This window comes from Leucobacter sp. OLIS6 (assembly GCF_002752355.1).
Classification (GTDB): Bacteria; Actinomycetota; Actinomycetes; order Actinomycetales; family Microbacteriaceae; genus Leucobacter.
In genome coordinates this window covers 1-54654 of the sequence record NZ_MRAV01000002.1, presented here as the reverse complement: position 1 = coordinate 54654, position 54654 = coordinate 1, and the positions used below count along the sequence as shown (strand labels likewise).

Sequence of the window (54654 nt, the reverse complement as noted above, 5' to 3'; positions counted from 1 at the left end):
GGATCACCCCCTTGACTTCTCAGGAAGGCCGTCGGGATCCCGCGGATGTCGGACGCGAGTCCTACACTCCTTGCCGTGAGCATCCGTGAAAGGCACGACCTCGGTCCCGAGCGCTCCCGCTTCGACGCGGGAAGCGCCGCCGAGACCATCGCCGAGCTCGACGCGCAGTACGCCGCCGGCGAGATCGATCGGCATGCCTACCTCGTGAAGAAGCAGAGCCTCGTCCGCCTCTTCCTCAAGGCGACGACATCGCCGACGCGGCGGCCGCCGCGCTGGGAGACCGAGCTCTGACGCGAAGGAGCGCCGCGCGACGACCGGTTTCTCGCGAACGCGGCACCCTCCGGAATCTCCTCCGAACTTTTTTGTGACGTTCGCGCCGCACGATCCGTCTCATATGTAGAGCGTCTTTCATCGCTCGTTGGACGGCGCGGCCCCGGGCCGCGCCCGTGATTGTGGAGGTAGTTCTGATGGCTACGGATGAGACGAACACGGCTGCAGTTTCCGGCACGGGCCCGGCGGACTCCCCCGGCGCGAAGCGCGCCGCGGGCTCGACGCGCGTGGATCGCGCTCCCGCGACGCCGCGCCAGACCGCCGAGGCCGGGTCCTCGGCCGGCCGCACGACGATCGCCGAGGGCGTCGTCGCGAAGGTCGCGGGCATCGCGGCGCGCGAGGTCGCCGGCGTGCACGCCCTCGGCGGCGGCGGCGCTCGCGCACTCGGCGCGATTCGGGACGCGGTCAACGCGACCGACCTCACCCAGGGCGTCAAGGTCGAGGTGGGCGAGACGCAGGCCGCCGCCGACATCACCATCGTGGTCGACTACCCGGCCCCGATCCAGGAGGTCGCCGAGAACGTCCGCACCGCGGTCACGACAGCGATCACCCGGCTCGTGGGGCTCGAGGTCGTCGAGGTGAACGTCGACGTGAACGACGTGCACCTGCCCACCGACGACGACGGTGACGACGAGTCGCGCGTCTCATGAACGCGACGCTGACCGGAGCCGCGATCGGCGCGGTGCTCGCCTTCGCCGCGCTGATCTTCGGATTCTGGGGATTCCTCCTGGTCGCGCTGCTCATGCTGCTCGGTGCGCTCATCGGACGGGTGATGTCCGGTCAGCTGGACCTCCGCGCGCTCGCCGGAGCGTTCAGCGGGAGGCGAACGTCGTCATGAGCGCATCGACCGTCGCGCCCCCGGCGCCCGTAGGGGTACTCGCCCCCGTTTCGCGCCCCTCGGGCACCGTGCGGGTCCGAGAGCGCGTCATCGACAAGGTCGTGCGGGAGGCCGCCGCGGTCGCGATCGGTGTCCCGCGGGACGACGTGAACGTCGAGGTGGTCGAGTGGGGCGGGGGGCTCGCCGTGCGGATCGCCGCGAAGCTCCCCGTTCCTGATCTCGAGACCGCGGAACCGGGCGAGGCGATCATGCCGATCGTCGATCGCGTGCGGGCGCTGCAGACCGGCCTCGCGGCCGATGTCGAGCGCCTGACCGGCCGCGAGGTCCGCCGGGTGTCGTTCACCGTGACCGGAGCGATCATCCCCGAACGAAAGCGGGTGAGATAGATGTCGAACTCGGTGCTGCACCGCGTCGTCCGACGCGAACTCCATTCTCCGAGAACGGCCGCGGCCGCCGCCGTCCTCGTGGTCGTCGCCCTGGCGGTGATCGCGGTGGGCGTCGAGATCGTCCTGCATCTGCTCGGCGCGGATCCGCTGCTGGTCGCGCCCGGCGCGGCCCTGAACTGGCTCCGAGAGCTCCCCGAGCATCCGCAGTCCGTGACGCTGCCCGTCGGGATCGCCGCGGCGGTCCTCGGGCTGGTGCTGGTCTGGCTCGCGGTCGCCCCCGGCCGTCGGCCGAAGCACGAGCTGGGCGGCACCGACCGCGCGCTGATCACCGACAACGGCGTGATCGCGTCGGCGGTCGCGGAGCGGGTACGGCGCGAACTCGATCTCTCGAAGGGGGCGGTCGTCGTCGGGATCGGTCACCGGAGCGCCGATGTGACCGTGCGGCCGGAGCCCGGCCAGTCGATGGAACGCGCCCGCGTGCGCGCCGTCGCCGAGGAGGAGCTCGACGCCTACGCGCTCCGGCCCCGGGTGAAGGTCCGAGCGCGCGTGCTGCGCAGTGCAGATCAGGAGGACGCATCATGAACGCGACGAACCGCGGACTCAATCGAGTCGTCCTGCTCGTCGTCGGTGCGACCCTGCTCGGGCTCGGCGGCGGCGCGGCGGCGGTGGCGGCCTGGTCCCCGGCCGGAACGGCCTGGTCGGACTGGAGTTCGGCCGCGATCGCCTGGATGCGGGACGCCGACCGTGCGACGCGCCTGTCGGACTCGACCTCGGTGAGCTGGTTCGTCCTGGCGATCCTGCTGCTGCTCGTGGTGGTGGTCGCCTTCGCCGCCGTCGTCCTCTCGCGTCTCGGCGGCGGGCGGAGCAGCACGGTGATACGCGACGAGCGCGGCGCGGGCGTGCAGGGGCCGGTGACGATCCACCAGGGCTTCGCCGCGGACCTGATCACCCGCTCGCTGGACGCGCACGACGAGATCCTCGCCTCGCGGGTGAGCACCCGCAGACTGCGCGGGGCCGATGTGCTGCAGGTCACGGTCACCCCGCGGCAGAACGTGTCGCCCGTCAGTGTCGCCGAAACGGTGTCGCCCCTGCTCGACCGCCTCGACGCGCTGCTCGGGCGACGGACCCCCACGCTCGTCACCATCCGGTCGGGGCTGCGTTCCCGCATCGCGGCGGACGAGTCCCGAGTGAACTGACCCCGCGCGGCGGGGCCTGACGAAAGGAACGATTCCATGCGCAAGAACCTGTTGATCATCGCGGTCGTCGCGATCGCCGGCTATCTCGTCGGCGTCGAGTCCGCGAAGTCCCGCGGCAAGAACTACGAGGACCTGCGGCACCAGCTCGAACGGCTCTGGACCGATCCGGAGGCGAGGAAATCGCGGAAGCGCATGGCGAAGAACGCGAGGAAGTCCCTCGAGCGGGCTCGGAAGAACTTCCTCGGCAGCTGATCACGACGGAGCGATGCTCCGCCCGAATACCCGTGACCGCCCGGAAAGCGGCGGTCCGCTGAAGAGAGGAGCGCATCATGAGCGCTGGAGACAAGATCAAGGCCGCCGCCGAGAAGGCGGCGGGCCAACTGAAGGAGACCGTCGGCAAGGTGACGGACAACGACGAGCTCATCGCCGAAGGCAAGGCCGAACAGGCGAAGGGAACCGTCAAGGACACCGTCGCGGACGCGAAGGACCTGTTCAAGAAGTAACCGTTCCGCCGGGGCGGGCGACCCGTCCGCCCCGGCGCCCCCGCTCGACCCGTCTGAAAGGAATGTTCTCATGGGCTTCTTCAGCTTCCTCCTCCTCGGTCTGATCGCCGGCGCGACCGCCAAGTTCATCCTCCCCGGCAAGCAGGGCGGCGGGTGGTTCGTCACCCTGCTCCTCGGCGTGGTCGGTGCGATGCTCGGCGGTTGGCTCGGCGGCCTGATCTTCAACGTGAACCTGCAGGGCTTCTTCAATCTCTCGACCTGGCTCCTCGCGATCGGGGGATCGGTTCTCGTGCTGCTCGTTTACGGCCTGTTCACCGGGAAACGCGCAAAAGGCTAAAAATGCATATCCCTGGACTCCCGGGCGCCCCGAAGACAGGATGGGGATACGGGTGGCGATCCCGCCCGATGGCCCCTCTGCTCTGAGGCGCCCTTCGTCCGAGGGGGATGACGCATGACCAGTGACCGTTACCGCAGTCCACTGACCGAAGCCGACGACGAGATCCTCGCCGACCGCGCCGCCGACGGCGACCCGGACGCCTTCGCGGTCCTCGTGCGGAGGCACGCGCCCATCATGCGCGCGTACGCGCGAAGGCTCCTGCCCGGCTCTTCGGAAGTCGATGACGTGGTGCAGGAGGCCTTTCTCGCCGCCTGGGACCAGCTGGACGGGCTGGAGGACCGCGCACGAGTGCGGGCATGGCTCATCCGGATCACCGGACGGAAAGCCTTCGACCGCATCCGCGCGACGAAAGCGCATTCGGACCTCGGCGAGATGGACCTCCCCGCCCCAGAGCGAATGACCCCGCCCCGCAGAGCCGAAGCACGGGCCGGCATCGCCGCGTTGGGCGATGCGATCACCCGGCTTCCCGAAGCCCAGCGCGAATGCTGGGTGCTCCGAGAGCTGGGCGACTATTCCTACGACGAGATCGCTGCGGAACTCGACGTTCCGGTATCGACGGTCCGCGGATTGCTCGCTCGGGCACGAAAAGACATCATTATTCGGATGGAGCAGTGGCGATGAACGAACACGACAGCCCGGACCTCCGAAGTCTGGCGACGGAGCCCGAGGATCTCGACGGGCACACCATCGAGGAGCTCTTCGAGTACCTCGAGTCCGACCGGACCCCGATCAACCCATCGATCGAGCGCTCGGCCGGATGCCGGATCGCGCTGGAAGCGCTCGCCCGGCTCCGGGAACTGACTCCCGATCTCCTAGCCGCCGACGCCGAGGAGGAGCCGGAACCGAGCGAGAGCTGGGTGCAGTCGATCCTCTCGGGCATCGCCCTCGATGCACGATCCGGTCGCCGCATCCCGATCACCGATCCGACGTCGGACGCCGACCTGGGACTCACCGAGGGGGCGCTCCGGGGAGCCATCCGCGCCGCGGAGCGGGCCGCCCCAGGGGCCGTCGTCGGCAGATGCCTGTTCGACGGAGAAGTCACGGTGCCCGGATCGCCCGTGCGGGTCCGCGTCGAGCTCAGCGCCCCCTACGGGGTGCCGATCCCCGATCTCGTCCGACGTCTCCGGACCGAGATCGAACGACGCCTGAAGAGCCATACCACCCTGAACGTGAGCGCGATCGATATCGAGGTGCGCGACCTTCATGGACTGCCGAACCCGACGGAAGGACAACGGTGAGCAATTCGACGGATCAGCCGATCGCCGCGGACCTCGAGACCGCCGTACGCGCCGTTCCCGGAGTGAGCGGGGTATTCCGGACCGGGGGGATCCTCTCGAAGCTGGTCGGCGCGAGCGCCGAGGCGCTCGGAGACCCAGCGGACCGAGACCCCCTGGTGCGCTGCGAGCACGGCGCGGACCGCACGCAGGTCGAAGTGGCGATCGGCGTGCGCGCGGACGCGGGAGCCGCTGAGACCGCCCACCGGACGCACGCGGCGATCTCCGCGCTCTGCAGCGAACGGGGCCTCTCCCCGATCGAGATCCGGCTCACCGTCGTCCACATCGACGAGGACCCCGCCCCAGTTCCGTCCCGCTAGCTTCCGGGTCCGGCCTCGCGCGGACCGCAGACTCTGCACCCAGTACTCCTCGAATCCGAGTGCGCTCACAGAAAAACTATCTTGACGTCGAGATAGTTCGGGCGTCTAATGAAGGTAATCCTAACTTTCATCGGATGATTGGAGTCGAGGCATGACCGAAGTGCAGAATCTCGCCCGTTTCGTGGGCCGCGCGCGCATCGAAGACCTGAGTCCGGAGGCGCTCGAGCAACTCAAGATCCGCGTGATCGACACCCTCGGGGTCGCGATCGGAGCCCTCGACGCCGAACCGATCGCGGCGATCCGCGGGCTCCTCGAAGACCTCGGCGGCACGCCCACCGCAACCCTCATCGGCGGCGGCGCGACCAGCCCCGAGCGCGCCGCCTTCTTCAACAGCGCGCTCAGCCGCTACCTCGATTTCATGGATTCCTGCCTCGCCCCCGGCGAGACGAACCACCCCTCCGACAATCTGGGCGCAGTGCTCGCCGCCGCCGAGTCCGTCGACGCCACCGGGGCCGAGCTCCTCACGGCGCTCGCGGTCGCGTACCAGGTGCACACGCGTCTCTCCGACGAGGCGCCCGTGCGCGCCCGCGGCTTCGATCACACCACGCAGGGTGCGTTCGCGGTTGCCGCGGGAGCTGCCAAGGCGCTTCGCCTCACCGAGGAGCAGACCACGAACGCGGTCGCCATCGCCGGAACCGCGAACGTCGCGCTCCGCGTCACCCGCACCGGCAATCTCAGCCATTGGAAGGGGCTCGCCTATCCGCACGTCTCGCAGACCGGCACCTTCGCCGCGCTCCTCGCCGGCCGCGGGATCACGGGCCCCGAGGCGGTGTTCGAGGGGAACAAGGGTTTCAAGGACTCGGTTTCGGGCCCCTTCGACCTCGACTGGTCCCGCGAGGACCTGGAGCGGGTCCGCCGCACCATCGTCAAGAAGCACAACGCAGAGATCCATTCGCAGTCGGCGCTCGACGCGGCCCAGGACATCCGCGCTCAGGACGGCTTCACCCCGCGCGCGATCGCCCAGGTGCGGCTGACGACCTTCGACGTCGCGCACTCCATCATCGGAGGCGGCGAGGAAGGCGACAAGCGGCTCGTCCGCACGAAGGAGGAGGCCGACCACTCGCTCCCCTGGATGCTCGCCGCCGTGCTGCTCGACGGCCGGCTGACGCCCGAGCAGTACGCCCCCGAGCGCATCGTCGCGGCCGACGTGCAGGGCCTCATGACCCGCGTCGTGATCACGCCCAGCGACGAGCTCTCGGCCCGGTTCCCCGCGCACATGCCCGCCGACCTCGAGGTCGAGCTGGCCGACGGCACGGTGTTCCGCTCCTCGCAGGACAGCTACCACGGCTTCCACGACAACCCCCTCGATTGGGAGGCCGCGCGCACGAAGTTCGACGCGCTCGCGTCGCCCTTCGCGGATGCGGAGCTGCGCGACGAGATCGCCGGGATCGTGCGCGAGCTCGACCGGCGCAGCACCCGCGAACTGACCGCGGCGCTCGCCCGTGTCCCGCGCACCCGCAGCAGCGCACGCAGCGCCCACTGACCGAATCGACCCATCGCAGAAAGGAGCTCCCATGAGCACCGCAGTCCCCCACGACGTCTCCTTCAACTTCGTCCCCCGCGCCTACCGCCCGGCGAAGCCGCGCACCTTCGGCATCACGGAGATCCGCGCCCCGTACTACAACACGTTCGGCACCCGGCACCTGCAGGACGTGTTCGACGTCGCCGGCCAGTGGGTCGACGGCATCAAGTGGGCGGGCGGCTCCTTCGCCCTGCTCCCGCAGGACCAGGTGCGCGCCTTCAGCGACATCGCCCACGAGCACGGCTCCTACGTGTCATCGGGCGGCTGGATCGAGACCGTGCTCCGCTACGGCGACGACGCGGTCGATCACTATCTGAAGGAGGCGAAGGAGGTCGGGTTCGACGTGATCGAGATCTCGACCGGCTTCATCATGCTCAACACCTCGGGCCTGCTCCGTCTCGTCGACAAGGTCGTGAAAGCCGGGCTGAAGGCGAAGCCCGAGCTCGGGATCCAGATCGGATCCGGCGGCGACTCGGGCGAGGCCGAGCTCGCCGCCGAGAGCGCGAAGGACATCGGCGACCTCATCGACCGCGGGCGGCGGGCGCTCGACGCCGGCGCCTCGATCATCATGATCGAGTCCGAGGGCATCACCGAGAACGTGCGCGAGTGGAACACGGGCGCGGCGGCCTCCGTGATCAACGGGCTCGGGCTCGAGAACGTGATGTTCGAGGCCGCCGACGGCCCCGTGTTCGAGTGGTACGTCAAGAACTACGGCAACGAGGTGAACCTCTTCGTCGACCATAGCCAGGTGCTCCAGCTGGAGGGTCTGCGGCAGAACATCTGGGGCAACAAGAGCACCTGGGGCCGGGTGATCAATCCGGCCCCGTCCGCCGAGAGCTGATCGAGTCACCGATATCCGATCCGACCTGGTATTTTCCGGCCGGCCACCCCGCACGGGGCGGCCGGCCGGGTCGCATCTTTCGGCAGACGGGCGTATCGTAAGAGATTTGAGGCGGAGAGGGACGGGGCAGTCCGGCCCTCTTCACGTGTGCCCGGGGGTCAAATCGCCCTCCCGGGTCGACTGGAACGGATCCGAATGCCCCTGACCCCCGATGCGGAGACGAGCGACGCCCCGGCGCCCCCGTCCCCCTCACGCGCACCGCTCCGCGGGGTCGGCGCATCGCACGCCAAGGCGATCCTGTTCGGCGAGCACGCCGTGGTCTACGGGGCTCCGGCGATCGCGATCCCGGTCGACAGTCTGACCGCGGAGGCCGTGATCGAGCGCGGCGCACCGGGCCTCCGCCTCGAGAGCTCCCTCTTCACCGGCCCCGTCGAGGACGCGCCCGCGCGCCTCGCCCCGGTGGTCACGGCGATCCGCGCCTCGCTGGAGCGCGCCGGGCTCGGCGGGCTCGCGCACGGCACCGATGCGCAGGGCGCCACCGTGCGGATCCGCAGCTCCATTCCCCACGAGCGCGGGCTCGGGTCGAGCGCTGCGGTGGCCGCCGCGATCGCGCGCGCCGCATTCGACCTCGCGGGAAGCGAGCTCGACGACGAGACGCTGTTCGACCTGATCCAGACCGCCGAGAAGGTCGCGCACGGGACCCCGAGCGGCATCGACGCCCGCACCGTCGCGGCGACCGGCGCCATCCGCTTCAATCGCGGCGCGGTCGCCCCGATCCGCATCGGCGCACCGCTCACGCTCGCCTTCGCGGACTCCGGCCACCCGGGCTCGACCGCGAAAGCCGTCGGTTCGGTGCAGGCCCTGCGCGAACGGGAACCCGAGTCGACCGATGCGCTGCTCTCCCGTCTCGCCGAGATCGCCGAGGGATCGATCGCCGAGCTCGCCGCGGGCGACCGCACGGCGATCGGCGCGGCGATGACCGAGGCGCACGGGATCCTGAACCGCGTGGGCGTCAGCTCCGAACGACTCGACGCGATCGCCGAGGCCGCGCGCGCGGCCGGCGCGGCCGGCGCGAAGCTCACCGGCGGCGGGCTCGGGGGCTGCGTGATCGCGGTCGCCGACGACGACGCGCACGCAGACCGGATCGGGGCGGCCATGCGCCGCGCCGGCGCCGAACGCACCTGGACCGTGGAGGTACCCGCCGCATGACGACCGCTACAGCTCGCGCTTTCCCGAACATCGCTCTGGTCAAGTACTGGGGCAAGCAGGACGAGGATCTGATCCTCCCCGTCGCGGGCAGCCTGTCGCTGACGCTCGATGCGTTCCCCACCACCACGACCGTCTCGCTCGACGGCGCGGCGGACGCCGACGCCTTCGCACTGAACGGCTCCGCGGCCTCCGCCGACGCGACCGGCCGGGTGACCCGGTTCCTCGACCGCGTGCGCGAGCTCGCGGGATCCGAGACCCGCGCCTCGGTCGTCTCGACCAACGAGGCGCCCACCGGCGCCGGCCTCGCCTCCTCCGCGTCGGGCTTCGCGGCGCTCGCGACCGCCGCGGCGAGCGCCTACGGGCTCGATCTCGACCAGCGCGACCTCAGCCGCCTCGCCCGCCGCGGATCCGGCTCCGCCTCGCGCAGCCTCGTGCCCGGCCTCGCCGTCTGGCACGCGGGCGACGACGCGAGCTCCTACGCGGAGGCCGTGACGGGCCCCGACATGCGCATGGTCATCGTCACGGTCGACACGGGGCAGAAGGCCGTCTCGAGCCGCGCGGCCATGCGCCGCTCGGCGCTCACCTCCCCGTTCTTCCCCGCGTGGATCTCGTCGACCGAAGAATCCCTCGCGGCGATGCTCGAGGCCTGCGCGGCCGACGACTTCACCCGCGTGGGCCGCATCACCGAGTCTCACGCGCTGCGCATGCACGCCGTGATCCAGGCCTGCGACCCACCCATCCGCTACCTGGCGCCCGCGAGCATCGCGATCTTCGACGCCGTCGCCGCGCTGCGCGAAATGGGCCTCGAGGCGTACTCCACCGCCGACGCGGGCCCCAACGTGGCCGTGATCGTCCGCCCGGAGCAGGCGGAGGATCTGGCCGCCGCGCTGCAGGGCTTCGGCTCGGTTCGCCTCGTGGGCCCGGGCGCGGGCGCAGAACTGGTCCCCGCGCACGCCGGGGCGACCGGTGCGACCGGGGCGACCGCATGATCGAGCACCGCGCGCCGGGCAAGCTCTACATCGCCGGCGAATACGCCGTCGTGGACCCCGGGCAGCCCGCCGTGATCGTCGCCGTCGACCGCTACATCACGGTGCGACTGACCGAGGGTTCCGAGGTCGGCCGGGTGCGGTCGAGCGCCTACGGCCGCTCGCCGCTCGTCTGGGTGCGCGACGACGCGAGCGACCGGATCGTGATCGAGCACCAGCCGTCGGACTACGTCTTCGCGGCGATCACCGCGGTCGAGCAGCTGCGCTCCGAGCTGCGGCTGCCCCCGCGCTACTACGACCTCGATATCGGCAGCGAACTCGACGACGTGAGCGGGCGCAAATTCGGCCTCGGCTCCTCCGCCGCGGTCACCGTCGCGGTCGTGGCTGCGCTCGACGAGTTCTACGGCCTCGACCTCACCCGCACCGAGCGCTTCAAGCTCGCCCTGCTGGCGACCTGCGAGGTCGCGCCCGCGGCTTCCGGCGGCGACCTGGCGGCGAGCACCTTCGGCGGCTGGATCCGCTACTCCTCGCCCGACCGGGGCGCGCTCCGCACGCACAGGGCCGTGCACGGCGTCGCCGCGACGCTCGCGGCGACGGCCGAGTGGGCGGGCTGCGGGGTCGCGCGGCTGCCGAACCCCGACTCCCTGCAGCTGCTCGTCGGCTGGACCGGATCCCCGGCCTCCACCGAGCGCCTCGTCGAGCAGGTGCGGCACGCCGACTCGCGCCGCCCGCTGCAGCCGTACCCCGAATTCAGCACCGACAGCCGGTCCTGCGTCGACGACCTGGTCGCGGCGTTCGAGCGGCGCGGCTCGGGAGCTCCTGAGGTGATCGGCCGCGCGCGCCGGGTGCTGCAGCGCCTGAGCGAGACCTCCGGGATCACGATCGAGACCTCGCAGCTGCGCGCGCTCTGCGATATCGCCGAACGGCACGGCGCGGCGGGCAAGCCGTCCGGCGCCGGCGGCGGCGACTGCGGTATCGTGCTCGCGAACGCAGAGCTCTCGACCGATCCGATCCTGCGCGAGTGGGAGGCGAACGATATCCGTCGCCTCAGCCTCGCCCCGCACCCCGCATCAGGAGGCATCGATGCATTCTGATCACCGCGAGGTCCCGGGAACCCGAGCGGCCCGCAAGGACGAGCACGTCGACCTCGCGCTCGAGCAGCGCGGCGCGGCCGCGCGCAACGAGTTCGACGAGCTCGACTTCGTGCACCAGGCGCTCGGCGGCGTCGACGCCGACCGCATCGACCTCGGGGTGACGATCCCGTTCGGCGCCGGTGCCCGGCACGACGCCGGAGAGTGGCACTGGCGGACCCCGTTCTACGTGAACGGGATGACGGGCGGCACCGAGCGCACCACGCGGATCAACCGCGAGCTCGCGATCGCCGCGCGCGAGACCGGCATGCCGATGGCCTGCGGATCCGTTTCGGTCGCCCTCGACGACCCCGATGCGGCGCGCGGCTTCGCGGTGATCCGCGCCGAGAACCCCGACGGCTTCGTCATGGCGAACGTCGGTGTCGGCCGCCCCGCCACCGACGCGCCCCGCGCGGTCGAGCTGCTCGGCGCGGACGCGCTGCAGGTGCACGTCAACGCGGTGCAGGAGACGGTGATGCCCGAGGGCTCCCGGGACTTCTCCTCGTGGCTGTCGTCCGTCGAGCAGCTCGCGGCCGCATCGCCCGTGCCCGTGATCGTCAAGGAGGTCGGCTTCGGTCTGAGCCGCGCGACGCTGCGTCGGCTCGCCGACATCGGCGTGCGTCTCGCCGACGTGAGCGGCCGCGGCGGCACCGATTTCCTGCGCATCGAGAACGCCCGGCGCGAGGCCGGCGAGTACGCGATGCTGACCGGTTTCGGCCAGTCGGCGCTCGCGAGCCTGCTCGACGCTCCCGCATCCGCTCCCACGCTGCTGGCGTCGGGCGGGGTCCGCACCCCCTACGACGTCGTCAAGGCTCTGGCCGCCGGCGCGCGCGCCGTGGGCGTCGCCGGTGCGTTCCTCGAAGCGATCGGCCCCGACGGCACCGGCGGCGGCGCGGAGCGCCTCATCGCCCTCGTCGAGGACTGGAAGACCCGCACGCGCGCCGTCTACGCGCTGCTCGGTGCGACGACCCGCGACGAGCTGCTCGCCACCGATCTCGTGCTCCGCGGCCGGCTCCGGGAATTCTGCACCGACCGCGGCGTTGACCTCCGTGGCCTCGCCTCCCGCTCCGAGGCGCCCCGCGCATGACCCGCGCGCACCGCCCCGGCCACCCGAACCTCACCCCTCTCTCCCGAAGGAAGCCATGAGCGTCCCCGACTCCACCCACCGCGAGACCGTCACCGAGATCCCGACCAGCTGGGTCGGCCCGATCCGGATCACGGGGTCCTCGGTCTCCGGCGAGATCTCGGTCCCCCTCGCCACGTACGAGACCCCGCTGTGGCCGTCGGTCGGCCGCGGTGCGCGCGTCTCGCGCGCCGTCGAGGGCGGGATCCGCACGGTCGTCACCGGCGAGCGCATGACCCGCTCCGTGCTGTTCACCGCGCGCGGCGCCGTGAGCGCCCAGATCGCCTCGCAGACCATCGAGGAGCGCTTCGGCGAGCTGCAGGAGGTCGTCTCGGCCGGCAGCCGGCACGCGAAGCTGCTCGAGGCACACCCCGAGATCGTCGGCAACCTGCTCTTCGTGCGCTTCGCCTTCACCACGGGCGACGCCTCTGGCCACAACATGGTCACCAACGCGGCCGACGCGCTCATGGAGCGGATCCTGTCGTGGGGCCTCGAGATCGAGTACGGCTCCATCTCGGGCAACTTCTGCTCCGACAAGAAGGCGACCGCCGTCAACGGGATCCTCGGACGCGGACGCAGCGTCGTCGCCGAGATCCTGATCCCCCACGAGCTCGTGGCGAGCGGCCTGCGCACCGACGCACAGCGCGTCGTCGACCTGGTCGTGCGCAAGAACCTCGTGGGCAGCACCATCGCGGGCGCACTCCGTTCGGCCAACGCGCACTACGCCAACATGCTGCTCGGCTTCTACCTCGCCACCGGCCAGGACGCCGCCAACATCGTCGAGGGCTCGCAGGGCATCACCTACGCCGAGAACCGCGAGGACGGCCTGTACTTCTCGTGCACGATCCCGCACCTCATCGTCGGCACCGTCGGCAACGGCAAGCACCTCCCCCACATCGAGGAGGCGCTGACCCGCATCGGCTGCCGCGAGGATCGCGAACCGGGCGAGAACGCCCGCCGCCTGGCCGAGCTCATGGCCGCCACGGTGCTGTGCGGCGAGCTCTCGCTCATCGCCGCGCAGACGAACCCCGGCGAACTGATGGCTGCGCACCTGCGCATCGAACGGAACGGAGCACAGCAGGCATGACCGCGATCGGTATCCACGATCTGGAGCTGGCGACCACGCATCACCTCCTCGACCTCGGCGTCCTCGCCGAGCGCACCGGAGTCGACCCCGACAAGTACCGTCTGGGGCTCGGCCAGGACGAGATGAGCTTCCCCGCGCCCGACGAGGACATCGTGACGATGGGCGCCACAGCGGCCCTCGCGCTGCTCGACCGCAACGGCATGGACGGCGTGCGCACGCTGCTCTTCGCGACCGAGTCCGGCCTCGACCACTCGAAGGCCGCCGGCGTCTTCGTGCACAAGCTGCTCGGGCTGCCCGCGCAGGTGCGCGTCGCCGAGATCAAGCAGGCCTGCTACGGCGGCACCGCCGCGATCCAGGCCGCCGTCGGCATCGTGCAGCGCAACCCGCGCGAGCGCGTGCTCGTGATCGCGAGCGACATCGCCCGCTACGCGCTCGACTCCCCCGGCGAGCCCACGCAGGGCGCCGGAGCCGCCGCCATGCTCATCTCGGCCGATCCCGCACTCGTCGAGATCGAGCCCGCCTCCGGCCTATTCTCGGACGATGTCGACGACTTCTGGCGGCCCAACGACTCGACGACCGCGATCGTCGACGGCCGCCTCTCGATCTCGGCCTACCTCGACGCCCTCACCGGCGCCTGGGACGACCTCGCCGCGCACGGCGGCCCGGCGATCGGCGACATCGACCGCCTCGTCTACCACCAGCCCTACACGAAGATGGCGCGCAAGGCGCAGGCCCGCCTCGGCGAGCACCTCGGCGTCGACCTCGGCGACGACGGGCTCGTGCCCGGCGCGATCTACAACCGCCGCCTCGGGAACGCCTACACGGCGTCGCTCTACGCGGGCGTCGCGTCGGTGCTCGATCACGAGACCGACCTCGCGGGCAAGCGCCTCGGCCTCTTCAGCTACGGCTCGGGCAGCGTGAGCGAGTTCCTCACCGGCGTCGTGCAGCCGGGCGCAGCTTCGCGCTCCGACCGCTTCACCGCCGTCCTCGACGCCCGAGTGCCGCTGACCATCGACGCGTACCGCGAGCTGCACGCCCGCGAACTGCCGAGCGCGCAGGACATCGAGACGCCCCGCATCACCGAGGCCCCGTTCCGCTTCGCCGGGATCCAGGGCAGCGCACGCCGCTACGAGCGCCGATAGACGGGCGCCGCTCGACGAGCCCCGCTCGCGCGTTCGCTCAGCCGGACCTGAGCGCTCAGCCGGACGGATCCCCGTGATCCGATCCGGCTGAGCGCCCGGATCCGGCTGAGTGCGTTTCGGGCGCCTGGGCCTACGCGCCGGCCGGCCCGCGATCGACCGCGTCGATCACGACCGAGAGCTCGTCGCGCAGCGCCATGAGCCGGTCGATGGGCAGGCCGAGACGGGCGACCACCGCCGGCGGAACTCCGAGCGCCTGCTGGCGCAGATCCCGACCCGCTTCGGTGACGACGAGCGCGAAAGTGCGGTCGTCGCCGTCGACCGGTACCCGCTCGACGAGCCCGGACTGCTCGAGCCGTTTGATGATCGGCGAGAGCGTCGCGGGGTCGAGGCGCAGCATCTCGGCGACCTCTTTGAAGCGCAGCGGGGCGTCGCCCCAGAGCGCGAGCATCACCAGGTACTGCGGGTGGGTGAGGCCGAGCGGTTCGAGGATCGGCCGGTAGATGCCGATGACGCTGCGGCTGGCGACCGCGAGTGCGAAGCACACCTGGCGCTCGAGTTCGAGGGCGTCGTCGGACAGCTGTTCCATGCCCAGCAGTCTATATCGTTCGTGGGCCAACGATCCGTGATATCATTTCGTTTGTGCGCGAACGAAAAAGACGACTGTGGCATGAGACCCCGTGGGACGGCGAGCCCGGCTTCTGGGCCGCGTGGCGCCGGTTCTTCTACCAGTTCGAGGGGACCTCGCAGATGGGCGACCCCAACGAGCCGCCGTACATCCCGCCGGCGAACCCCAAGTGCCCCATCTGCGCGGCACCGATGAGGGACCACCAGATCGACCGCGGCGGCCCTGGCAAGCCCACCTACCTGAAGTGCCCCGCACAGGGCGAGGAGCGGGCGGCGGCCTGATCCCGCGCGCTTCGGCACGGTCGCGGCCCTGGCTCGCGAATGCACCCTGGGGCACCGGACGCACTCCCGGGCTCAGAGCCCCCGAAGACCGAGCAGCCGAGCCACGACGCCGGGCTTGCGCTCCCCGCGCCCCGAGAGGCGGTCGTAGAGCTCCGGCGTGCCCGGCGGGAACGCGTCGAGGATCCGCTCGGCGCCGATCCGCGCTTCTCCGCCCTGGTTCGCCTCGGCGACCGATCCGCGCCACCCGCTTACGAGCAGGTACCAGCCCGGCCCGAGCTGCGGGTGCCCCGCGGGCGGCGGATCCAGGACGGCGTCGATCTCGACCTTGCCCGCGGTGAGCCTGATCCGGCGTTCGCCTCCCGGGGCCGAGGTGCCTGCGCCGCCGGCACCGATCGCCTCGCCGACGAGCACGATCTCCGCGGTGGGGTCGCTGGTCCAGTTGACCGCCTTCGACCAGCGCAGCGCGAGCCGGCGCTCTCTGCGCTCGCGCAGATCCTGCAGGGTCCAGAGCACGACGAGCAGCGTGACGAACACGGCGACGCCGCCCCACAACCAGACCTGGAACATGTGATTCATCGTAGGGCGGCTCGCGCGGATGCCCGCACCTCACCGAGATGACCCTTTCGCGGGTTTTGAGGCTCCATAACCCGCACAAGCGTCATCTCGACGGGCGCGCGAATGCGTGACGGGACCCCAGACCATCTGGCAGACTCCGTTCCATGAACGAGAGCCAGCCGGCAGGCGCCGTCGCCGCGGGGATCGCGCTGATCCTCGCCCCGATCATCGCGCTCGTCATCAAAGCCGCGGTGTTCCCGGGGTGGATGCTGTTCATCATCGTCATGGCCTCGATCCCGCTGCTGCTGGGATACGCGCTGCAGATCGTCGTGGCCGCGAACGGCATGCTGCGCGCGCGGGGCATGTTCCAGACGATGCCGGGCCGGCAGCGCGGGATCATCGCTGCGTGGATCACGTCGGCGGGGATCCTCCTCGTCGGGGTGTTCCTCGTCGACGGCGGGGACGACGGCACCTACGGGTCGGCGTTCACCGAACTGCTCGGCACGTCCTCGACGCCTGGCGGCGAACAGCTGTCGACCACGCTCATGCTCGCCTCGGCCCCGCTGTGGATCGGCGGCTGGCTCTGGCTCGTCATCGAGTGGATCGTGCTGCTGGCGCAGCGGCGGAGCGCCCTCCCTCGCTCCTGATGCCTCCGGCTGCTCAGCGGCGGCGAGCGAACGGGACGAGCCGGGGCGTGCGGGCGACGTAGGCCCGGTACTCGGGATCGTCACCCCACTTCCGCTCGGCCTTGGCCTCGAGCAGCGGGATGCCGCTCACCCGGGTGAGCAGCAGGATCACGAAGAGCGGTGAGAGCAGCGCGATCCACTGCCAGCCGCGGAGCGCGGGCGCCGCGGCGACCAGCACGCCGATCCAGAGCAGGATCTCGCCGAGGTAATTCGGGTGCCGCACGACGGACCACAGGCCCGAGCGGATGAACCGCCCGTCGTTCGCGGGATCCCGCTTGAACCGGGACTTCTGCAGGTCGGCGATCACCTCGATGGTGAAGCCCAGCGCCCAGACGGCGAGTCCGGCCCACAGGATCCCGTCGGCGTCGGCGCCGCTGCCCGAGGTGATCGCGATCCAGGCCGCTGCCGCGGTGAGGCTGACCCAGATGCCCTGGATGCTCCAGACCGAGAGGAACCGCACCGGATCGCCCGTGATCTCGGCGAAGCGGTCGTCGCCGCCCGAGCGGATGTTGCGGACGAGGAGGAACGAGCCGAGCCGGATCGCCCAGACGATCACCATGACGCCGAGGACGATCCCGCGCGGCCCCACCTCGGGTGCGAGCGCCAGGAGCAGAGCGGTCACCAGGATGTACGTCAGACTTCCCGTCGCGTCGAAGTAGCGGTCCGTCCGCCCGATCGCTGCCGGGATGAACGCGATCCACTGCACGGCGAACGCCAGGAGCACGGCGAGCGCGAACAGCGGGAACCCGCCGAGCGCCGCTCCGTGCTGACTGCCGGCGAACGCCAGCAGCGCCCCCAGCACGATGCTCGCCGAGATGAGCGCGATCGAGCGGCCTCGAGATTGCTGCACGGTCAGTTCCCCTTCCGGATGGTGTCCCGCCGACGCGGGGACGCTGCTGCGGAGTACAGTTCGTCGATCATCGGCGCACCCGCGTCGAGGAGCGCGCCGCGCCTGAGCTTCATGGTCGGCGTGATGAAGCGTTCCGATTGCTCCGTGGGCAGCACGATCGCCCGCCAGTGCTGCGCGCGATCCCCCGGCGACCGCGTCGCATTGGCAAGGGCGACCGTCCGCTCGATCTCGTCGTGAACGACGGAATCGGCTGCGAGGTCGAGGATCCCGAGATCGGTTCCCACGGGCTCGGGGAGCGCATGCGGCGTGGAGGCGAGGGCCTCGGTATCGACGACGACGATCCCGGTGAGGTAGGGCCTGTCGGTGCCGACGAGCATGGCGTGCGCCACCCACGGGTGGGCTTCGACCGACTGCTCCCACGTCTCCGGCGACACGGTGCGGCCGGTCGACGTGATGATCACGTTCTTCGCGCGACCCAGCAGCGTGAGCGCTCCGTCCTCGTCGAGCGCCCCCAGATCGCCGGTGCGGAAGTAGCCGTCGACGAACGCGGCGGCGGTGTGCTCGGGATCCCGGTACCCCGAGAACACTCCGATCCCGCGAGCGAGCACCTCGCCCCCGGGGCCAATCGCGACGCTGTTGCCCGGCAGCGGGCGCCCGACCGATCCGGCGCGCAGCTCCCCGGGCCGGCCGCCCACGAGCGGCGCCGTGGTCTCCGTCAGCCCGTACCCCTCGATGACGGGCACGCCGATGCCGCGGAAGAAGAGCGCGAGCTCCGGGTGCAGTGTCGCGGCGCCCGAGAGCAGGTATTCGAGGCGTCCGCCCATCACCGCCCGCAGCCGGCCGTAGAAGAGCCGATCGAAGAACGCGTGCCTGATCCGCAGAGCGCGGCCGGGCCGCGCGCCGGGGTCCCGGTCGCGCTCCTCGAGGTGCGCACCCCACTCGACCGCCGTGCGCGCCGCGGCGCTCCAGACCGCGCTCAGACGCTTCTCGCGCGCCGAGGTCTCGGCCGCCGCCTGGATCTTCTCGAGCACGCGCGGCACGACGACGAGGAAGGTGGGCCGCAGCACCCGCAGCGCCGCGACGACGTCCTTCGGGTTCGACAGGTGCGCGACGCGCATCCCCTCGGACACGCAGATGAGCTGCAGAGCCCGGCCCAGCACGTGCGTGAGCGGGAGGAACAGGATCGTGTTGCCGGACTCGCGCACCACCTCGCGGTACGCGGCCGCGGTATTGAGGACCTGCCCGGCCAGATTGCGGTGCGTGATGAGCGCGCCCTTCGGCTCGCCCGTCGTGCCCGAGGTGTAGACGACGGTCGCCACATCGTCCAGGGTCGCGCAGCGTCGGTGGTGCTCCAGTTCATCGTCGGACACCTCTGCGCCGCCGCGGACGAGCTCGGAGACTCCCTGCACCGCCGAGGGGTCACCTGCGGCGGGGGTGGTGGTCGCGGTGGTCGCGGTCAGGTTCTGGGTCGCGCCGTCGGTCGCGTCGTCGACTTCGTCGTCCAGCACCCAGACGCGGATCGAGAGGTCGGCGCGGTCCGCCGCGGCGACGACCCGTTCCCCGAGCGCACCGTCGCCGACGAACGCGGCCGCCGGGCGCATGTCGGCGAGCACCGCCTCGATGTGCGCGTCGACGGAGGTCTCGTAGATCGGGACCACGACCGCGCCGACGAAGAGGGCCGCGAAGTCCGCGACCGCCCACCGGTACTGCGTCGGCGCCGCGATCAGCACCGCGTCCCCCTGCTCCACTCCAGTGGCGATGAGTCCCTTCGCCCACGCCGACACCTGCTCGACGAACTCGCGCGTCGTGACCGGGCGCCAGGCATCGCCTTCCGCGCTGTCGGGATCGCCGGATGCGGCGGGCGTCTCGAACGCGACGTGATCGGGCGCCGCATGCAGGCGCTGCATCACCAGGTCGGTGACGTTGCTCAGGTCCGACAGAGTGACGAGCGACGGCGAGCTCGAGACCGCTTCGATCGGGTTCGAGCCCACGGGATCATCTGCGGAAGGCGGCATCTCGGTCTCCGATCCAAGTTTTACTAACCCAGAGTGTACCTTACGCCAGGCATAAGAAAATACATCCGCTTCGAGGATACCCGCCGGGACGGACCGAACCACCGCGGGCGAACCGCGGCTGGCCGCGGCTGGCACCCGACTCGAGACGTGTCGACCACAGAACGGCTCCGCGAGCATCGCCGAACGTCGAATACCACCATCGGATCGAGGGAAGTCCCCGGAGCGAACGCGCGCTCAACGGGGTGCGAAATACGGGGCGCATGAAACGGAGGGATCCGCAGGCGCAGGCGAGCCACCCAGGACCGAGCGATCGCAAGAACTGCGTGAGGATACAAAAGAACCCCCACCATGTAGAAGCTAGGTGGGGGTTCGGAGCGGGCGTAATACTCCCGCAGTGGCTCCGACGGGCGTCGATCCCGTGACCTCACGATTTTCAGTCGTGCGCTCTACCAACTGAGCTACAGAGCCGGACGATCACATGGCGATCGCCGGAGATGAAGAAACCCTTCCAACGGAAGGGTTCTTCATCATGGCGACCCTGACGGGACTTGAACCCGCGACCTCCGCCGTGACAGGGCGGCGCGCTAACCAACTGCGCCACAGGGCCATGGTGTATTCAATTGTAGTTTGGTGCTAGTGACCCCAACGGGATTCGAACCCGTGCTGCCGCCGTGAAAGGGCGGTGTCCTAGGCCGCTAAACGATGGGGCCGAGAGGCTTTCACCTCACTGGCTACCGAGTAGATATCTTATGCAGGGTTCGGCTGTCGATGCAAATCGGGGCCCCTTCGGCCGGGATCCCTGGCGTGTCGCGGCTCTATGACTGGGATCGCGTCGGCGCCCGAAGCACGGCTCGCTCCCCGCACGAAGCGGAACGCCCCGGGCGGAAGGAGCCCGGGACGTTCCAGTTCGGGGAAGTTCAGGAAGGTTCAAGAAAGCTCGGAGAACCAGCGGGGAGGGATCCCGGGAACCCCGGAGCACCTCGCGGTGCCCAGGAGTCCCCAGGAGCCCTCAGGAGGCCGCTCAGCGCTCCTGCGAGCGGCGCCGCAGGACCGAGGCCCAGCAGAGCGCCAACAGGCCGGAGAGGGCCAGCAACGACTCCAGCGCGACCAGCGCACCGTTCGAGTCGCCACCGGTCACCGCGAGCCCGCTCTCGGGCGTCGCAGCCACCGCCGTTGCGTGCACCGCGGTGGTGACCGGCGGCGTCGTGGTCGGCGGCGTCGTGGGCGGCGGGGTCGTCGTGGGCGGCGGGGTCGTCGTCCGCGGCGTCGGCTTCACGGGCGTCGTCGCCGAGGAGCAATCGTTGCCGGGGTTCGAATCGACCGCCGCCGCCGCGGGCGAGGCCAGCAGCTTCGACGGGGCGGAGGCGAACGCGAGCTCCGGCATCGGGACCTCCTCGGTCGGCGCCGGCTCACCGGCCACGCAGGCCGTGTTGGTCAGCGTCGCCGAGTCGGAGGGCAGCGATTCGACCGTCACGTCGAACACCAGCGTCGCGCTGTCGCCCGAGGCGAAGGTCCCGCCGAACGATGCCGACACCGATCCGCCGCTGCCGTTGAGGTTCCATCCGGAGGCCGTGGTCACGGGCGAGGCGAATGTCAGCCCTGCGGGCAGCGAGTCGGTCACCGTCGGGTTCACCGCGGCTCCCGGTCCGTTGTTCGTCACGACGAGCGTGTACTCGATCGTGTCGCCCACCTGCACGCCGCCCTCGGGGGCCGAGGCCGTCTTGACGATCCCCAGGTCGAAGGGTTCGGGCTTCGGGCACTCGGTGACCGTGATCGTCGCCGTGTCCGCCGGGGTCATCGCGGGACCACCTGCGAGGACCAGTTCCACCGTGTAGCTCTCGGCCGTGTCGACGTAGAGCGTCCGGGTCGCCGAGCTGCCGCCCGCCACGACGGAGGTCGTCGAGATCGGGCCGCCCGAGTCGCTGAGGTTCAGCACGTAGCTCGTGCCGGCCTGCAGGTCGCCCAGCATCACCGTGATCGCGCGGATCCCGTCGTTCTCCGCGGAATCAGGTGCGGGGCACTCCGAGACCGAGAGTTCGATGGTGGGCCGATCGGGGCACGGAGCGAGCTGCACCGTGAACGGCACTGCCGTCGTCTCCTCCGTGCTATCGACGAGGCTCGCCGTATAGCTGCCGGCCCCCGTCAGGGGAACCGAGACCGAGGTGCTGGTCGCGGTCGCCGTGAAGCTCTGCGTCCAGTTCCCTCCGCTCGGCCGCGTGACCGTCACGGTGTAGCTGTCGCCGACCACGAGCCCGGTGAGCGTCGCGCTCCCCGATTCGGGGAGTTCGCCGCCCGGCACGGTGCAGGGCGCGGCGGTCAGCGAGATCGACGGCAGACCGAACGGTGTCGGGCACGGATTCACCGTGAACTCCGTCGTGCCGCTCTTCCCGCTCGCCGAGTCGGTGATCGTCGCCGTATAGGAGCCCGATCCGTTGACCGACATCTGCAGGGTGGCGCTCGTGCCGTTCGAGGTGAACGACTGCGTCGAGACCGGCGAACCGTTCTTCGAGATGACCACCACGTACTCGCGACCGGTGCCGAGGCTGCTGAGCTGCACCGCCACCGTCAGCGGAACGATGCCGTTCGCGGTGGTGCACTGCTGCACATCGATGGCGACCGCGGGCACGGGGACCGGGGTCTGGCAGTTGTTGTTGAAGATCGCCTGCCCGGTCGCGTCCCAGTTCTGACCCGGGAAGTGCCCGGTCACACCGTGATCGTTGTAGTCGAACGGCGGGATGATGTCCCGTCCGCCCTGGTGGCTCATGCCGGCGTGACCGCTGACGTCGCCGTTGGCGTTCGGACTGATCGAGATGAATCCGCCGTTGCCGAGCGCGTGACAGATGCCGATCTTCTTGCCGGGGTTGTCACTGCCGTTGTCGACCTGGGCGGCCGCGGTGTCGGAGCTCGCGGTCTGCGGCGCGGCCTTCGACTGCACCGCGGGAGCCGGGACCGAAGGCGACGGCGCCTTCGGCTCCGTCACCGGAGCCGGCGGAGCCGACGGAGCCGGATCGACCGCGGGAGCCGGATCCGGTGTCGCGGGGGCCGGCGCCGGATCCGGGGTCGTGACCGGCGCGGGCTCGACTGCCGGGGCCGGGGCGGGATCCGGGGTCGTGACGGGTGCCGGTTCGACCACCGGAGTCACCGCGGGTGCGGGGTCGGGGGCCGGATCGGGAACCGCCGCCGGAGCCGGCGCCGCTTCAGGAGTCGCGGCCGGTGCTGCGGGAGCCGCGGCCTCGGTCGTCACGGCCGGCTGCACCGCCGGTTCATCGGACGCCGACGCGGCGGTGGCCGCGAGGGATCCGGGCCCGAGCGACAGCACCGCTGCCGCGAGGAGTGCGGTCGCGGTGCGACCGATTCGATGTGGGCGCCGGTCGTCCGACCTCGAGCGCCTGAGTTGCACGTGCATGAGGATTGCCATCCGTTCTGCTCGGCGCAGATCCGGATGCTCCCGGGTGCCGCGCCCCCTCTTCCGGGGCGCTCGGGATTCGGGTGCCCCCTGAGCAGCAGGGAGCGGCGTTCCGAGGTGCGCGCAGCGGGAACGGGATCGGCGGCGACTCTGCCGCGCATCCCTCGTCCGCAGCTACGGGCTCCACGGCTTGCCCTTCCTCGCCGCGGAACCGTGGTCCCCGATCCGGAGCGACCGTTTCGGGGGTGTGGTCCTGTTCGCAAGGCTAGGAATCGGACGGCTCCGCCGCGTCCGTGCAAATTACGTATTTGCGCCGGCGGAACGCCGAACGCCGCCCGGGCGGACGGAACACGGTGGTTCCATCCGCGCGAGCGGCGTTCGGTTCGTCGCGAAGACGTGCGGCGACGCGCGCCGCGGAGGATCAGGCCTCGGCGCTGAAGCGGCGGGTGCCGTCGACCCAGGTCTCGCGCACGGGGATCTGCGAGATCTCGGCGCCCTCGGTCGCGAGCGGGTCGCCGCCGAGCACCACGAAGTCGGCTCGCTTGCCGACCGCGAGCGATCCGATCTCGCGCTCGCGCCCGATCGAGATCGCCCCCTCGAGGGTGTGGGCACGCAGCGCCGCCTCGGGGCTGATGCGCAGAGAGTCCGGGCCGAGCTGGTGCCCGCGGCGGGTGACTCGGGTCACGGCGGCCTGGATCGCCTCGAGCGGGCGCGGCTCGGCCACGGGCGCGTCGGACGAGATGGTCATGGGGACGCCGGCCGCCTCGAACTCGCCGAGCGGGTTGAAGCGCTCCCCCGGCGTGCCGATGGCCTGCTCCACGCCCTCGCCCCAGTTGTAGTAGTGCTGGGTCTGGTTGACGGGGCGGATGCCGAGCTCGGCCATGCGCGCGACCTCCTCGACGGCCGGGAGGCCGCAGTGCTCGATGCGGTGGCGTGCATCGGCGTCGGGGCGGTCCGCGAGGGCCTGCTCGATGGCGTCGACCACCATCTTGATCGCGGTCGGCGACTGCGCGTGCGTCGCGGTCTGCAGGCCGGCGCTGTGCGCCTTGCGCACGAGCTCGGTGTACTCGCGGGGCTCGTGGTAGAGCTGGCCGGTGCGGCAGGGGTCGCCCACATAGCCCTCGGGGAAGTACGCGGTCCACCCGCCGAGCGTGCCGTCGGCGTACAGCTTGATGCCGGCCGCCGACAGGAACGCGTTGCCGAAGGGGCCGGTGAACCCGAGGTCGACGACCTGGTCGAGCAGGTGCGACAGGAAGTACATCGAGACGCGCATGTTCAGCGCGCCGCGGTCGGCCAGCTCGAGGTAGGCCGCGAACTCGCGCTTCGACACCTGCGCATCGCCGATGGCGGTGACGCCGCCCGCGAGGAACTCGCGCTGCACCAGGTCGAGCTGGCGCTGGTGCTCGGCCGGCTCGTCGCCGAGGTGGAAGTTGGGGCCGTGGTGGCCGATCTTGACGCCGTGCAGGCCCGTGAGCACGTTGCAGGCGGCGTCCGAGAGCTCGCCCGTCAGCTCGCCGTCGGCGTCGCGGAAGAACTCGCCGCCCTCGGGGTTCGGGGTGTCGCGCGTGACGCCGAACTTCTCGAAGGTGAAGCTGTTGACGACGCCGCCGTGGCCCGAGGCGTTCATCAGGTAGACCTCGCGGTCCGTCGCGATCTCGTCGAGCTCGAAGCGGGTGGGGTGGCGACGCTCCTCGAGGTTGCGCTGCTCGTAGCCGTAGCCGCGCAGCGGCACCCCGGCGGGCAGCTTCTTCGCGCCCTCTCGCATGAGCTCGACGATCTCGGGGATCGAGCCGGCCTTCGCGGGCGACACGTCGATCCAGGTGAGCATCTGCCCGTACATGAGCGGATGCGCGTGCGCATCGATGAAGCCGGGCACGATGGTCTCGCCCGGGTAATCGGCACGCACCGCGTCGAGGCCCGCTTCGCGCGCGGCCTGCTCGACCTCGGCGAGGCTGCCCAGCGCGAGGATCACGCCGCGGTCGGTGAGCATGGCCTCGGCCTCGGGCCGCGCGTCGTCGACGGTGAGGATCCGGGCGGCGGTGACGATCGTCGGATCGGAGTCGCGGGCATCGTAGGTGGCGAGCGAGCGCATGTGCGTCCCTTCATCGGGTCGGAGTCTGGGGGCTCCGGCGCACCGGAGCTTCGAGCCGAGAATAGATCAGGGACCCGCGGAGCGCGAGGCGATACGACGTCCCCGTAGTGCCGTTCGCCGCGCTTCTGCAGCACCCTCACGCATATCTGCCGACAATTCGCACCGTAGGGTGTAATCTGACCGCTGATTTGCGACGCGGAGGGGCAGAATCGCGTATCTTGGCGGTCGAGGCGGAACCCGCGAGGAGGAGCACGGATGAACGAACGGGATCACGACTCCTTCGACGCCGCACTGACCCGTGCGCTGCAGGAGGATGGACGCGCGAGCGCCAACGAGCTCGCTCGGCGGCTCGGAACCTCGCGCGACGCCGTCTCGCAGCGGATCCGCGTGCTCGCCGAGACCGGTCGCATGCGCGTCGCCGCCGCGCTCGACCCGCGCTTCGTCGGGCACCGGGTGCTCGTGCACGCGAAGGTCTCGGTCGAGGGGCCCGTCGCCCCGGTCGCGCGCCGCATCGCCGAACTGCCCGAGGCGGTGTTCGTCTCGCTGGTCAGCGGCGAGCTGCCGCTGGTGTTCGAGTCCCGGCACGGCGGCGACGACGAGCTGCACGCCGTGCTCGCCCGCGTGCGCGGGATCCCGGGCGTCCGCGGGATCCGTGTCACCACCTACGCGGAGGTGCTCACCGGGTTCTTCGTCGCGAAGCAGCTCGCCGACATCGCCCTCGACGAGGTCGACCACGAGCTCATTGCGCTGCTGCAGCGTGACGGTCGCATGAGCTTCCGTCGGCTCGCCGACGCCGTGCACCTCGCCCCGTCGTCGACGCGGGCGCGCGTGCAGCGGATGCTCGACGCCGAGGTGTTCCGCATCTCGGCGATGACCTCGGGCGGACTCACCGGTCACCGGATCGCGCTCGGTGTCGGGATCGCCGCGGCCGGCGACACGGAGCCGATCCGGCGCTACATCCTCGACTGCCCCGCCATCGACTTCGCGGCGCAGACGCACGGCGCGCACGACTTCGTCGCGACGGTCGTCGGCTCCGCCTCGGCGACCGTGCTGGGCGTGCTCGAGGAGCTGCGCGCGCTGCCCGAAGTCGGATCACTCGACACCTGGGCGCACTACGACGTCGTGAAGGAGGCCTACCCGCGGGCCTTCGCCCCGGGCGCCGGGCCCGTCGCCGGTTGAGCGGGCAGAGGAACGAGTCGCCCCGTCATCCTGCGCGAGGAACGAGTCGCAGGATCAGCCGGCGATCGCGCGCTGGAGGCGCGAGAACGAGATGTCCTGGTGCAGCAGCACACCGTGATCGGTGCGCTGCTCGAAGGTGAAGCCGAGCTTGCCCTGGCGCAGCACGCCGATGAGGTAGGGCTCGTTGCGGTTCCAGAGGATCCAGGTCGGCTGCCCGTCGGCGTTGTTGCCGAGGAACGTCACCTCGATGTCCTTCTCGCCGAAACGCTGAATGGACGGGACCAGCGCCTGCGTCGAGAGCGCCACCTCGCCCCCGCTCGCCTGCTGCATCTCGCTCATGTCTCGATCCTAACCAACACTGCCCGCCGAATCGCGGGGATTTCGACACCTTTCGGGAACCCGTGTCCGAACGGGCCGGGATCAGGCCCCGGCGAAGAAGCCTCCGGCGGCCTTCGCGAGCCCGTGCAGATCGTCGATGTGCGCGAGCTCGCGCGCCGAGTGCATCGACAGCAGGGGTACCCCGACGTCGACGGTGCGGATGCCGATGCGGGTCGCCGTGAGCGGCCCGATGGTCGTGCCGCAGGGCACGCCGTTGTTCGACACGAACTCCTGCGTCGCGATGCCCGCGGCGGCGCAGCAGCGGGTCCAGAGCGCCGCGCCGTGGGCGTCGCTCGCGTAGCGCTGGTTCGCGTTCACCTTGAGCATGGGCCCCTGGCCGGCGCGCGGCCGCACCTGAGGGTCGTGCCGCTCCGGGTAGTTCGGGTGCACCGAATGCCCGGCGTCGGCCGAGAGGCACCAGGAACCGGCGAACCCGCGGGCGGCCGCCTCGACGTCTGCGCCGAGGCCCGCGCGGAGCCGGTCGAGCACTTCCTCGAGGAACGGGCCCGATGCGCCCGAGCGGCTCTCGGAACCGAGCTCCTCGTGGTCGAAGGCTGCGAGCATGGCGATCGAGTCGGCGGCTGGCTCGGTCTCGACGAGCGCGACGAGGCCAGCCACGACCGAGCTGAGGTTGTCGAGGCGCGGTGAGGCGAGCAGCTCGCTCTCGGCGCCGATGCGGGCCGGCGCCTGCGCGTCGGCGACCCGGGCGTCCATCGCCACGACGTCGGCGACGTCGACTCCGGCCGAGCGGGCGAGCAGTTCGACGGCGGAGACCTCGCCGAGTCCCACGATCGGCTGCGTGTGCCGCTGCTTGTCGAGGGTCAGGCCGTTGTTCACCCCGCGGTCGAGGTGGATCGCGAGCTGCGGGATCCGGGCCACGGCGCCCGTGCGCGCCAGAGCCTCGGAGCCGTCGCGCAGCACGAGGCGGCCGGCGATCGCGAGGTCGCGGTCGAGCCACGAGTTGAGCAGCGGTCCGCCGTAGACCTCGACGCCGAGCTGCGCCCAGCCCTCGGCCTGGGTGTCGGGCTGCGGTTTCAGCACGAATCCGGGCGAATCGGTGTGGCAGCCGAACACGCGCACCGGGCTCGCCGCGTGCACGGCCGACCCTGCGCGCCAGGCGATGAGGGCGCCGTCGCGGCGCACGAATCCGCGGCCCGCGGGCTCGATCCCGAGCCAGGCATCGGCCTCGCGGTGTTCGACGAAGCCGGCCGCGACGAGCGCCTCGGCGAGTGATGCGACCGCGTGGTAGGAGGTGGGCGACGCTTCCACGAACTCCGTGAACTGGTCGATGTAGCGGTCACGATCCTGCAGCGCGGTTCCCATGCTCCTATCCAAGCACTCTTGGCGGTCCGGCGCGCGGCCGGTCACCTGCGGTTCAGGATCCGATCACGACGCCGGTGCGCAGCTCCGCGAGGCGCGCGAGCATCGCTGCGACCTCCTCCGGGTCTGCGACGCGGAACTCTGCGACCGACGGCGCCGTGCCCACGCGGATCGCGGCATCGCCCGGACCGAGGGCCCGGAACGCGTCCTCATCGGTGTCGTCGTCGCCGATCATCACGGCGAAGCCCTCGGGCAGCGCTGCTCGGATGGCCCGCAGTGCGGCCCCCTTGTCGGTATCGCGCACCGACGCCTCGGTCACGAGCTTGCCGTTGCGGAGCCGGAGCCCGCCGAGTTCACCGCGCAGCTCTTCGGCTTCGGCGGCTGCGGCGGCGAGCATCGCTTCCGCCCGGGGGCGCTCGGCCACACCGCGACCGTGCAGCGCGAGACCGAACGGCTTCTGCTCGACCCACGCGCCCGGTTCGGTCGCGGCGTGCCGCTCGAAGAGCTCGCGGACCCGCGCGAAGCGGGCCTCCTCCGCGTCGGTACGCCCGTTCGAGGGCGCCGGCACGCGCGCCGTGCCCGGCAGGCCGGCGAGTTCTGCGCCGTGCGATCCCGAGAGGATCCGCCCGTCGGTGCGCAGACCCGTCGCTTCGAGGTCGGCGACGGAGCGCCCCGAGATGATCGCGACGTCGACTCCCGAAGCGTTCTGCAGCACCGAGAGCGCCTGCTCGGCGCGAGGCAGGATGCGCGCCTGGTCGGGGTGCGGCACGATCGGCGCCAGCGTCCCGTCGAAGTCGCAGGCGACGAGCAGCTGGGATTCGGCGGCGAGCCTGCGCAGCATCGCGTCGAGTCCCGTCGGCAGGAAGATGGGAGTGGTCGGCGGGTGCGCCTGGTTCCCCGCGGCCGACGGGTCGTCGCCCGCGGCGATGTCGGCCTCGGGATCCGGCCCCTCTGCAAGGATCCGCTGCGCGGCAGCGCCCTCGACCGAGCGCAGGAAATCGCTCGACCAGCGCGCCACGTCGTTGCGGAACACGACCTTGCGCATGGCGCGCATGCGCTGCCGCTGCTCGGCCTCGGGCATGCGCAGCGCCGCGACGATCCCGGCCTTGAGCCCGTTGATGTCGTGCGGGTTGACCAGCACGGCCCGGCGCAGCTCGTCGGCCGCCCCGGCGAACTCCGAGAGCACGAGGGCACCGCGCTCGTCGATGCGGCAGGCCGCGTACTCCTTGGCGACGAGGTTCATGCCGTCCCGCAGAGCGGTGACCGCGAGCACGTCGGCCGCGAGGTAGAGCGCCGCCATCTCCTCCCGCGGATAGCCGCGGTGCAGATAGACGACGGGGCTGTGCGCGATGGTGCCGAAATCGCCGTTGATGCGGCCGACCGTCACCTCGATCTCGTCGCGCAGGTGCTGGTAGGCCTCCACCCGCTCGCGGCTCGGGCTCGCCACCTGCACGAGCGTCACCTTCGCGGGGTCGATCTCGCCGTCCTGGAGCAGCTCGGAGAAGGCCTTGAGTCGGTGCCGGATCCCCTTCGTGTAATCGAGCCGGTCGACGCCGAGGATCACGCGCTCGGGATCCCCGAGCTCGGCACGGATCTCGCGCGCTCGGCGCTGCACCGGCTCGCTCGCGGCGAGCGCCGCGAACTCCGCGGCATCGATCGAGATGGGGAACTCCTGCGCGAGGACGTGCCGTTCGGGACCGCCCGAGCCGTCGGCGGCATCGCCGACGAGGATCCGATTGCCGTTGGAGGGAGCCCCGACGTAGCGGCGCACGGCCGAACGGAAGTTGGCGGCGTCGGCGACGCGCTGGAAACCGACGACGTCGGCGCCGATGATCCCTTCGAGCACCTGACGTCGCCAGGGCAGCTGCCCGAAGAGGCCGTGCGCGGGGAACGGGATGTGCAGGAAGAACGCGATGACGAGATCGGGCCGGAGTTCGCGCAGCATGGCGGGCACGAGCTGCAGCTGGTAATCGTGCACCCAGACCGTCGCCCCGGGTTCGGCGGCCTCCGCCGCGGCCTCGGCGAAGCGCCGGTTGACCGTCACGTAGCGATCCCACCACTCGCGGTGGTAGCCGGGCGGCGAGATGACGTCGTGGTAGAGCGGCCAGAACGTGTCGTTCGAGCAGCCCTCGTAGTACTCGGCGAAGTCCTTGGCCGAGAGCGCGACGGGGCGGAGGCGCATGGCGCCGACCGCGAAGGGTTCGAGCTCCTCGTCGATGCTGCCGGGCCAACCCACCCAGACGCAGCCGAGGTCCCGGACCACGGGTTCCATCGCGGTGACGAGCCCGCCGGGAGACGTGCGCCAGCGCACGCTCCCGTCGGGCTCCGTCACGCGATCGACGGGCAGTCGGTTCGACACCACCACGAAGGCGCTGCGGACCGGACTCTCGACTCGTACTGCGGATTCCGACATGCTGCGCCTTTCGTGGGTGGTGCGATTCGAACTGCTCTTCGCGGTGCTACTCCGCGGTCTCGGGCCGTTCGAACGCGACCGCGAACTCGGCGAGCAGGCGGGCCCCGAAAGCGGTGCCTCCGACGGAGCGCCAGAGATCGTCGCGCTCGCTCTCCATGGTGGGGGCGATGTCGATGTGACCCCAGGGCAGGCCGTCGACGAACTCGTTGAGGAACAGGGCAGCGAGGATCGCGCCGGCGTACTGGCCGCCGATGTTCGAGAGGTCGGCGACGTTCGACTTGAGCTGGTCGCGGTAGCGGTGGTCGAGCGGCAGGCGCCAGACGCGCTCGTCGGTGGCGTCGGCGGCGGACTGCAGCTGGGCGGCGACGGCGTCGTTGTTCGCGAAGATCGCGGCGGTGCTCAGGCCGAGCGCGGCCATCGCGTTGCCCGTGAGGGTCGCGATGTCGAGGATCGCGTCGGGACGGCGCTCCTCTTCGGTGGCGAGCACGAGGCCGTCGGCCATCACCAGGCGGCCCTCGGCGTCGCTGTTCTTGACCTCGACGGTCGTGCCGCCGCGGATCGTGAGCACGTCGCCGATCTTGGTCGCACTGCCCGACAGCATGTTGTCGGTGCACATGAGCCAGCCGGTGACTGCGGTCTCGGCGCCGAGGTCGCGCAGCGCGGTCATGGAGCCGAACACGTTCGCGGCGCCCATCATGTCGAACTTCATGCCGTGCATGGCGCTCGACGGCTTCAGGCTGATCCCGCCCGAATCGAACATGATGCCCTTGCCGATGAGCGCGAGGCTCGGGGTCTCGGCGCCGGCGTTCGCCGGGGTGTAGCGCACCTTGATCATGCGGGGCTCGTCGACGCTGCCGGCGTTGACGCCGAGCAGGCCGCCCGTGCCGAGCGCGACGAGCGCGTCGCGGTCGAAGATCTCGACCTCGAGGCCGAACTGCGGCGCGAGGCGCACGGCGACCTCGGCGAACTTCTCGGCGGTGAGGTGGCGGGGCGGGGTGTTCGAGAGGTCGCGCGCGATGGTCGCGGCGCGGGCGAGCGCGGTACCCCGGGCGGCGCCCGCCTCGACCGCGGCCCGGTCGGCGTCTGCGACGACGAGCGTCAGCGATTCGAGCGCGACGGTCTTGGCGTCGGTCTTGAGCTGGTCGTAGCTGTAGCGCGCGAGCACGGCGCCCTCGACGGCGGCCTGCGCGGCCTGCGCGGCGTCGGCGCCCGCTGCGATGAGCGTCGCGAGGTCGAGCGCGAGCGACGGCGACTCGGCGGACGCGCGCGCGAAGGCTGCGACCGCGTCGCGGATCGTGTCGTGGGTCTTCGCGCCGTCGCCGATGCCGACGAGGACGCGCAGCGGGGAGCCCGGCAGACGCAGGGTCTGGCCGGTCTTGCCGCGGAAGCCGGCCGCGGCCAGCAGGTCGCGGTCGACCTCGACCGCGATGTCGCCGTCGACGGGGACCCACACGGGCACGGCCTGCGCGCCGCGCTGGGCGACGGCCTCGTCGACGGTCGCCGCGGGGGCGATGTCGACGCTGCGTGCGAGTGAGGGAACCGGGTCGAAAGCAGGATCAATCACAACTGTCATGATCCTCAGCCTAGCCCGGCCGACCGCCGGTCCGCCGGGAGATTTCCACGGATGGACGGCGCGCCGGAGCGCCAGTTATATTCAATGGAATACATCTGTTCCGACGGAGGTTGCACCGACCATGAGAGCATTCGGATTCCTGTCCTTCGGGCACTACGCGCCCGTGCCCGGCTCGCGCACCCGCACCGCGGGCGACATGCTGCGGCAGACCATCGAGATCGCCGAGGGCGCCGACGAGATCGGCGTGAACGGCGCCTATGTGCGGGTGCATCACTTCGCGCGCCAGGCAGCGTCGCCGATCCCCCTGCTGACGGCCATGGCCGCTCGCACGAAGCGGATCGAGGTCGGCACCGGCGTCATCGACATGCGCTACGAGAACCCGCTGTACCTCGCCGAGGAGGCGGCCGCGCTCGACCTCATCTCCGACGGCCGGCTCGCGCTCGGCGTGAGCCGGGGATCCCCCGAGACCGCTCTGCGCGGCTACGAGGCGTTCGGCTACACGGGATCCGAGGATCCGCGCGGTGCCGATCTCGCGCGCGACAAGTTCGAGCTCTTCCTCAGCGCCGTCGAGGGCGACGCCCTGGTCGACAGCGATCCGCAGATGGCCCCTCCAGGGCGGCTCGCGATCGAACCGCACTCCCCCGGCCTGCGCGACCGCATCTGGTGGGGCGCCGGATCCCGCGCCACCGCCGAGCAGGTCGGCCGCCAGGGGCTCAACCTCATGAGCTCCACCCTGCTGACCGAGGCCACCGGGCAGCCGTTCGACGTGCTGCAGCGCGAGCAGATCGACCGGTTCCGCGAGGCGTACCGCGAGGCGGGCCACTCGGGCGCCCCGCGCGTCTCGGTGAGCCGCAGCGTGTTCCCGCTCGTCTCGGAGGAGGACGAGATGTACTTCGGCCTGCGCGGCCGCGAATCCCAGGATCAGATCGGCGTGATCGACAACTTCCGATCCACCTTCGGCAAGACCTATGCCGACACCCCCGACCGGCTGATCGAGCAGCTGCGGGCCGACGAGGCCGTCATGGCCGCCGACACCCTCATGCTGACGATCCCGAACCAGCTCGGCCCCGAATACAACCTGCACGTGCTGCAGGCGTTCGCCGAGCACGTCGCCCCCGCGCTCGGCTGGAAGCCGAACACCGAGGGCCCGGTGCAGGGGGACGTCGTCGGGGGCTGATCCGCCAAGACCCGGGCGCTGTGGTCGCGATCGTCGAGATGACCCGTTCGCGGGGAATGAGCGCTCATAACCCGCGAACGGGTCATCTCGGTGTCGGTCGGAACGCTTCCAGTAGCGACACGTCAAGCAGCATCGACCGATGTTCGAATCGCGGATGATTGTCCCGGATGTCTCTCTGCGCGTCATGCTCCCTGAGGACGCACCGGCACTTTCGGCGGCCTCCGAACGGAACCGCGAGCACCTCGCGCCCTGGGAGCCTGTGCGTCCCGAGGAGTTCTTCACCGAGGAGTGGCAAGCGCGCGCTCTCGCCCGCCGCTTCGCCTCCGCGGCGGTGCAGGCGATCCTCCACGGCTGACCGCAGCGAACTGCGGGGGCCCAGCGGGTATCGCCCGTTCGGCCAGACTCAGCGACTCCAGACCAGCCGGAACCGCTCGCAGACCACCGGCATGTCCGGTTCGAAGCCCCGCGGGTTCTCGGAGTGCTCGCGCCAGTAGCGCTCGTGCACTTCGCGCCAGTGCGCGAGCGTGCGATCCCCCTCGCCCTCGGCGTGCGCGTGCTCGGCATCGACCTCGTCGAACGGGATCGTGCGCACGTCGGTCGTCTCGATGACCGCGCGCGGGTCACCCGCACCGTCGAGGATGATGCTGAGGTCGCCCGCGGCGGGCAGCGGTTCCTCCGTGGCCTGGTAGTCCCAGAACGACGACGCCGTGCCGGTCTTGGTACCTGCGAGCACGAGCTCGAGCAGTTCGTCGGCGTGCTCCGTCGTCGCGCCGAACGGCCACGCGATGGGCGGCTGCTCGGGCAGGCCGGCGACGGCCGAGCGGCAGAGGATCCAGAATTCGGGGATGGAGACGGGTGCGGGCATGCTCCCAGGCTAGCGAGCCCGACATCACCGGAACTGTAGGCTGCCGCCATGACGCACGCACCGACTCCGGAACCAGCTGCACCGAGGACTGCGCGGATCCCGCTGCCGGGCATCGTGCCCGTCCTCGCCTTCGCATCGCCCCTCCTCCTGCTGCTCGGCCTGATGCTCTTCGGCGGCACTTCGAGCCGTCGCTATTTCGAGGGCGAGCCCTTCCAGGCGACGCTCGGCGTCGTCGCCTTCCTCACCGGTGTCGGTGCGCTGCTCGCGGTGCTGGTGCTCGTGGGGATCCGCACGATGCTCCAGCGGCAGTTCGACCTCGCGTCCGAGACCGCGCACGACCGGCAGCCTCCCCGGACCGATGCGCGCTGAGTCGCCGATGGATCCGCATCCCGTGATCCGAGCGGGCCGGGTGCCCGACGACGTCGAACGCTGCGCCGGGATCTGGGTGCGCGCGCTCGCGGCCCGCGACGGATCGGTCGACTCCGAGACCATGGCCGAACGCGTGCGCGTCGCCTTCGACAACCCGATCGTCCGCTTCGCCGTCGCGACCTCGCCGCGCGCGGGGTTCGCCCTGCTCGAGTCGGGCCGCCCGGACCCCGGGGAGGCATATCTGCACTACCTCGCGGTGGACCCGGGCGGGACCGGGCGCGGGGTCGGCGGCGCGCTCCTGGCGGACGCGATCGCGCACGCCCGGGCGGCGGGCTTCCGTTCGGTCACGCTCGAGGTGCGCTCCGCGAACACGCGCGCGATCGAACTCTACCTGCGCGACGGCTTCGTGCCCGACGGCGAGGCGACCCCGCACCCGACCGCGGGCTATCCGATGCAGCCGTACCGACTCACCCTCGACTGACCCCGGCAGCACTGCTTCGGAGATCAGCACGAGTTCGGACGGGACCGCCGAGGGGCTCCGAAATCGTGCGGATCTCCGAAGCGACGCACTCAGTACGCGGAACCACGCGCACGAAACCACGCGCGCACGAAAAAGCCGGTCGCGGGCCGGGTCCCCCCGACCAGGCCCGCGACCGGAGCTCAGATCTCGACCGCCCGGGCTTCCCGGGCCAGGTACTCCTCGCGCAGTGCGGGGAAGTAGTGGTCGAACATGGGTTCCTCCGTGCCTTCGCACGCAGCAACCAACAAGTCCAGATAATACTCCCATCCGGGACCGATATCTCCCACGTCGGCGTCGTCGTCCAGGTGGTGCACGAAGTGGATCACGCTGTCGTCGCCGTCGGCGAGCACGCGGAGCTCCAGCAGCCAGCCCCCGTCCTCGCCCGAAGTCTGCAGCACGAGCCGATGCGGGGCATCGCAGAGGCGGATCCCGACCTTGATCTCGGGCTCTCCCGATTCGAACGCCATGCGCACGCGCACGGTGCTGCCCTGGCGTCCGTCGCCGTCCCAGTCGCCGAACCACTCGGCCGTCAGCTCGGGGTCGGTGATGCGATCCCACGATTCCTCGACCGACTGCGCGAGCGAGCGCTCGAGCACCAGATTCCGTCCGCGCTCGGTCCGCAGGATCCTGCCCGTCGCTTCAACGCTCATCGCGCGCCCCTCCGCCCGGCCCGCACTGGGTCGACCCGAAGGGTCGCGGGCTCCTGCGCTCCAGAATACGGGATCGGGGGTTCCGTCCGGCCGGAACTTCGGGTAGCCTCTCGGGCATGGAGATCTGACGCAGCCCTGTTCCGCGCCTGAGGCGCCGAGCACGCTGCGCATTCGGATCCCGTTCGGGCCGACGACATTCGTCGTCACCACCCTGCGGCAGTGCTCGACCACGCTTCGAGCTCCGCTCCGCATCGGGATCCGACGCCGGCCCTCCTCGGCAACGCCCGGTGGAACCTTTCGAATCCGTTCCGAGAGGCACCCCATGCCCGCACCCATCCAGACCACGACCGTCGCCACGCAGGCGACTCCCAGTACCTCCGCACGCGGTTCCGGCTCGCCCGGACCCGGACGCCCGCGGAGCACCGCGCCCAGCACCACCTCGGCCGCACGGGCCGTGCAGCACCGCAGCGCGGACGACGCCCGCGACGTGGGCGCCGGCGCGCACCTCGCCGTCTCCGGCGTCTCGAAGGCGTTCGGCGACCGCCGCGTGCTCACCGACCTCACCTTCACCGCGACGCCCGGCGACCGCATCGGCCTGATCGGCGAGAACGGTACCGGCAAGTCCACACTGCTCTCGATCGTCTCGGGCGACCTCGAACCCGACACCGGTTTCGTCCGCCACGCGGGGTCGGTCGGCCGGCTCGCGCAGGAGCTGCCCTACGCCGACGACGACACCGTCGCGCGGGTCGTCGACGACGCCCAGCGCAGCGCCCTCGGCGTGCTCGACCGCATCGAGCGGGCCGCCACGGCGCTCGCCGCGGATCCCGACGACACCGCGGCTGCGGCCGACTACGCGGACGCGGTCGACGAGGCGACCCGCACGGACGCCTGGTCGGCCGGCTCCCTGCGCGGCGAGGTGCTGCACGGGCTCGGGATCGGCGCGATCCCCGAGGCGACGCCCATCGGCGAGCTCTCGGGCGGCCAGCGCCTGCGGCTGGGCCTCGCGGCCCTGCTGCTCTCGGCGCCGCACACCCTGCTGCTCGACGAGCCGTCGAACCACCTCGACGACGCCTCCGCCGCGTACCTCGAACGGGTGCTCGCCGACTGGCCGGGCATCGTCGTCGTCGCGAGCCACGACCGCGCGCTGCTCGACGCGATCACGACGCGCATGATCGACCTCGACGCGAGCCCCGTGCCCGCGGCCGTGCTCGCCGACGCGCGCTCGACCGGTATCGGGGTGGACGCGGCGGGCCCCTTCGCGGGTCCGCTGCGCACCGCGGCCGAGCACGAGATGCTCGAGGCCGACGACACCGAGGATCCGGGATCCGGGCTCGGTACCCGCGTCTGGGGCGTCGGCTTCTCGGCGGCGCGCGTCGAGCGCGCAGCCGAGCTGCGGCGCTGGCGCGAGCGCTACGCGGCCGAGCAGTCGGAGCTCGCCGCGCTCGCGCACGAGGTCGCGGTCGGCGCCCACGAGGTGAACAACAAGTCCGAGTCGAAGTCGGAGTCGCGCATCTCGCGCAAGTTCTACGCCGATAAGGACGCGCGAGTCACCTCCCGGCGCGCACGCAACGCGCGCGGTCGGCTCGCCGAGCTGCAGCGCAATCGCGTCCGCCGTCCGCCGGAGCCGCTGCGCTTCTCGGGGATCCCGGCGCCGGTGCTCGCCACCCCGACGGCGCTCCGCCACGAGGACGAACCGGCGCTGCGCGTCGATCGCATCGGGTTCGCCGGCCGGCTCGCCCCCGTGTCATTCGAGGTGGAGCGCGGTGGCCGACTGCTGCTGCTCGGCCCGAACGGCGCCGGAAAATCGACGCTGCTCACGATCCTCGCGGGGCAGCTCGAACCCACCTCGGGCGAGCTCGAGCGCGCCGAGGGCATGCGGTACGGCTGGCTGCCGCAGGAGGTGCGGTTCAAGCGCACGGAGCGCAGTGCGGCCGACACCTACGCCGCGCTCGTGGGCCGTCGCCACGCCGACGAGCGCCCGCTCGCCGAGAGCGGTCTGCTCGCCCCGCGCGACGTCGACCGCCCCATCGGCGCGCTCAGCGTCGGGCAGCGCCGCCGCGTGGCGCTCGCCGCCCTGCTGATCGATCCGCCCGAGCTGCTGCTGCTCGACGAGCCGACGAACCACCTCTCGCTCACCCTGGTGGAGGAGCTGGAGGCGGCGCTCGCCGATTTCGCCGGCACGCTCGTGATCGCGTCGCACGACCGCTGGATGCGCTCGCAGTGGATCGGCGACACGCTCACGGTGGTGCCCGAGGGCGAGGAGGCGGCCACGGCACTTCGCCCGTCCCGCTAACCGCTCCAGGCGCGCCACAGGCGCGCGAAGTGCCCGTCTGAGCGGTCGAGGAGCTCGGAGGGCGGGGCGCATTCGACGAGCGCCCCGCCCTCGAGCACCGCAACCCGATCCGCGTCGAGCGCCTGGGTCAGCCGGTGCGCGATCACGATCGACGTTCGGCCGCGGCCCACCTCGCGCAGGGCGTCCTCGAGCACCCCGTCCGGCCCCGCGTGGGCGGTCGCCTCGTCGAGCACCACGACGGCCGGATCCGCGAGCAGCACCCGAGCCAGCGCGATCTGCTGGAGCAGCAGGTGGTCCGGCTCGGGGACGGTCCCGAGGCCGTCCGGCAGCGTCCCGGGATCCCGGCCGACCCGACGCAGCGCGGCGGCGAGCTGCCCGTCATCGGCGCCGGGATCGGCCAGCCGGAGATTGTCGGCCACGGTGCCCCCGAACAGATGCGATTCCTGCGTCACGAGCAGCACGGCGGGCCGGGCGGCGGATCCCCCGCGGCCCGGGAGCGAGGCGGTCTCGGCCGGCGCTCCTCCCACCCGGACCGTCCCGGATCCGGGAGCGCCGATCCCAGCGATGAGCCGTCCGAGGGTCGATTTGCCCGAGCCCGAGGCGCCGACGAGCGCCAGGGTCGATCCCGCGGCGATCTCGAGGCTGATCCCGCGGAGCGCGTCGGCCCGGGCCCCCGGGTAGCGGTAGGACGCGGACTCGATACGGATCGTGGCGTCCTCGACGGGATGCGTCTCCGCTTCGGCGCGCATGCCGGCGAGCTGCCGCACGCCGACGAGGCGTTCGAGCCCGGCGAGGGCCCGCTGCAGATCGTCGATGCTGCCGAGCAGCCCACCGATCGGCCCGAAGAGCCGGTGGAAGAACAGCGCGCCGGCGGTGACACCGCCGATCGAGAGGGCCCCGGCGCCCGCCCGTACGAACCCGATCGCGAGCACCGCGCCGAGCCCCACGAACTCCGCGAGGTTCAGCCCGCCGACGAATCGGTTGCGCGCCCGCGCCGCGTCCCGCTGCGTCTCGACCGCGCGCAGGCTGGCCTCCGAGATCCGGCCGAGTCGATCCCGCTGCAGGCGGTGCGCGCGCACCGTGTCGGCGCCGGACACGGAGTCGATGATCACCTGCCCGCGCAGCGCTTCCTCCCGCCGCAGCCGCGTGTAGATCGGGCGCGATCGGCGCAGGAAGCGGACCGTGATCCAGACCTGGATCGGCACCGCGAGAAGCGCGCCGAGCGCGAGCCACGGGTCCACCGCGGTCAGCCCGACGGCGGTCAGCACGATGGTGAATCCGGCCTGCAGGAATCTCGGGAGCACCCCGGAGACGGCGTCGGTCACGGCCTCCACATCGCCGGTCACCCGGGCGACGATGTCGCCGCTCCCGGCCTCCTCCACCCGGCCGAGGTCGATCGAGAGCGCTGCGGCGAACACGTCTTCGCGCAACCGGGCGAGTGCCCGCTGCAGGCACCCCACGAGCAGGATTCCACCGCCCCACTCGAGCGCGGCCGCGACCGCACCGGATCCGAGCAGGGCGGCGCAGCGCAACGCCAGTTCGCCGGGGTCGCGCCCGCCGATCACCGCGTCGACGAGCGAACCGAGCAGCCAGGGCACGAGCAGGCCGGCCGCCGCGCCTGCGGCGAGCAGGAGCGTCGCGGCGGCGAGCCGCCAGGGATCCCGGAGCAGCAGTCCCATCGACGCCCGGGCGGTCTCGCGCGCGGAGGCCACCGGAAGCGCGCGCATCACCGCGACGCTCCCGCGCGCTCCGGGCGTTCCGGGCCGTCCGGATCGAGCACGGTCGCGCAGGCGTCGAGGAGCCCCCGGCTCCCGGTGATCACCAGGATCGGCCTGCCGAGCTCCGCGAGACGCTCGGCGACGCGCTGCTCGGTCACGGGGTCGAGAGAGGTGGTCGGTTCGTCGAGCACCACGGCGTCGCCGCCCGCGTGCAATGCGCGGGCGAGGAGCACGCGCTGCCGCTGCCCGCCCGACAACCGCGCTCCCCGCTCGCCGACGTCGCCGTCGAGCCCGCCGAGCTGCTCCACGACGTCCTCGAGCGCCGCGGCGCGCACGAGCTCGGGATCCACCGTCCCGCCGCACGACACGTTGTCGCGGAGCGACCCGCTGAACAGCACCGCGTCGTGGGGCGGAGCGACGATCCGGGCCGAGTACCGGTGGGGGCCGAGCGCGAGCGCGTCGTCCCCGCCGGCCCGCAGCTCGCCGGGTCGAGGGGGACGGCGGAAGCCCAGCCGGTCGGAGGCGTCCCGCGCGGCGGCGGCCGTGCGCACGCGGAGCCCGACGAGCCCGGATCCGGACGGGAGGACGAGCGGGGCTCCCTCCGCCGGGTGCCACCGGAGGGGCTCCGCCGCGGCCGGATCCGCGCAGTGCGCATCGTCAGCCGGGTCCGCGCCGAGCGTGTCGTGCGCCGCCGGCAGCGCGTACGGCTCGGCGACGAGCGCGTGGAGGCGCTTCGTCGAGGCCCGCTTGTGCGCCCAGTTCGCCCCGAACGTACCGACGTGATCGAGCGCCGCCTGCAGGAACTGGGCGAGCCCCACGACGGTGACGAGCTGCCCCGGGGTGATCCGCCCCTGGGCCGCCAGCCAGGCCGCCGCGAGCGCGAGCGCCGCGAGATAGGCGACCGACACGGCCCCACTGACCGCCTGGTAGGTCAGCAGCATGCGCGCCGCCGCGACCGCACCGCGCCGCGATGCTTCGCTCGCAGCCCCGTAGCGCATCACGGCCTCGTGCTGGGCTCCGAGCCCGTGGACCGTGCGCAGCCCCGCGAGGGTGTCGGCGGCGACCTCGCTGGCCCGGGCGACCGAGGCCTGCTCCGCCATGCCGATGCGCTCGAGCGGGCGCGCGAGCGCCTGCATCACAATGAGCACGAGGGCCGCGCCGAGCAGCACGCCGAGCCCCAGCGGCACCGAGATCGCGATGAGCACCCCCGAGGACACCAGCACGGCCGCGATGGTCGCCGCCTGCTGGACGATGCTCCACGCGACTCCGGCGACCCGGTAGGTGTCGCTCGTGACGATGGAGAGCACTTCGCCGTCGGCGCGTCGCCGCCTGATCCGATGCGGATGCAGCACGCGCGCGACGGCGAGCTGGCGCAGCGCATGCTCCCCGCGTCCGTAGACGCGCACCATGCCAAGGGAGGCGCTCTGGTAGCTGGTCGTCAGCACGGCGAAGACGCCGCCGAGCACCGCGAGCCAGACGAGGAGGGCGACCGGGTCGTTCGGTTCGATCGCCCGGTCCACGATCACCCCGATGAGTACCGGCACGGCGGTCTCGCACGCCTGGTGCACCATGAGGCCGACGGCGCTCCAGGCCAGGCGGGTTCCGCGTCCCTCGCGCAGCAGGGCGAGGCGCAGCATCGCGCGGATCCGGAGATGCTCCGGTGGACTGTTCGACTCGTTCATCGGCCCCCACCGTAGTGTCGCGGGGTTCGGACCGCGCGACAGGCTGTGTTTCGAATCGGACATCGCTAGGCTGAGTCACCAGCCCGAGGAAAGGACGAGCGTGCAGAGACCGCCCGACGCCGCAGCCGGCTCCGATGTGCCCGCGCACCGCCGCATCGTGCCCGAGGGGTTCCTGCTCACCACCCGGGCGCTCGGGTACCGCTACCTCGACGATTCCGACGGCTGCCGCGAGGAGGAGCACCTGCACGACGAGCACACGGTGCTCTGGCCGGAACGCGGCATCGCCGATGTGCAGGTGTCGGGCCGCACCTGGCGTCTGGCGCTCGGCCAGGGGCTCTGGGTGCCCGCAGGCACTCCGCACGCCGCCGGCCGCGACGCGAGTTCGACGTTGTGGGCGAGCTACATCCTCGCGGAGGCCTGGCCGCGGGAGGTCGGGACGGTCGGACCGGTGGCCGTGAACGCGGCGCTGCGCCACCTGCTGATCCACCTCGCGGCGACCGCGATGCCGCGGGATCAGCGATTGCGGGCGCAGTCCGTGTGCATGGACCTCGTGACCGCCGAGACCCGTCCGACCGTGCAATTGCCGCTCCCCCGCGACCCGCGCATCGCGAGCATCGCCGCGGCGATCATGCGGGATCCGGCGGACGACCGCTCGATCGAGCAGTGGGCGACGCTCACGGCGCAGAGCGCCCGGACGATCGCGCGCGGATTCCGGGCCGAGACGGGCCTGACCTTCAGCCAGTGGCGCACCGCCGCCCGGCTGGCCCGCGCCGCGCAGCTGCTCGACGAAGGGCTTCCGGTGGGCGTGGTCGCCCGTCGGGTGGGCTACGCGACGAACAGCGCGTTCACCGCCGCGTTCAAGCGGGTGATGCGCGAGACCCCGCGCGAGTTCGCACCGTCCGGCGCGATCTGACGTCGCACGGAGCACCGCTGTCTGGTGCGCGACGAAGCGTGTCCGGACCCCGCAACGACGGATCGCTAACATCGGATCTTGATTAGGGTAGCCTTCCCTACCTTCCGTGTCCGTTCGAAACGAAAAGGTGCCTCCATGTCCTGGCTCCGCCGATCCGCCCCCATCGCAGCGCTGCTCGCCGCAGTGCTCGCTCTCTCCGCTTGCGCGGGCGGGGGCTCCTCCGAACCCGCGGCGGACACGACGGGCGGCGCGGGCTTCCCGGTCACCATCGAGCACGTGCACGGCAAGACCGAGATCCCGGCGAAGCCGAAGCGCATCGTCACGATCGGCTGGATGACCGAGGACATCGTCGCGGCGCTGGGCACCGCACCGGTCGGCGTGCCCTCCGCGTGGGGCGGCGACAAGGACGGCTTCACCCCCTGGTTCCGGAAGCAGGTGACCGAGGTGCTGAAGGCCGACCTGCCGACGGTGCTCAAAGAGGGGGAGGATCCCGACTTCGAGCAGATCCTCTCGCTGCAGCCCGACCTGATCCTCGCACCGCACTCGGGCGTCACCGAGACCCAGTACCAGCGGCTCAGCGAGATCGCGCCGACCGTCGCCTACGCCGAACGCCCCTGGACCTCGGGCTCCTGGGAGGAGCTCACCCGCACCGTCGCGACCGCGCTCGGCGAGAAGGCGCTGGGCGAGAAGCTCATCGCGCAGACCGAGGACCGGATCGACGCGGCCGTACAGGCCCACCCCAAGCTGCGGGGCACCGACTTCCTCTACGGGCTCACCCTGCCCGAGGGCTCCACCGAGCTCGGCCTCTACATCTCGAAGGACCCGCGCGTCGCGTTCCTCCGCGAATTCGGACTCGTCGACTCCCCCGATCTCGGCAAGGCACTCGGCAACATCGGCAGCGACGACTTCTACGGCGCCGTCAGCCTCGAGAAGCTCGGCGAGATCAAGACCGACCTCTTCGTCGGCTGGTCGCGCTCCGCGTCCGAAACGAAGGCGACGCTCGCGAACCCGGTGTTCTCGCGCTGGACCCCGATCGCCGACGGCCGCTTCTACTTCATCGAGGACGAGACGATGGGCATGGCGACCAACGGTCCGACGGTGCTCAGCATCCCCTGGGCGATCGACGCGGGCTTCGTCGATGAGCTCTCGAAGGCCACCCAGGGCGGCTCGGTCGTGCGTCCGGCGAAGCCGTAAGGCCCGCGATGCGTTCGAACGCCCGCGCGACCGGCGTCCCCGAGGCGGCCCCCGAGGTCTACGTCCCGCGCGTCCACCGGGCCGAGGTCACCGCCGTGCGCGTGCTCGGCCCGGGCATGTCTCGCGTCACCTTCGCCGGCGACGACCTCCGCGACTACCCGACCACCGGGATCGGCGACGAGTACGTCCGTCTGTTCTTCCCCGACGCACCCGACGACGAACTCCGGATGCCGGCCGTCGACGGCCGCGGCTGGAGCTACCCGGAGGGGGTCGAACCGATGGAGATGCGCACCTACACGATCCGGGATCGTCGACCGGGAGAGATCGACATCGACTTCGTCCTGCACGACGGCGGCATCGCCGCGGAATGGGCGAAGCAGGCGAGCCCCGGCCAGGCCATCGCCCTCAACCCGCCGACGGCGCTCTACGAGCGGCCGACGCACGCCACCCACCAGCTGCTCGTCGCCGACGAACCGGCGCTGCCCGCGGCGCTCCGCATCGCAGAGCTCACCGCGGGATCGGTCGCCACGACCATCATCGCTGAGGTGCGCAGCGCCGAGCACGAGCTCCTGCCCGAGCTGCCGGCGGGGGTCGACGTGCGCATCGTCTGGGTACGCGGCACGGGCAACGGGCACGCGCCGAGCGCCCTCGTCCCCGCGCTCCGCAAGGTCGCCGCCGGGCCCGACGTCTACGTCTGGGTCGCCGGCGAAGCCAGGCTCACCCGCGAGGCGCGCAAGCACCTGCGCCACGAGCTCGGGCTCCCGGCCGACGCGTACAAGTGCATCGGGTACTGGACCGAGCGCGGTGAGGAGTGGGAGGCGCGCTACGCGGCCCAGGGTCCCGAGTTCGACGCGAAGATCCAGGCGCTCTACGACAGCGACCGGGACATCGAGGACATCATCGACGACGTCTCCCGCCTCTTCGAGGCCGCCGAGCTGTGACCACGCACCCGATCACCGCCGAGGCGTCGGCCGCGCGCGAGGCCCCGGGAGGACTCGCGCGCGGCAACGCCGCGCGCACCGCCGGACTGCTGATCGCCATCGCGGTGCTCGTCGCCTGCGTGTTCTTGAGCATCGGAGTCGGTGCTCGCGGCATCGCGTCGGGCACGATCTGGGACGCGGTGTTCGCCTTCGACCCCGCGAACGACGAGCACGTGATGGTGCGCGAGCTCCGGATCCCCCGCACTATCACCGGCCTCGCGGTCGGACCGGCGCTCGGGCTCTGCGGCGCCCTGATCCAGTCGTTCACGCGCAATCCGCTGGCCGACCCCGGGATCCTCGGCGTGAACGCCGGCGCCACCTTCGCCGTCACCCTCGCGGTCGGCCTCCTCGGTGTCACCGAGCCCCTCGGGTACGTCTGGTTCGCCCTCGCCGGAGCCGGCATCGTCACGATCGTCGTGTACCTGCTCGGCTCCATCGGCGGCACCCGGGCGACCCCGGCGAAGCTCACGCTCGCGGGCGTCGCGATCAGCGCGGCGCTCGGCGGGGCCACGACCGCGCTGACCCTCGCGAATCGGAGGACCTTCGACGATCTGCGGTTCTGGGGTGTCGGATCGATCGGCGGGCGCGACCTCGAGACGGTGCTGTCCTTCGCACCGTTCCTCGTGGTCGGCGCTGTGCTCGGCCTCGCGACCGCACGATCCCTCAACGCGCTCGCCCTCGGGGATGAGCTCGGCGCCGCACTCGGCGTTCGAACGGCCCGCGTCCGGGTGGTCGTGATCGTCGCGGTCACGCTGCTCGCCGGAACCGCGACCGCGGTCGCCGGACCGATCGCGTTCGTCGGCCTCATGGTGCCGCACGCCGTGCGCTGGTTCGTGGGGCCAGACCAGCGTTGGATCTTCCTCTACACCCTGGTGGTATCGGCGATCCTGCTGCTGGTCTCGGACGTCCTGGGGCGGATTATCCTGCCGAGCGGCGAGCTCCGCGTCGGACTCGTCACGGCCATCGTCGGCGCACCCGTGCTGATCCTGCTCGCACGCCGGAGGACGGTGAGCGGACTGTGACGCTCGGACGGACCATCCACCGGGGGTACCCGTCGACCGTGCGGCGGCACGCGAAGGCGAACCCGGATCGCGGCTACCGCGCCATCGCGCTGCGCCGCGGACGCTTCTCGGGCGTCGTGCCCGCACGCACCCTCACCGTGTGCGCAGCCCTGCTGCTCGGGGTCCTGGTGCTCGGCGTCGTCGCTCTCGGGATCGGCACCGTGCCGCTGTCGCCCGATCGGGTGATCGGCGCGTTCCTCGGCACCGGCGACCCGCAGTCGAGACTGCTCGTGCTCGGCTGGCGCCTGCCCCGCGCGCTCTTCGCCGTGGCCGCCGGTGCGGCGCTCGCCATCTCCGGCGCGATCTTCCAGTCGCTCACGCGCAACCCCCTCGGATCCCCCGACGTGATCGGGTTCTCCGCCGGCTCCTACACCGGCGCGATCATCGTGATGCTCGCGCTCGGATCCACCCGCTACCTCGATGTCGCAGCCGGATCCCTCATCGGGGGCGGCGTCACCGCCGCCTGCGTCTACCTGCTCGCCCTGCGCCGCGGCACCCTGCAGCCGTTCCGCCTCATCATCATGGGGATCGGCGTCGCCGCGCTGCTCTCGTCCGTGAACTCGGCCCTCATGATCTTCGTCGATTCCGAGACTGCGATGCTCGGAGCGGTGTGGTCGGCGGGATCCCTCAACGGGCTCGGCACGGCGCAGCTGCTGCCGATGGTGCTCGTGCTCGCGGTGCTGCTCATCGGCGTCGCCGCGCTCGCGACGCCGCTGCGCCAGCTCGAACTGGGCGACGACGCGGCGCGGGCGCTCGGCACCCGCGTCGGGCTCGCCCGGGTCGGCGCCGTGATCCTCGGCGTCGCGCTCACCGCGCTCGTGACGGCCGCGGCCGGGCCCATCGCCTTCGTCGCGCTCGCGGCCCCGCAGATCGCGCACCGGCTCACCCGCGGATCCGGGCTGCAGCTCATCCCGTCGGCGCTCGCCGGCGCCCTCGTGCTGCTCGCCTCGGACACCCTCGCGCAGCGCCTCGGGTTCCCCGTCGGCGTGATCACCGCGTCGCTCGGCGGCGTCTACCTGGCCTGGCTGCTGGCCGATGAATTCCGGAGGAGAAGATGAAGAACCGCGAACCGGACCCGCTGCACGCGCCCGACGGAGCGAATGCGCTCACCGCCGCCGGCCTCACCGTGGGCTACGACGGCCGGATGATCTGCACCGGGGTCGATCTGTCGATCCGTGACGGCTCCTTCACCGCGGTGATCGGGCCGAACGCGTGCGGCAAGTCGACCCTGCTCCGCGCGCTCGCCCGGATCCTCCCGCGCGAGAGCGGCTCCGTGCTACTGGACGGGCGCGAGATCCTCGACCTGCCCGCAAAGGAACTGGCTCGACGTCTCGGGCTTCTCCCCCAGACCTCGATCGCGCCCGAGGGAATCCGCGTCGCCGACCTCATCGCGCGCGGCAGGCACCCGCACCAGCGACTCTTCGATCGCTGGTCGGCGGCCGATGAGGCCGCGGTGGTCCGCGCGCTCGACGCGACCGGCACCACCGAACTGTCCGGCCGGCTCGTCGACGAACTCTCCGGCGGGCAGCGCCAGCGCGTCTGGCTCGCCATGGCGCTCGCTCAGGAGACCCCGCTGCTCCTGCTCGACGAGCCGACCACCTACCTCGACATCGCCCATCAGTACGCCCTGCTCGAGCTGTTCGAGCGGCTGCGGGCCGCGCACGGACGGACGATCGTCGTCGTGCTGCACGACCTCAACCAGGCCGCGCGCTACGCGAGCAACCTCGTGGTGATGCGCGAGGGCGAGGTCGTCGCATCGGGCGCGCCCGCCGAGGTGCTCACCTCGGATCTCGTCGAGGAGGTCTACGGGCTGCCCTGCCGGGTCGAACCGGACCCCGAGACCGGGGCGCCCATGGTGATCGCGCGGCGCGGGCTCGCGGCGGCCGCCGAGCGGCGCGCAGCAGCCTGAACCGAGGCCGTCCCGGGGCCGGGACCGGGCAGTCGCGACGGACCTCGGATTACGTCTGGACGAAGTCGAGGATCCGGCTCGGCAGCCCCTGAATTGGGGGTTCTCACTCTCTCGCGAGGCTTGTTACGGTTGACCGTCCCCGCCCGAGAATCCCCGATGAGGAGCCATGTCAGACGTCGATATCTCACGTCCGCACGACTACGACCACAGCCACGCCGACGTCTCGTCGGGCTGGCTGCGCGCCTCCGTGTTCGGCGCGATGGACGGGCTCGTCTCGAACCTCGGACTCATCACCGGCATCGCCGCCGCCGGCGCCGCGCCGGGCATCGTCGCGATCACCGGCATCTCGGGCCTCATCGCGGGCGCGATCTCGATGGCCCTCGGCGAGTTCACCTCGGTGCGCACCCAGAACGAGCAGCTCGACGCGGAGGTGCTGACCGAACGCGCCGCGCTCGAGCGCAACCCCGTCGGCGAGGAGGCGGAGCTCGCCGCGCTGTTCGCCGGGCTCGGCATGGACGAGCCGACCGCGAAGCAGGCGGCGTCGCAGGTGCACGGCGATCACGAGCGGGCGCTGCGCGTGCACCTCGCGCACGAGCTCGGGCTGCACCCGGAGGAGAAGCCGTCGCCGTGGGTCGCGGCGATCTCGTCGTTCATCGCATTCAGCATCGGTGCGCTGATCCCGATCCTGCCGTTCCTCTTCGGATTCGGCACGCTGTGGAGCGGCCTCGCCTTCGGCGGCGCCGGCCTGCTGCTCGCCGGCGGGCTCGCGGCCTCGTTCACCCGCAAGAACCGGGCGCTCGGGGCCCTGCGCCAACTGCTGTTCGGCGGCATCGCGGTCGCCGTCACCTACGCCGTCGGCACCGCGCTCGGCGTCTCCTCGATCGGGTAGTCCCGAGGGCTCCGCGCGCGGCGCGTTCATCGCCTCCACCCAACCCGACCCCGCTTTTTCGGACCTCCGGACGGAACGAACGCGCTCGATGCTCAGCAGGATGGTGGCACCGCGTTCACGATCCGAGGAGCACCGATGCCCGCACGCCCAGCACCCGTCCTGCGCGACGGGCTCCTCGACGTCGCAACGATGACCGACGAGGTGCTCGAGCTGGTCCGCTGCGAGTCGCCCTCCGACGACCTCGCCGCGGTCGCGCGCAGCGCCGACGCCGTGGACGGCCTCGGCTCCCGCTTGCTCGGCCGCCGCGCCGAACGGATCGAGATCGACGGGGTCACCCACCTGCGCTGGCGCTTCGGCGGCACCCCCCGCGTGCTGCTGCTCGGCCACCACGACACCGTCTGGCCCGTCGGCTCCCTGCCCGCGCACCCGGCGGAGGTCCGCGACGGTCGGCTCACCGGCCCGGGGTCCTTCGACATGAAGGCCGGGATCGTCATGGCGTTCCACGCCATCGCCGCGCTCCCGTCCCCCGACGGGGTCTCCCTGCTCATCACGGGCGACGAGGAGCCCGGATCCCCGACCTCGCGCGCGCTCATCGAGGACGAGGCGCGAGGCTGCGCCGCCGCCCTCGTGCTCGAGGCCGCCGCCCCCGGGGGCGCGCTGAAGACGGAGCGCAAGGGCGTCTCGCGATACGAGGTGCATGTACGGGGCCGCGCCGCGCACGCGGGCCTCGAACCCGAGCGGGGTGTCAACGCGACCCTCGAACTGGCGCATCAGGTGCAGGCGGTCGCGGGGATCGGGGCGCCCGGGATCGGGACGACCGTCACCATGACCCGCGCCGAGGCCGGGACCACGTCGAACACCGTGCCCGCGCGCGGGCACTTCGCCGTCGACGTGCGCGCGACCTCCGCCGCCGAGCAGCAGCGCGTGCACGCCGAGATCGGCGCGCTCGCGGCCCATCTGCCCGGTGCCTCCGTCGAGGTGCTCGGCGGAGTGAACCGCCCGCCGCTCGACCTCCGGTCGTCCCGGGCGCTGTTCGCGCGCATCAGTCGGATCGCCGACGAGCTCGGCCTCGGCCCGCTCGAGTCGATCGCCGTGGGCGGCGCGTCCGACGGCAACTTCACCGCGGGGGTCGGCACGCCCACCCTCGACGGGCTCGGCGCCGTCGGCGGCGGCGCGCACGCGGACGACGAGCACGTGATCGTGTCCGAGCTCGAACCCCGGGCGCGGCTGCTCTCGGCGCTCGTCGCCGAACTGCTCGTCGACACCGGAACCGGCGCCGGAACCGGAACCGGCACCGATACGGAAACCGGCGCCGCCGGCACCGGGCCCGGCGAACGGATCGACCGTGCGTAGCGACGCGCCTCGCCCCGAGGCCGATGCCCGCCTCGCCGAGCAGCGCTCGGGCATCGCGATCCGCGAGCTCGACGACATGCGGTCGCTCACGGCGGTGCAGCGCCTCTACGAGGCCGTCTGGCGCACCGGGCCCGCCGGCACCCCGGTCACGGCCGATCTGCTGCGCGCGCTCGCGAAGTCGGGCAACCCGGTGTTCGGCGCGTTCGACGGCGACGAACTGCTCGGCGCCTGCTTCGGGTTCTGCTCGCCGCCCGACACCGCGAACTTCCACAGCCATATCGCGGGGGTGACGGCGAGCGCGCAGGGGCGCAGCATCGGGCTCGCGCTCAAACTGCGGCAGCGCGCGTGGGCGCTCGGGCGCGGCATGCGCAGCATGACCTGGACCTTCGATCCCCTGATCCGCCGCAACGCCGTGTTCAACCTGGCGAAGCTGGGGGCGGAGCCGGTCGAGTACCTCACCGACTTCTACGGCCAGATGGACGACGACGTGAACCGCGGCGACGCGAGCGACCGGCTGCTCGTCCGCTGGCATCTCGACCGCCCACTGCCCACGTACAGCGAGCGGGTCGTCACGCTTCCGCCGGGCGCGATCCGGATCCCGGTGCCCGCCGATGTCGAGGCGCTCCGGCTCGACGACCCGCTGCGCGCCGCCGAGTGGCGGCTCGATCTGCGCCGCGAACTCGGCGCGCGCATGGCGGCCGGTGCCGCCGTGATCGGGTTCGCCCGCGACGGGCACTACCTGGTCATCCCGGCGGCCGCATCGACCGCTCCGCCGGCGGCCGCTCAGACCCCCGCAGAGAAGCAGGAGACCCCATGAAGCTCGCAGCGTTCGAGACCCGCGTCGTCGAGATGCCGCTCGTGACCCCGTTCCGCACCTCGTTCGGCACCGAGACGGTGCGCCAGGTGCTCGTGGTGCGCGCCGAGACCGACGAGGCCGAGGGCTGGGGAGAGTGCGGTGCCAGCGAGGCCCCGCTCTACTCGTCGGAGTACACGGAGGGCGCCGCAGCCGTGATCCGGGACTTCTTCGTCCCGGCGCTGCGCAAGGCGCAGCGCGATCTCGGCGACGCGTTCGACGCGCACCGGGTCGCCCCCGCGCTCGCCCCGTTCAAAGAGCACCGGCTCGCGAAGTCGGCGCTCGAGACCGCGATCCTCGACGCGCAGTTGCGCGCCCGGGGCGTCTCGTTCGCCTCGGCGCTCGGCGCGGTGCGGGAGTCGGTGCCGTGCGGCGTCTCGCTCGGCATCACCGACACGATCGATCAGCTGCTCGACACGGTCGCGGCATCGCTCGACGCGGGCTACGTCCGCATCAAGCTCAAGATCGAGCCGGGCTGGGACCTGGATCCCGTGCGCGCCGTGCGCGAGCGCTTCGGCGACATCGACCTGCAGGTCGACGCGAACGCCGCCTACCGCCGCAGCGACGCGCGCCTGCTCGCGAAGCTCGACGCGTTCGACCTCACGCTGCTCGAGCAGCCGCTGCCCGCCGACGATCTGCTCGGCCACGCGGCGCTCGCCCGCGAGATCACGACCCCCATCTGCCTCGATGAATCGATCACCTCCGCGCGGGCTGCGGCCACCGCGATCGAGCTCGGCGCCGTCCGCATCGTCAACATCAAGCCCGGCCGCGTCGGCGGCTACCTCGAGGCGCGCCGGATCCACGATCTGTGCTCGGCGCACGACGTGCCCGTCTGGTGCGGCGGCATGCTCGAGACGGGGATCGGCCGGGCTGCGAACGTGGCCCTCGCCGCGCTCCCCGGCTTCCTGCTTCCGGGCGACACCTCCGCCTCGGAGCGCTACTTCGCGACGGACCTCACCGAGCCGTTCCGTCTCGAGCGGGGGCGCATCGCCGTGCCGACCGGGCCCGGCCTCGGCGTCACCCCGATCCCCGAGGTGCTCGACCGGTTCACCGTGCGACGGGATCGCCTGCCCTGCTAGCCTCTGGCTGCTGAGCACGCGACGAGCCGCACCCGCGCAGGGCTGATCTGGAGGGCGAGATGACCGGACGACCGGCGACCCATCGGCCGCAGACGAGCCTGACGCGCGTGCTCGAGGAGTTCGGCACGACACTGCTCGACGTCGTCGCCGGGGAGATCACCGAGCGCACCGTCGAGGCGATCGTGATCCACGACCCGCTCGACGAGCCGGAGTCGCCGCGCGGTGCGCTCGTGCTCGGCGTCGGCGTGCGCGACGCCGGCGACGCGGTACGGATGCTGCCCCGGCTCGGCCTGAGCGGCGCGGTCGCGCTCGTGGTCCGCGCGCCGTTCGTCGCCTCGCCCGAGGTGACCGCGGCCGCGGCGGAGTCGGGCGTCGCCGTGTTGTCGCTCACCCGCGGCACCGCCTGGGCGCACCTCGCCGGTCTGCTGCGCGCGCTCATGACCCCGGGTGACCCCGACGACGCCCGGCCCGTCACTTTCGGCGGGATCCTCGCCGGCGACCTGTTCGCGGTCGCGAACGCGATCGCGGCGCTGCTCGGGTTCCCCGTCACGATCGAGGATCGCAACTCGCGTCTCGTCGCTTACTCCGCCCGCCAAGACGGCCCCGACGGCCGCGGGCCCGTGCAGGCGGTGCCGCCGCAGTACACCCGGATCCTCGAGGAGCGCGGCCTGTTCCAGGAGGTCTCGCGCAGCGAGCAGCCGGTGCTCGTCTCGGAGCTGGTCGCCGAGATCGACGCGCGCACCGTGCTCGCGGTCCGCGCGGGCGAGGAGGTGCTCGGCACGATCTGGGTGAGCACCGCCGAGCCGCTCAGCGAGGAGCACCTGCAGGCGCTGCACGACGCGGCGAAGCTCGTCGCCATGCACATGGTGTGGCAGCGTACCGACGCCGATGCCGAGCGCCGCAGGCGCGCGGGGCTGCTGCGCACCGCGCTCGACGGCGGGACCGACGCGCCCGAGACCCTGCACCGGCTCGGCCTGCGCGACGAGGCGATGGTCGTGCTGGCCCTCACCCTCGTCGACGCGGCTCCGGCCGCGCCCGATCGGATCTCGGCCGACCGCGTCTCCCCCGCGCTGCTCGCGGCCGAGCGCAAGCGGGTCGCCGACGCGTTCGCGGTGCACCTGGCGTTCGCGCACCCGCGGGCCGTGACGGGTCTGATCGGCGACGTCGCCTACGGCGTGCTCCCGAGCGGCGACGACGAATCGGCGGTGCGCCTGGCGACCGAGTTCCTCACCCGGGTGCGCTCCGCTCAGCAGCCCGTCGTCGGGATCGGCCGCGTGGCCCGCGACGGAGCCGAGCTCGCCCGATCCCGTTCGGGCGCGGACCGCGCGCTGCGCGTGCTGCGGGCGGCGTCCGGATCCCATCGCGCCGGGCCGGTCGTGCGCTTCGACGACGTGCACGCCGAGGCGCTGCTGCTCGAGCTCCCCGTGCCCGCCAAGGACCTCCCGTCGGGCGCCATCGCCCGGCTCGCCGCCTACGACGAGGAGCACCAGAGCGCGCTCGTCGACACGCTCCGCGCCTGGCTCGACGCGTTCGGCGACGTCGCCGCGGCCTCGGCCGCGATGTACGTGCACACCAACACGTTCCGATACCGGCTGCGCCGCGTCACCGAGGTGGGGCTCATCGACCTCGACGACCCGGACGCGCGCTTCGCCGCGATGCTGCAGCTGCGCCTGCTCGCCCTCGCCGCGGACCGCTGAACCGGCCGCCGCTCGGCGCTCAGATCCCCAGCTCGCCGAGGAGCACCGCCAGCCACTCGGCATCCTGCTGGGCGAGCACCTCGGGGCTCGTCGCGGCGCCGTGCCCGGCGTTCTCGAACACGTGCAGCAGGATCGGCGCCTCCCCGCGCTGCGCCGCCTGCATCCTCGCGACGAACTTGCGCGCCTGCCAGGGCGGGCAGCGGGGATCGGTGGCCCCGGCCTGCACGTACACCGCGGGGAACCGCGCGGGCTCGACGAGCTCGTACGGCGAGTTGCCCGCGAGGCGCCGCACGTCCGCGGCGACGTCGGGATCACCCCACGCCTTGCGGATCACGAACTCGAGATAGGGATCGCGGATCCCGCCGATGAGGTCGAGCAGGGGCGCCCGAGGCAGCACCGCCCGCCAGAGGTCCGGGCGGGTCGTCACGGCGACTCCGCACATGAGCCCGCCGTCGGATCCTCCGGTGAGCGCGAGCCCGCCCTGCGCCGCGATCCCGACCGCGAGCAGGTGCTCGGCGACGGCGACGAGATCGCCGTCGCGCACGTGCCGGCGCTCGCGGTGCGCGCCACGGAACCAGTCGCTGCCGAGTTCGCCGCCGCCCCGCAGATAGGCCTGCACGAGCGTACCTCCGGCCGCGACGAACGCGGCGAGATCGCCCTGGTACTGCGGGAGCAGCGGCACGTTGGCGGCGCCGTAGGCGGAGACGAGCACGGGCGCGGGCGTCGACGGATCGGCGCCCGCCGGACGCACCACGTGGAAGGGGATCGCGGTGCCGTCGAGCGCGGTCGCGTGGGCGAATTCGACCGTCGCATCGAGCTCGATCCCGGGCGCCCGCAGCGTCTCGAGCGTGCCGCTCGCCGGCAGATATCGGTACACGCCCCACGAGGTGGTGAGCGTGGAGAACGCGAAGACGTATCCGTCCCGCTCGCTCGCGGGCGGAGTCGCCGCCAGCGCGGTGAGGGCGAAGAACGGGGATCCGATCGCGCCCTCGCCGGGCAGCGGTACCCGCCTCGGCTCGCCGGGCAGCTCGCGTCCGTCGAGCCCGAGGATCCGCACGAACGCGACCGTGCGGTCGAAGCCGTGCAGCAGGAGGCGGTCGCCCACCGGAGTGATCGCGCGCAGCACGGTGTCGTCCTGCGGCACGAGCTCGATCCAGGTGCTCGGATCGTCGGGGTGCTCCGCATCGAGCGGGATCGCGACGACGCGCCCCCGCGGGGCGTCGACGTCGGTGACCGCGATGTAGGCGCCGCCCACGATGTGGCCGGCGACCGTGCCCCCGGGGCCGAGCGGGAGGCCCGTGACGAACGGCCGCCAGGGCGCGCCCGGGGTGTCGAGCGCGCGCACGGCGACCGGCGCGGGGCTGCCGAGCCGGTGGCTCGCGACGACCCGTCGGCCATCGGCCGAGTACTGCAGACGGGTGTACTCGCGCGACCCCTCGGGAATCGGTACGTCCTCGATCCGCGTGCCGCCGCCGATGCGGTGCTCGAACACGGCCTGTGCGAAGTCCTCGGGTCGGCCGGTGAGCGCGAAGAAGGAGAATCCGCGACTGTCGGGCCACCAGCTCACGCCCCCGGCCCAGGCGCTGTGCAGGGTCTGCGGCGGGGAGTCGGCGCGCTCCGTGCCGGTCCCGACGTCGACGATGCGGATCCGGTGGTGCTCGCTGCCGTCGGTGCAGACGCCGAGCGCGAGCAGCCGCCCGTCGGGCGAGGGCGCGAGCCAGGACAGGGTGGGGGG

At 71.9% G+C, this 54654-nt stretch carries 54 protein-coding genes and 3 tRNA genes; 39 read left to right on the top strand and 18 right to left on the bottom strand.

What is annotated here, in order from left to right:
* The first annotated feature begins 75 nt into the window (after positions 1–75).
* The 20 genes from BMH31_RS02035 to BMH31_RS01940 all read left to right on the top strand — a co-directional run bounded on the left by BMH31_RS02035 (position 76) and on the right by BMH31_RS01940 (position 14344).
* Positions 76–291: a hypothetical protein gene (locus tag BMH31_RS02035; protein WP_099723009.1), complete on the top strand. Its 216-nt coding sequence runs from the start codon at positions 76–78 to the stop codon at positions 289–291.
* A 176-nt stretch (positions 292–467) separates the two neighbouring features.
* A complete protein-coding gene (locus BMH31_RS02030; RefSeq protein ID WP_099723011.1) occupies positions 468–980 on the top strand; it encodes an Asp23/Gls24 family envelope stress response protein in 513 nt (170 codons plus the stop codon).
* The gene (locus BMH31_RS02025; protein ID WP_099723013.1) at positions 977–1168 is read left to right on the top strand and encodes a DUF2273 domain-containing protein; all 192 of its coding nucleotides are present in this window, start codon (positions 977–979) and stop codon (positions 1166–1168) included. The genes BMH31_RS02030 and BMH31_RS02025 overlap by 4 nt, the downstream gene beginning before the upstream one ends.
* The gene (locus BMH31_RS02020; protein WP_099723015.1) at positions 1165–1554 is read left to right on the top strand and encodes an NTP pyrophosphohydrolase; all 390 of its coding nucleotides are present in this window, start codon (positions 1165–1167) and stop codon (positions 1552–1554) included. The genes BMH31_RS02025 and BMH31_RS02020 overlap by 4 nt, the downstream gene beginning before the upstream one ends.
* A complete protein-coding gene (locus BMH31_RS02015) occupies positions 1555–2136 on the top strand; it encodes a DUF6286 domain-containing protein (protein ID WP_099723017.1) in 582 nt (193 codons plus the stop codon). It begins immediately after the preceding gene.
* Positions 2133–2750: a hypothetical protein gene (locus BMH31_RS02010; protein ID WP_099723019.1), complete on the top strand. Its 618-nt coding sequence runs from the start codon at positions 2133–2135 to the stop codon at positions 2748–2750. Before BMH31_RS02015 ends, BMH31_RS02010 begins: the two co-directional genes overlap by 4 nt.
* Positions 2751–2786: 36 nt before the next feature.
* A complete protein-coding gene (locus BMH31_RS02005; RefSeq protein WP_099723021.1) occupies positions 2787–3002 on the top strand; it encodes a hypothetical protein in 216 nt (71 codons plus the stop codon).
* A gap of 77 nt (positions 3003–3079) precedes the next feature.
* Positions 3080–3253, top strand: coding sequence for a CsbD family protein (locus tag BMH31_RS02000; RefSeq protein WP_099723022.1), 174 nt, complete (start codon positions 3080–3082; stop codon positions 3251–3253).
* 70 nt (positions 3254–3323) lie between these two features.
* Positions 3324–3590 (top strand): GlsB/YeaQ/YmgE family stress response membrane protein, encoded by a 267-nt coding sequence (locus BMH31_RS01995; RefSeq protein ID WP_099723024.1) that lies wholly within the window; start codon positions 3324–3326, stop codon positions 3588–3590.
* Positions 3591–3704: 114 nt separating this feature from the next.
* Positions 3705–4271 (top strand): sigma-70 family RNA polymerase sigma factor, encoded by a 567-nt coding sequence (locus BMH31_RS01990; RefSeq protein ID WP_099723025.1) that lies wholly within the window; start codon positions 3705–3707, stop codon positions 4269–4271.
* The gene (locus BMH31_RS01985; protein ID WP_099723100.1) at positions 4268–4888 is read left to right on the top strand and encodes an Asp23/Gls24 family envelope stress response protein; all 621 of its coding nucleotides are present in this window, start codon (positions 4268–4270) and stop codon (positions 4886–4888) included. The genes BMH31_RS01990 and BMH31_RS01985 overlap by 4 nt, the downstream gene beginning before the upstream one ends.
* On the top strand, positions 4885–5244 hold the full coding sequence (locus tag BMH31_RS01980) for a hypothetical protein (RefSeq protein WP_099723026.1): 360 nt from the start codon (positions 4885–4887) through the stop codon (positions 5242–5244). Before BMH31_RS01985 ends, BMH31_RS01980 begins: the two co-directional genes overlap by 4 nt.
* 151 nt (positions 5245–5395) lie before the next feature.
* Positions 5396–6787, top strand: a complete 1392-nt coding sequence (locus BMH31_RS01975; RefSeq protein ID WP_099723027.1) for an MmgE/PrpD family protein — start codon at positions 5396–5398, stop codon at positions 6785–6787.
* 31 nt (positions 6788–6818) lie between these two features.
* Positions 6819–7667 (top strand): phosphosulfolactate synthase, encoded by an 849-nt coding sequence (locus BMH31_RS01970; protein WP_099723029.1) that lies wholly within the window; start codon positions 6819–6821, stop codon positions 7665–7667.
* Between the two features lie 195 nt (positions 7668–7862).
* Positions 7863–8876, top strand: a complete 1014-nt coding sequence (gene mvk / locus BMH31_RS01965; protein WP_099723031.1) for a mevalonate kinase — start codon at positions 7863–7865, stop codon at positions 8874–8876.
* Positions 8873–9865: a diphosphomevalonate decarboxylase gene (gene mvaD / locus BMH31_RS01960; protein WP_099723033.1), complete on the top strand. Its 993-nt coding sequence runs from the start codon at positions 8873–8875 to the stop codon at positions 9863–9865. The genes mvk and mvaD overlap by 4 nt, the downstream gene beginning before the upstream one ends.
* Complete coding sequence (locus BMH31_RS01955) at positions 9862–10956, top strand: phosphomevalonate kinase (RefSeq protein WP_099723034.1); 1095 nt, start codon at positions 9862–9864, stop codon at positions 10954–10956. Before mvaD ends, BMH31_RS01955 begins: the two co-directional genes overlap by 4 nt.
* A complete protein-coding gene (gene fni / locus BMH31_RS01950; protein WP_099723036.1) occupies positions 10946–12079 on the top strand; it encodes a type 2 isopentenyl-diphosphate Delta-isomerase in 1134 nt (377 codons plus the stop codon). The genes BMH31_RS01955 and fni overlap by 11 nt, the downstream gene beginning before the upstream one ends.
* Before the next feature lie 55 nt (positions 12080–12134).
* Positions 12135–13202: a hydroxymethylglutaryl-CoA reductase gene (locus tag BMH31_RS01945; protein WP_099723037.1), complete on the top strand. Its 1068-nt coding sequence runs from the start codon at positions 12135–12137 to the stop codon at positions 13200–13202.
* Positions 13199–14344 (top strand): hydroxymethylglutaryl-CoA synthase, encoded by a 1146-nt coding sequence (locus BMH31_RS01940; RefSeq protein WP_099723039.1) that lies wholly within the window; start codon positions 13199–13201, stop codon positions 14342–14344. The genes BMH31_RS01945 and BMH31_RS01940 overlap by 4 nt, the downstream gene beginning before the upstream one ends.
* 130 nt (positions 14345–14474) lie before the next feature.
* Here the strand turns inward: BMH31_RS01940 and BMH31_RS01935 are convergent, their stop codons facing one another.
* Positions 14475–14930, bottom strand: a complete 456-nt coding sequence (locus tag BMH31_RS01935; protein WP_099723040.1) for a MarR family transcriptional regulator — start codon at positions 14928–14930, stop codon at positions 14475–14477.
* A 53-nt stretch (positions 14931–14983) separates the two neighbouring features.
* On the opposite strand from BMH31_RS01935, the gene BMH31_RS01930 reads away from it, so the two are divergent.
* Positions 14984–15250, top strand: a complete 267-nt coding sequence (locus BMH31_RS01930) for a hypothetical protein (protein ID WP_099723041.1) — start codon at positions 14984–14986, stop codon at positions 15248–15250.
* A gap of 72 nt (positions 15251–15322) precedes the next feature.
* Here the strand turns inward: BMH31_RS01930 and BMH31_RS01925 are convergent, their stop codons facing one another.
* Positions 15323–15817, bottom strand: a complete 495-nt coding sequence (locus BMH31_RS01925; RefSeq protein WP_099723042.1) for a hypothetical protein — start codon at positions 15815–15817, stop codon at positions 15323–15325.
* Positions 15818–15969: 152 nt separating this feature from the next.
* On the opposite strand from BMH31_RS01925, the gene BMH31_RS01920 reads away from it, so the two are divergent.
* The gene (locus BMH31_RS01920; protein WP_099723044.1) at positions 15970–16452 is read left to right on the top strand and encodes a hypothetical protein; all 483 of its coding nucleotides are present in this window, start codon (positions 15970–15972) and stop codon (positions 16450–16452) included.
* Between the two features lie 13 nt (positions 16453–16465).
* Here the strand turns inward: BMH31_RS01920 and BMH31_RS01915 are convergent, their stop codons facing one another.
* The 7 genes from BMH31_RS01915 to BMH31_RS01885 form a co-directional block, all read right to left on the bottom strand.
* On the bottom strand, positions 16466–17341 hold the full coding sequence (locus tag BMH31_RS01915) for a DUF1295 domain-containing protein (RefSeq protein WP_099723046.1): 876 nt from the start codon (positions 17339–17341) through the stop codon (positions 16466–16468).
* 2 nt (positions 17342–17343) lie between these two features.
* On the bottom strand, positions 17344–19356 hold the full coding sequence (locus tag BMH31_RS01910; RefSeq protein WP_099723047.1) for an AMP-binding protein: 2013 nt from the start codon (positions 19354–19356) through the stop codon (positions 17344–17346).
* Positions 19357–19751: 395 nt separating this feature from the next.
* A tRNA-Phe gene (locus BMH31_RS01905) sits at positions 19752–19824 on the bottom strand.
* Positions 19825–19886: 62 nt separating this feature from the next.
* Positions 19887–19963: transfer RNA gene (locus BMH31_RS01900), tRNA-Asp, on the bottom strand.
* Between the two features lie 30 nt (positions 19964–19993).
* Positions 19994–20066: transfer RNA gene (locus BMH31_RS01895), tRNA-Glu, on the bottom strand.
* Between the two features lie 311 nt (positions 20067–20377).
* Positions 20378–22756 (bottom strand): DUF11 domain-containing protein, encoded by a 2379-nt coding sequence (locus BMH31_RS01890; RefSeq protein WP_143469779.1) that lies wholly within the window; start codon positions 22754–22756, stop codon positions 20378–20380.
* Positions 22757–23183: 427 nt separating this feature from the next.
* The gene (locus tag BMH31_RS01885; RefSeq protein WP_099723051.1) at positions 23184–24854 is read right to left on the bottom strand and encodes an amidohydrolase; all 1671 of its coding nucleotides are present in this window, start codon (positions 24852–24854) and stop codon (positions 23184–23186) included.
* 255 nt (positions 24855–25109) lie between these two features.
* On the opposite strand from BMH31_RS01885, the gene BMH31_RS01880 reads away from it, so the two are divergent.
* Positions 25110–26033 carry an Lrp/AsnC family transcriptional regulator gene (locus BMH31_RS01880; RefSeq protein WP_099723053.1) on the top strand — a complete coding sequence of 308 codons (924 nt, stop codon included), beginning with the start codon at positions 25110–25112 and terminating at the stop codon, positions 26031–26033.
* Positions 26034–26087: 54 nt separating this feature from the next.
* Here the strand turns inward: BMH31_RS01880 and BMH31_RS01875 are convergent, their stop codons facing one another.
* The 4 genes from BMH31_RS01875 to BMH31_RS01860 all read right to left on the bottom strand — a co-directional run bounded on the left by BMH31_RS01875 (position 26088) and on the right by BMH31_RS01860 (position 31717).
* The gene (locus BMH31_RS01875; protein ID WP_099723055.1) at positions 26088–26372 is read right to left on the bottom strand and encodes a hypothetical protein; all 285 of its coding nucleotides are present in this window, start codon (positions 26370–26372) and stop codon (positions 26088–26090) included.
* Between the two features lie 81 nt (positions 26373–26453).
* Positions 26454–27734, bottom strand: a complete 1281-nt coding sequence (locus BMH31_RS01870; RefSeq protein WP_099723057.1) for a M18 family aminopeptidase — start codon at positions 27732–27734, stop codon at positions 26454–26456.
* Between the two features lie 52 nt (positions 27735–27786).
* Entirely contained in the window at positions 27787–30144 is a 2358-nt protein-coding gene (locus tag BMH31_RS01865; RefSeq protein ID WP_099723058.1) for a bifunctional alpha,alpha-trehalose-phosphate synthase (UDP-forming)/trehalose-phosphatase, read from the bottom strand.
* Positions 30145–30190: 46 nt separating this feature from the next.
* Entirely contained in the window at positions 30191–31717 is a 1527-nt protein-coding gene (locus tag BMH31_RS01860; protein ID WP_099723059.1) for a leucyl aminopeptidase, read from the bottom strand.
* 121 nt (positions 31718–31838) lie between these two features.
* Here BMH31_RS01860 and BMH31_RS01855 point away from each other — a divergent pair, with 121 nt between their 5' ends.
* Positions 31839–32894, top strand: a complete 1056-nt coding sequence (locus BMH31_RS01855) for an LLM class flavin-dependent oxidoreductase (protein ID WP_099723061.1) — start codon at positions 31839–31841, stop codon at positions 32892–32894.
* 154 nt (positions 32895–33048) lie between these two features.
* Positions 33049–33249 carry a hypothetical protein gene (locus BMH31_RS15640; RefSeq protein WP_241898092.1) on the top strand — a complete coding sequence of 67 codons (201 nt, stop codon included), beginning with the start codon at positions 33049–33051 and terminating at the stop codon, positions 33247–33249.
* Between the two features lie 48 nt (positions 33250–33297).
* On the opposite strand, the gene BMH31_RS01845 is transcribed toward BMH31_RS15640, so the two are convergent.
* Positions 33298–33759: an ASCH domain-containing protein gene (locus tag BMH31_RS01845; protein WP_099723062.1), complete on the bottom strand. Its 462-nt coding sequence runs from the start codon at positions 33757–33759 to the stop codon at positions 33298–33300.
* Between the two features lie 48 nt (positions 33760–33807).
* Between BMH31_RS01845 and BMH31_RS01840 the strand changes: the two genes are divergently transcribed.
* Positions 33808–34128, top strand: a complete 321-nt coding sequence (locus tag BMH31_RS01840) for a hypothetical protein (RefSeq protein ID WP_099750266.1) — start codon at positions 33808–33810, stop codon at positions 34126–34128.
* Positions 34118–34609 carry a GNAT family N-acetyltransferase gene (locus BMH31_RS01835; protein ID WP_099723066.1) on the top strand — a complete coding sequence of 164 codons (492 nt, stop codon included), beginning with the start codon at positions 34118–34120 and terminating at the stop codon, positions 34607–34609. Before BMH31_RS01840 ends, BMH31_RS01835 begins: the two co-directional genes overlap by 11 nt.
* Positions 34610–34788: 179 nt before the next feature.
* On the opposite strand, the gene BMH31_RS01830 is transcribed toward BMH31_RS01835, so the two are convergent.
* Positions 34789–35298 carry an SRPBCC domain-containing protein gene (locus BMH31_RS01830; RefSeq protein ID WP_099723067.1) on the bottom strand — a complete coding sequence of 170 codons (510 nt, stop codon included), beginning with the start codon at positions 35296–35298 and terminating at the stop codon, positions 34789–34791.
* A 322-nt stretch (positions 35299–35620) separates the two neighbouring features.
* On the opposite strand from BMH31_RS01830, the gene BMH31_RS01825 reads away from it, so the two are divergent.
* Positions 35621–37591 carry an ABC-F family ATP-binding cassette domain-containing protein gene (locus BMH31_RS01825; protein WP_099723069.1) on the top strand — a complete coding sequence of 657 codons (1971 nt, stop codon included), beginning with the start codon at positions 35621–35623 and terminating at the stop codon, positions 37589–37591.
* Here the strand turns inward: BMH31_RS01825 and BMH31_RS01820 are convergent.
* A complete protein-coding gene (locus tag BMH31_RS01820; RefSeq protein WP_099723071.1) occupies positions 37588–39318 on the bottom strand; it encodes an ABC transporter ATP-binding protein in 1731 nt (576 codons plus the stop codon). The genes BMH31_RS01825 and BMH31_RS01820 overlap by 4 nt on opposite strands.
* Entirely contained in the window at positions 39318–40991 is a 1674-nt protein-coding gene (locus BMH31_RS01815) for an ABC transporter ATP-binding protein (RefSeq protein ID WP_099723072.1), read from the bottom strand. Before BMH31_RS01815 ends, BMH31_RS01820 begins: the two co-directional genes overlap by 1 nt.
* 100 nt (positions 40992–41091) lie before the next feature.
* On the opposite strand from BMH31_RS01815, the gene BMH31_RS15300 reads away from it, so the two are divergent.
* The 11 genes from BMH31_RS15300 (at position 41092) to BMH31_RS01755 (ending at position 52919) form a co-directional block, all read left to right on the top strand.
* Positions 41092–41904, top strand: coding sequence for an AraC family transcriptional regulator (locus tag BMH31_RS15300; RefSeq protein ID WP_158234962.1), 813 nt, complete (start codon positions 41092–41094; stop codon positions 41902–41904).
* Between the two features lie 135 nt (positions 41905–42039).
* Positions 42040–43098: an iron-siderophore ABC transporter substrate-binding protein gene (locus tag BMH31_RS01800; protein ID WP_099723076.1), complete on the top strand. Its 1059-nt coding sequence runs from the start codon at positions 42040–42042 to the stop codon at positions 43096–43098.
* 8 nt (positions 43099–43106) lie between these two features.
* The gene (locus BMH31_RS01795; protein ID WP_099723077.1) at positions 43107–44039 is read left to right on the top strand and encodes a siderophore-interacting protein; all 933 of its coding nucleotides are present in this window, start codon (positions 43107–43109) and stop codon (positions 44037–44039) included.
* Positions 44036–45100: an iron chelate uptake ABC transporter family permease subunit gene (locus tag BMH31_RS01790; RefSeq protein WP_099723078.1), complete on the top strand. Its 1065-nt coding sequence runs from the start codon at positions 44036–44038 to the stop codon at positions 45098–45100. Before BMH31_RS01795 ends, BMH31_RS01790 begins: the two co-directional genes overlap by 4 nt.
* Positions 45097–46197, top strand: coding sequence for an iron chelate uptake ABC transporter family permease subunit (locus BMH31_RS01785; RefSeq protein WP_099723080.1), 1101 nt, complete (start codon positions 45097–45099; stop codon positions 46195–46197). The genes BMH31_RS01790 and BMH31_RS01785 overlap by 4 nt, the downstream gene beginning before the upstream one ends.
* A gap of 86 nt (positions 46198–46283) precedes the next feature.
* Complete coding sequence (locus BMH31_RS01780) at positions 46284–47048, top strand: ABC transporter ATP-binding protein (protein WP_241898096.1); 765 nt, start codon at positions 46284–46286, stop codon at positions 47046–47048.
* A 166-nt stretch (positions 47049–47214) separates the two neighbouring features.
* The gene (locus tag BMH31_RS01775) at positions 47215–47937 is read left to right on the top strand and encodes a VIT1/CCC1 transporter family protein (RefSeq protein ID WP_099723083.1); all 723 of its coding nucleotides are present in this window, start codon (positions 47215–47217) and stop codon (positions 47935–47937) included.
* A gap of 135 nt (positions 47938–48072) precedes the next feature.
* The gene (locus BMH31_RS01770; RefSeq protein WP_241898091.1) at positions 48073–49290 is read left to right on the top strand and encodes a M20 family metallopeptidase; all 1218 of its coding nucleotides are present in this window, start codon (positions 48073–48075) and stop codon (positions 49288–49290) included.
* Entirely contained in the window at positions 49283–50107 is an 825-nt protein-coding gene (locus tag BMH31_RS01765; RefSeq protein WP_143469777.1) for a GNAT family N-acetyltransferase, read from the top strand. The genes BMH31_RS01770 and BMH31_RS01765 overlap by 8 nt, the downstream gene beginning before the upstream one ends.
* Positions 50104–51222, top strand: a complete 1119-nt coding sequence (menC, locus tag BMH31_RS01760; protein ID WP_099723085.1) for an o-succinylbenzoate synthase — start codon at positions 50104–50106, stop codon at positions 51220–51222. The genes BMH31_RS01765 and menC overlap by 4 nt, the downstream gene beginning before the upstream one ends.
* Before the next feature lie 59 nt (positions 51223–51281).
* Positions 51282–52919: a helix-turn-helix domain-containing protein gene (locus tag BMH31_RS01755; RefSeq protein ID WP_099747366.1), complete on the top strand. Its 1638-nt coding sequence runs from the start codon at positions 51282–51284 to the stop codon at positions 52917–52919.
* Positions 52920–52938: 19 nt separating this feature from the next.
* Here the strand turns inward: BMH31_RS01755 and BMH31_RS01750 are convergent.
* Positions 52939–54654 (bottom strand): prolyl oligopeptidase family serine peptidase (locus BMH31_RS01750; protein WP_099769550.1); only part of this gene is annotated, 1716 nt, incomplete at its 5' end.

What these genes read in the sequence shown, in the direction of transcription:
- BMH31_RS02025 (WP_099723013.1), top strand. Translation starts at nt 977, where the DNA reads ATGAACGCGACGCTGACCGGAGCCGCGATCGGCGCGGTGCTCGCCTTC.
- BMH31_RS02000 (WP_099723022.1), top strand. Translation starts at nt 3,080, where the DNA reads ATGAGCGCTGGAGACAAGATCAAGGCCGCCGCCGAGAAGGCGGCGGGC.
- BMH31_RS01885 (WP_099723051.1), bottom strand. Translation starts at nt 24,854, where the DNA reads ATGCGCTCGCTCGCCACCTACGATGCCCGCGACTCCGATCCGACGATC.
- BMH31_RS02030 (WP_099723011.1), top strand. Translation starts at nt 468, where the DNA reads ATGGCTACGGATGAGACGAACACGGCTGCAGTTTCCGGCACGGGCCCG.
- BMH31_RS01990 (WP_099723025.1), top strand. Translation starts at nt 3,705, where the DNA reads ATGACCAGTGACCGTTACCGCAGTCCACTGACCGAAGCCGACGACGAG.
- BMH31_RS02010 (WP_099723019.1), top strand. Translation starts at nt 2,133, where the DNA reads ATGAACGCGACGAACCGCGGACTCAATCGAGTCGTCCTGCTCGTCGTC.
- BMH31_RS02015 (WP_099723017.1), top strand. Translation starts at nt 1,555, where the DNA reads ATGTCGAACTCGGTGCTGCACCGCGTCGTCCGACGCGAACTCCATTCT.
- BMH31_RS01755 (WP_099747366.1), top strand. Translation starts at nt 51,282, where the DNA reads ATGACCGGACGACCGGCGACCCATCGGCCGCAGACGAGCCTGACGCGC.
- BMH31_RS01945 (WP_099723037.1), top strand. Translation starts at nt 12,135, where the DNA reads ATGAGCGTCCCCGACTCCACCCACCGCGAGACCGTCACCGAGATCCCG.
- fni (WP_099723036.1), top strand. Translation starts at nt 10,946, where the DNA reads ATGCATTCTGATCACCGCGAGGTCCCGGGAACCCGAGCGGCCCGCAAG.
- BMH31_RS01780 (WP_241898096.1), top strand. Translation starts at nt 46,284, where the DNA reads ATGATCTGCACCGGGGTCGATCTGTCGATCCGTGACGGCTCCTTCACC.
- mvk (WP_099723031.1), top strand. Translation starts at nt 7,863, where the DNA reads ATGCCCCTGACCCCCGATGCGGAGACGAGCGACGCCCCGGCGCCCCCG.
- BMH31_RS01770 (WP_241898091.1), top strand. Translation starts at nt 48,073, where the DNA reads ATGCCCGCACGCCCAGCACCCGTCCTGCGCGACGGGCTCCTCGACGTC.
- BMH31_RS01975 (WP_099723027.1), top strand. Translation starts at nt 5,396, where the DNA reads ATGACCGAAGTGCAGAATCTCGCCCGTTTCGTGGGCCGCGCGCGCATC.
- BMH31_RS01830 (WP_099723067.1), bottom strand. Translation starts at nt 35,298, where the DNA reads ATGAGCGTTGAAGCGACGGGCAGGATCCTGCGGACCGAGCGCGGACGG.
- BMH31_RS01815 (WP_099723072.1), bottom strand. Translation starts at nt 40,991, where the DNA reads ATGAACGAGTCGAACAGTCCACCGGAGCATCTCCGGATCCGCGCGATG.
- BMH31_RS01835 (WP_099723066.1), top strand. Translation starts at nt 34,118, where the DNA reads ATGCGCGCTGAGTCGCCGATGGATCCGCATCCCGTGATCCGAGCGGGC.
- BMH31_RS01860 (WP_099723059.1), bottom strand. Translation starts at nt 31,717, where the DNA reads ATGACAGTTGTGATTGATCCTGCTTTCGACCCGGTTCCCTCACTCGCA.
- BMH31_RS01845 (WP_099723062.1), bottom strand. Translation starts at nt 33,759, where the DNA reads ATGCCCGCACCCGTCTCCATCCCCGAATTCTGGATCCTCTGCCGCTCG.
- BMH31_RS01875 (WP_099723055.1), bottom strand. Translation starts at nt 26,372, where the DNA reads ATGAGCGAGATGCAGCAGGCGAGCGGGGGCGAGGTGGCGCTCTCGACG.
- BMH31_RS01925 (WP_099723042.1), bottom strand. Translation starts at nt 15,817, where the DNA reads ATGTTCCAGGTCTGGTTGTGGGGCGGCGTCGCCGTGTTCGTCACGCTG.
- BMH31_RS01920 (WP_099723044.1), top strand. Translation starts at nt 15,970, where the DNA reads ATGAACGAGAGCCAGCCGGCAGGCGCCGTCGCCGCGGGGATCGCGCTG.
- BMH31_RS01800 (WP_099723076.1), top strand. Translation starts at nt 42,040, where the DNA reads ATGTCCTGGCTCCGCCGATCCGCCCCCATCGCAGCGCTGCTCGCCGCA.
- mvaD (WP_099723033.1), top strand. Translation starts at nt 8,873, where the DNA reads ATGACGACCGCTACAGCTCGCGCTTTCCCGAACATCGCTCTGGTCAAG.
- BMH31_RS01970 (WP_099723029.1), top strand. Translation starts at nt 6,819, where the DNA reads ATGAGCACCGCAGTCCCCCACGACGTCTCCTTCAACTTCGTCCCCCGC.
- BMH31_RS01825 (WP_099723069.1), top strand. Translation starts at nt 35,621, where the DNA reads ATGCCCGCACCCATCCAGACCACGACCGTCGCCACGCAGGCGACTCCC.
- BMH31_RS01870 (WP_099723057.1), bottom strand. Translation starts at nt 27,734, where the DNA reads ATGGGAACCGCGCTGCAGGATCGTGACCGCTACATCGACCAGTTCACG.
- BMH31_RS01935 (WP_099723040.1), bottom strand. Translation starts at nt 14,930, where the DNA reads ATGGAACAGCTGTCCGACGACGCCCTCGAACTCGAGCGCCAGGTGTGC.
- menC (WP_099723085.1), top strand. Translation starts at nt 50,104, where the DNA reads ATGAAGCTCGCAGCGTTCGAGACCCGCGTCGTCGAGATGCCGCTCGTG.
- BMH31_RS01880 (WP_099723053.1), top strand. Translation starts at nt 25,110, where the DNA reads ATGAACGAACGGGATCACGACTCCTTCGACGCCGCACTGACCCGTGCG.
- BMH31_RS01775 (WP_099723083.1), top strand. Translation starts at nt 47,215, where the DNA reads ATGTCAGACGTCGATATCTCACGTCCGCACGACTACGACCACAGCCAC.
- BMH31_RS01840 (WP_099750266.1), top strand. Translation starts at nt 33,808, where the DNA reads ATGACGCACGCACCGACTCCGGAACCAGCTGCACCGAGGACTGCGCGG.
- BMH31_RS02005 (WP_099723021.1), top strand. Translation starts at nt 2,787, where the DNA reads ATGCGCAAGAACCTGTTGATCATCGCGGTCGTCGCGATCGCCGGCTAT.
- BMH31_RS01955 (WP_099723034.1), top strand. Translation starts at nt 9,862, where the DNA reads ATGATCGAGCACCGCGCGCCGGGCAAGCTCTACATCGCCGGCGAATAC.
- BMH31_RS01820 (WP_099723071.1), bottom strand. Translation starts at nt 39,318, where the DNA reads ATGCGCGCGCTTCCGGTGGCCTCCGCGCGCGAGACCGCCCGGGCGTCG.
- BMH31_RS01995 (WP_099723024.1), top strand. Translation starts at nt 3,324, where the DNA reads ATGGGCTTCTTCAGCTTCCTCCTCCTCGGTCTGATCGCCGGCGCGACC.
- BMH31_RS01910 (WP_099723047.1), bottom strand. Translation starts at nt 19,356, where the DNA reads ATGCCGCCTTCCGCAGATGATCCCGTGGGCTCGAACCCGATCGAAGCG.
- BMH31_RS01855 (WP_099723061.1), top strand. Translation starts at nt 31,839, where the DNA reads ATGAGAGCATTCGGATTCCTGTCCTTCGGGCACTACGCGCCCGTGCCC.
- BMH31_RS01795 (WP_099723077.1), top strand. Translation starts at nt 43,107, where the DNA reads ATGCGTTCGAACGCCCGCGCGACCGGCGTCCCCGAGGCGGCCCCCGAG.
- BMH31_RS01865 (WP_099723058.1), bottom strand. Translation starts at nt 30,144, where the DNA reads ATGTCGGAATCCGCAGTACGAGTCGAGAGTCCGGTCCGCAGCGCCTTC.
- BMH31_RS01985 (WP_099723100.1), top strand. Translation starts at nt 4,268, where the DNA reads ATGAACGAACACGACAGCCCGGACCTCCGAAGTCTGGCGACGGAGCCC.
- BMH31_RS01940 (WP_099723039.1), top strand. Translation starts at nt 13,199, where the DNA reads ATGACCGCGATCGGTATCCACGATCTGGAGCTGGCGACCACGCATCAC.
- BMH31_RS02020 (WP_099723015.1), top strand. Translation starts at nt 1,165, where the DNA reads ATGAGCGCATCGACCGTCGCGCCCCCGGCGCCCGTAGGGGTACTCGCC.
- BMH31_RS15640 (WP_241898092.1), top strand. Translation starts at nt 33,049, where the DNA reads ATGATTGTCCCGGATGTCTCTCTGCGCGTCATGCTCCCTGAGGACGCA.